Origin of the sequence: Shewanella fodinae (assembly GCF_014651955.1) — a bacterium.
In the GTDB taxonomy this organism is placed as follows: domain Bacteria; phylum Pseudomonadota; class Gammaproteobacteria; order Enterobacterales; family Shewanellaceae; genus Shewanella; species Shewanella fodinae.
This window is the reverse complement of the sequence record NZ_BMXW01000015.1, coordinates 1-57,671: the sequence shown is the minus strand read 5'-3', so window position 1 is coordinate 57,671 and position 57,671 is coordinate 1. Positions and strand designations below refer to the sequence as shown.

Annotated in this window: 49 protein-coding genes and 1 tRNA gene; 24 read left to right on the top strand and 26 right to left on the bottom strand. The window is 49.1% G+C overall.

Annotated elements, in window-relative coordinates; translation table 11 throughout:
• The first annotated feature begins 407 nt into the window (after positions 1 to 407).
• The 3 genes from IE064_RS13420 to IE064_RS13410 are packed head-to-tail and all read left to right on the top strand — an operon-like array spanning position 408 to position 4,697.
• A complete protein-coding gene (locus IE064_RS13420; RefSeq protein ID WP_189618214.1) occupies positions 408 to 2,198 on the top strand; it encodes an assimilatory sulfite reductase (NADPH) flavoprotein subunit in 1,791 nt (596 codons plus the stop codon).
• Positions 2,199 to 2,251: 53 nt separating this feature from the next.
• On the top strand, positions 2,252 to 3,946 hold the full coding sequence (cysI, locus tag IE064_RS13415; protein WP_189618213.1) for an assimilatory sulfite reductase (NADPH) hemoprotein subunit: 1,695 nt from the start codon (positions 2,252 to 2,254) through the stop codon (positions 3,944 to 3,946).
• A complete protein-coding gene (locus tag IE064_RS13410; protein WP_189618212.1) occupies positions 3,939 to 4,697 on the top strand; it encodes a phosphoadenylyl-sulfate reductase in 759 nt (252 codons plus the stop codon). The genes cysI and IE064_RS13410 overlap by 8 nt, the downstream gene beginning before the upstream one ends.
• Before the next feature lie 313 nt (positions 4,698 to 5,010).
• Here the strand turns inward: IE064_RS13410 and IE064_RS13405 are convergent, their stop codons facing one another.
• Positions 5,011 to 6,411 (bottom strand): S41 family peptidase, encoded by a 1,401-nt coding sequence (locus tag IE064_RS13405; protein ID WP_189618211.1) that lies wholly within the window; start codon positions 6,409 to 6,411, stop codon positions 5,011 to 5,013.
• Between the two features lie 20 nt (positions 6,412 to 6,431).
• Positions 6,432 to 7,346 carry a phospholipase A gene (locus tag IE064_RS13400; RefSeq protein ID WP_189618210.1) on the bottom strand — a complete coding sequence of 305 codons (915 nt, stop codon included), beginning with the start codon at positions 7,344 to 7,346 and terminating at the stop codon, positions 6,432 to 6,434.
• A gap of 252 nt (positions 7,347 to 7,598) precedes the next feature.
• Here IE064_RS13400 and cobA point away from each other — a divergent pair, with 252 nt between their 5' ends.
• A complete protein-coding gene (gene cobA / locus IE064_RS13395) occupies positions 7,599 to 8,402 on the top strand; it encodes a uroporphyrinogen-III C-methyltransferase (RefSeq protein ID WP_189618209.1) in 804 nt (267 codons plus the stop codon).
• Between the two features lie 13 nt (positions 8,403 to 8,415).
• On the opposite strand, the gene IE064_RS13390 is transcribed toward cobA, so the two are convergent.
• Positions 8,416 to 9,255, bottom strand: a complete 840-nt coding sequence (locus IE064_RS13390; RefSeq protein ID WP_133037846.1) for a TIGR03899 family protein — start codon at positions 9,253 to 9,255, stop codon at positions 8,416 to 8,418.
• A 250-nt stretch (positions 9,256 to 9,505) separates the two neighbouring features.
• On the opposite strand from IE064_RS13390, the gene hemG reads away from it, so the two are divergent.
• From hemG to IE064_RS13370, 4 genes are all read left to right on the top strand, one after another.
• On the top strand, positions 9,506 to 10,030 hold the full coding sequence (gene hemG, locus IE064_RS13385; protein ID WP_189618208.1) for a menaquinone-dependent protoporphyrinogen IX dehydrogenase: 525 nt from the start codon (positions 9,506 to 9,508) through the stop codon (positions 10,028 to 10,030).
• Positions 10,031 to 10,039: 9 nt separating this feature from the next.
• A complete protein-coding gene (locus tag IE064_RS13380) occupies positions 10,040 to 10,555 on the top strand; it encodes a cytochrome b/b6 domain-containing protein (RefSeq protein WP_189618207.1) in 516 nt (171 codons plus the stop codon).
• Positions 10,556 to 11,028: 473 nt separating this feature from the next.
• Entirely contained in the window at positions 11,029 to 13,530 is a 2,502-nt protein-coding gene (locus IE064_RS13375; RefSeq protein WP_189618206.1) for a TonB-dependent receptor plug domain-containing protein, read from the top strand.
• Between the two features lie 195 nt (positions 13,531 to 13,725).
• The gene (locus IE064_RS13370) at positions 13,726 to 14,340 is read left to right on the top strand and encodes a LysE family translocator (RefSeq protein WP_133037842.1); all 615 of its coding nucleotides are present in this window, start codon (positions 13,726 to 13,728) and stop codon (positions 14,338 to 14,340) included.
• Between the two features lie 11 nt (positions 14,341 to 14,351).
• Here the strand turns inward: IE064_RS13370 and IE064_RS13365 are convergent, their stop codons facing one another.
• On the bottom strand, positions 14,352 to 15,254 hold the full coding sequence (locus IE064_RS13365) for a LysR family transcriptional regulator (protein ID WP_189618205.1): 903 nt from the start codon (positions 15,252 to 15,254) through the stop codon (positions 14,352 to 14,354).
• Between the two features lie 161 nt (positions 15,255 to 15,415).
• On the opposite strand from IE064_RS13365, the gene IE064_RS13360 reads away from it, so the two are divergent.
• The gene (locus IE064_RS13360; protein WP_189618204.1) at positions 15,416 to 16,426 is read left to right on the top strand and encodes a zinc-binding alcohol dehydrogenase family protein; all 1,011 of its coding nucleotides are present in this window, start codon (positions 15,416 to 15,418) and stop codon (positions 16,424 to 16,426) included.
• A gap of 73 nt (positions 16,427 to 16,499) precedes the next feature.
• Here IE064_RS13360 and IE064_RS13355 read toward each other — a convergent pair whose 3' ends face one another.
• The gene (locus tag IE064_RS13355) at positions 16,500 to 16,820 is read right to left on the bottom strand and encodes a DUF3144 domain-containing protein (protein WP_189618233.1); all 321 of its coding nucleotides are present in this window, start codon (positions 16,818 to 16,820) and stop codon (positions 16,500 to 16,502) included.
• A 109-nt stretch (positions 16,821 to 16,929) separates the two neighbouring features.
• Entirely contained in the window at positions 16,930 to 17,334 is a 405-nt protein-coding gene (locus IE064_RS13350) for a tautomerase family protein (RefSeq protein WP_189618203.1), read from the bottom strand.
• Positions 17,335 to 17,481: 147 nt separating this feature from the next.
• Here IE064_RS13350 and ung point away from each other — a divergent pair, with 147 nt between their 5' ends.
• The 5 genes from ung (at position 17,482) to IE064_RS13325 (ending at position 23,081) form a co-directional block, all read left to right on the top strand.
• A complete protein-coding gene (ung, locus tag IE064_RS13345; RefSeq protein WP_189618202.1) occupies positions 17,482 to 18,144 on the top strand; it encodes a uracil-DNA glycosylase in 663 nt (220 codons plus the stop codon).
• 55 nt (positions 18,145 to 18,199) lie between these two features.
• A complete protein-coding gene (gene folM, locus IE064_RS13340; protein WP_133037837.1) occupies positions 18,200 to 18,907 on the top strand; it encodes a dihydromonapterin reductase in 708 nt (235 codons plus the stop codon).
• A 653-nt stretch (positions 18,908 to 19,560) separates the two neighbouring features.
• Positions 19,561 to 20,118 (top strand): acyloxyacyl hydrolase, encoded by a 558-nt coding sequence (locus tag IE064_RS13335; RefSeq protein ID WP_229800051.1) that lies wholly within the window; start codon positions 19,561 to 19,563, stop codon positions 20,116 to 20,118.
• Positions 20,119 to 20,444: 326 nt separating this feature from the next.
• On the top strand, positions 20,445 to 22,349 hold the full coding sequence (locus IE064_RS13330) for a peptidase U32 family protein (RefSeq protein WP_189618201.1): 1,905 nt from the start codon (positions 20,445 to 20,447) through the stop codon (positions 22,347 to 22,349).
• A 120-nt stretch (positions 22,350 to 22,469) separates the two neighbouring features.
• The gene (locus IE064_RS13325) at positions 22,470 to 23,081 is read left to right on the top strand and encodes a HupE/UreJ family protein (protein ID WP_189618200.1); all 612 of its coding nucleotides are present in this window, start codon (positions 22,470 to 22,472) and stop codon (positions 23,079 to 23,081) included.
• Positions 23,082 to 23,106: 25 nt separating this feature from the next.
• Here IE064_RS13325 and IE064_RS13320 read toward each other — a convergent pair.
• The 7 genes from IE064_RS13320 to IE064_RS13290 all read right to left on the bottom strand — a co-directional run bounded on the left by IE064_RS13320 (position 23,107) and on the right by IE064_RS13290 (position 27,699).
• Positions 23,107 to 23,183: transfer RNA gene (locus IE064_RS13320), tRNA-Pro, on the bottom strand.
• Positions 23,184 to 23,318: 135 nt separating this feature from the next.
• The gene (locus tag IE064_RS13315; RefSeq protein WP_189618199.1) at positions 23,319 to 23,759 is read right to left on the bottom strand and encodes a SufE family protein; all 441 of its coding nucleotides are present in this window, start codon (positions 23,757 to 23,759) and stop codon (positions 23,319 to 23,321) included.
• An 11-nt stretch (positions 23,760 to 23,770) separates the two neighbouring features.
• Positions 23,771 to 24,988, bottom strand: coding sequence for an aminotransferase class V-fold PLP-dependent enzyme (locus tag IE064_RS13310; RefSeq protein WP_189618198.1), 1,218 nt, complete (start codon positions 24,986 to 24,988; stop codon positions 23,771 to 23,773).
• Positions 24,989 to 25,068: 80 nt separating this feature from the next.
• The gene (locus IE064_RS13305) at positions 25,069 to 26,109 is read right to left on the bottom strand and encodes an NADP(H)-dependent aldo-keto reductase (RefSeq protein ID WP_189618197.1); all 1,041 of its coding nucleotides are present in this window, start codon (positions 26,107 to 26,109) and stop codon (positions 25,069 to 25,071) included.
• Between the two features lie 89 nt (positions 26,110 to 26,198).
• On the bottom strand, positions 26,199 to 26,684 hold the full coding sequence (locus tag IE064_RS13300; RefSeq protein WP_189618196.1) for a GNAT family N-acetyltransferase: 486 nt from the start codon (positions 26,682 to 26,684) through the stop codon (positions 26,199 to 26,201).
• 26 nt (positions 26,685 to 26,710) lie between these two features.
• Complete coding sequence (yjjX, locus tag IE064_RS13295; protein WP_189618195.1) at positions 26,711 to 27,244, bottom strand: inosine/xanthosine triphosphatase; 534 nt, start codon at positions 27,242 to 27,244, stop codon at positions 26,711 to 26,713.
• The gene (locus IE064_RS13290) at positions 27,241 to 27,699 is read right to left on the bottom strand and encodes a GNAT family N-acetyltransferase (RefSeq protein WP_189618194.1); all 459 of its coding nucleotides are present in this window, start codon (positions 27,697 to 27,699) and stop codon (positions 27,241 to 27,243) included. Before IE064_RS13290 ends, yjjX begins: the two co-directional genes overlap by 4 nt.
• 200 nt (positions 27,700 to 27,899) lie before the next feature.
• On the opposite strand from IE064_RS13290, the gene IE064_RS13285 reads away from it, so the two are divergent.
• From IE064_RS13285 to IE064_RS13255, 7 genes are all read left to right on the top strand, one after another.
• Positions 27,900 to 28,172 carry a hypothetical protein gene (locus IE064_RS13285; RefSeq protein ID WP_189618193.1) on the top strand — a complete coding sequence of 91 codons (273 nt, stop codon included), beginning with the start codon at positions 27,900 to 27,902 and terminating at the stop codon, positions 28,170 to 28,172.
• 432 nt (positions 28,173 to 28,604) lie between these two features.
• A complete protein-coding gene (frdA, locus tag IE064_RS13280) occupies positions 28,605 to 30,380 on the top strand; it encodes a fumarate reductase (quinol) flavoprotein subunit (protein WP_189618192.1) in 1,776 nt (591 codons plus the stop codon).
• Positions 30,380 to 31,114, top strand: coding sequence for a succinate dehydrogenase/fumarate reductase iron-sulfur subunit (locus tag IE064_RS13275; RefSeq protein ID WP_189618191.1), 735 nt, complete (start codon positions 30,380 to 30,382; stop codon positions 31,112 to 31,114). Before frdA ends, IE064_RS13275 begins: the two co-directional genes overlap by 1 nt.
• A gap of 1 nt (position 31,115) precedes the next feature.
• Positions 31,116 to 31,499: a fumarate reductase subunit FrdC gene (frdC, locus tag IE064_RS13270; protein WP_133037825.1), complete on the top strand. Its 384-nt coding sequence runs from the start codon at positions 31,116 to 31,118 to the stop codon at positions 31,497 to 31,499.
• 13 nt (positions 31,500 to 31,512) lie between these two features.
• Positions 31,513 to 31,878 (top strand): fumarate reductase subunit FrdD, encoded by a 366-nt coding sequence (frdD, locus tag IE064_RS13265; RefSeq protein ID WP_189618190.1) that lies wholly within the window; start codon positions 31,513 to 31,515, stop codon positions 31,876 to 31,878.
• Between the two features lie 150 nt (positions 31,879 to 32,028).
• Positions 32,029 to 33,693: an ATP-binding protein gene (locus IE064_RS13260; RefSeq protein ID WP_189618189.1), complete on the top strand. Its 1,665-nt coding sequence runs from the start codon at positions 32,029 to 32,031 to the stop codon at positions 33,691 to 33,693.
• Positions 33,662 to 34,360 (top strand): response regulator, encoded by a 699-nt coding sequence (locus IE064_RS13255; RefSeq protein WP_229800048.1) that lies wholly within the window; start codon positions 33,662 to 33,664, stop codon positions 34,358 to 34,360. Before IE064_RS13260 ends, IE064_RS13255 begins: the two co-directional genes overlap by 32 nt.
• Positions 34,361 to 34,690: 330 nt before the next feature.
• Here the strand turns inward: IE064_RS13255 and IE064_RS13250 are convergent, their stop codons facing one another.
• Entirely contained in the window at positions 34,691 to 36,199 is a 1,509-nt protein-coding gene (locus tag IE064_RS13250) for a fumarate hydratase (RefSeq protein WP_133037822.1), read from the bottom strand.
• Positions 36,200 to 36,263: 64 nt separating this feature from the next.
• Positions 36,264 to 37,667: an anion permease gene (locus IE064_RS13245; protein WP_189618188.1), complete on the bottom strand. Its 1,404-nt coding sequence runs from the start codon at positions 37,665 to 37,667 to the stop codon at positions 36,264 to 36,266.
• Positions 37,668 to 38,259: 592 nt separating this feature from the next.
• Between IE064_RS13245 and IE064_RS13240 the strand changes: the two genes are divergently transcribed.
• Complete coding sequence (locus IE064_RS13240; protein WP_189618187.1) at positions 38,260 to 39,105, top strand: pirin family protein; 846 nt, start codon at positions 38,260 to 38,262, stop codon at positions 39,103 to 39,105.
• A gap of 50 nt (positions 39,106 to 39,155) precedes the next feature.
• Here IE064_RS13240 and IE064_RS13235 read toward each other — a convergent pair whose 3' ends face one another.
• From IE064_RS13235 to IE064_RS13185, 11 genes are all read right to left on the bottom strand, one after another.
• Positions 39,156 to 40,241: a site-2 protease family protein gene (locus IE064_RS13235; protein WP_189618186.1), complete on the bottom strand. Its 1,086-nt coding sequence runs from the start codon at positions 40,239 to 40,241 to the stop codon at positions 39,156 to 39,158.
• A gap of 63 nt (positions 40,242 to 40,304) precedes the next feature.
• Positions 40,305 to 40,658: a DUF4144 family protein gene (locus IE064_RS13230; protein ID WP_189618185.1), complete on the bottom strand. Its 354-nt coding sequence runs from the start codon at positions 40,656 to 40,658 to the stop codon at positions 40,305 to 40,307.
• A complete protein-coding gene (locus IE064_RS13225) occupies positions 40,636 to 42,306 on the bottom strand; it encodes a flagellar assembly protein A (protein WP_189618184.1) in 1,671 nt (556 codons plus the stop codon). Before IE064_RS13225 ends, IE064_RS13230 begins: the two co-directional genes overlap by 23 nt.
• A 146-nt stretch (positions 42,307 to 42,452) precedes the next feature.
• A complete protein-coding gene (locus IE064_RS13220) occupies positions 42,453 to 43,472 on the bottom strand; it encodes a methyltransferase (protein WP_189618183.1) in 1,020 nt (339 codons plus the stop codon).
• 119 nt (positions 43,473 to 43,591) lie between these two features.
• Positions 43,592 to 44,962: an alkaline phosphatase gene (locus IE064_RS13215; RefSeq protein ID WP_189618182.1), complete on the bottom strand. Its 1,371-nt coding sequence runs from the start codon at positions 44,960 to 44,962 to the stop codon at positions 43,592 to 43,594.
• 12 nt (positions 44,963 to 44,974) lie between these two features.
• A complete protein-coding gene (gene gshB, locus IE064_RS13210; protein WP_189618181.1) occupies positions 44,975 to 45,925 on the bottom strand; it encodes a glutathione synthase in 951 nt (316 codons plus the stop codon).
• A gap of 20 nt (positions 45,926 to 45,945) precedes the next feature.
• Positions 45,946 to 46,677 carry a 16S rRNA (uracil(1498)-N(3))-methyltransferase gene (rsmE, locus tag IE064_RS13205; RefSeq protein ID WP_189618180.1) on the bottom strand — a complete coding sequence of 244 codons (732 nt, stop codon included), beginning with the start codon at positions 46,675 to 46,677 and terminating at the stop codon, positions 45,946 to 45,948.
• Between the two features lie 18 nt (positions 46,678 to 46,695).
• Entirely contained in the window at positions 46,696 to 47,433 is a 738-nt protein-coding gene (locus IE064_RS13200; protein WP_373295270.1) for an endonuclease, read from the bottom strand.
• A 113-nt stretch (positions 47,434 to 47,546) separates the two neighbouring features.
• Positions 47,547 to 48,089 carry a SprT family zinc-dependent metalloprotease gene (locus tag IE064_RS13195; RefSeq protein WP_189618179.1) on the bottom strand — a complete coding sequence of 181 codons (543 nt, stop codon included), beginning with the start codon at positions 48,087 to 48,089 and terminating at the stop codon, positions 47,547 to 47,549.
• A gap of 59 nt (positions 48,090 to 48,148) precedes the next feature.
• Positions 48,149 to 49,297: a pyroglutamyl-peptidase I gene (locus tag IE064_RS13190; RefSeq protein ID WP_189618178.1), complete on the bottom strand. Its 1,149-nt coding sequence runs from the start codon at positions 49,295 to 49,297 to the stop codon at positions 48,149 to 48,151.
• 117 nt (positions 49,298 to 49,414) lie between these two features.
• Entirely contained in the window at positions 49,415 to 50,326 is a 912-nt protein-coding gene (locus tag IE064_RS13185) for a LysR family transcriptional regulator (RefSeq protein ID WP_133037811.1), read from the bottom strand.
• A gap of 127 nt (positions 50,327 to 50,453) precedes the next feature.
• Between IE064_RS13185 and IE064_RS13180 the strand changes: the two genes are divergently transcribed.
• Together IE064_RS13180 and fusA are read left to right on the top strand one after the other, a co-directional pair.
• Complete coding sequence (locus IE064_RS13180) at positions 50,454 to 55,010, top strand: ATP-binding protein (protein ID WP_189618177.1); 4,557 nt, start codon at positions 50,454 to 50,456, stop codon at positions 55,008 to 55,010.
• Positions 55,011 to 55,446: 436 nt separating this feature from the next.
• Entirely contained in the window at positions 55,447 to 57,534 is a 2,088-nt protein-coding gene (fusA, locus tag IE064_RS13175; RefSeq protein WP_133037809.1) for an elongation factor G, read from the top strand.
• Positions 57,535 to 57,671 lie beyond the last annotated feature (137 nt).

The window sequence follows — 57,671 nt, the reverse complement described above, 5'->3', positions numbered from 1 at the left end:
GATTGGTAAATAAACATCTGCCCGCATTGCTCCGTAAGCAGGCAGATAAAAATCTGTGTGTCCGGTCAACTGAAGACAATGCAGATACCGCAGCGCGGTCACACAATGCCTGCAGCATCAGAATACTAGACTACTCTATTTTTTGAGAACCGACAGTCTTCCTTTTGCTGCACAAACAGTGCTAGGGCATTGTCGCAACTCTTTGCTTGGAAACAAGCGCAGATTGCTTTAGCTGACTCTTTCTTGGCTGGTCGGAGCAAATAATTTGCGCTATGCCACACTTTTTTAACTTAATCGCTATAAATCTCATATTCAAAAAAAATATAAAAAATTAAATATTATTCTTTTTTGACTTTCTTCGTGACAGATAAGCTTGCGATTATCTGTTTGTCTCAAGGCTCCGCTGCATGTCATTAAAAGAACTTTCACCACTGGCGTCACCCTTGTCGGTTTCTCAGGTCGCTCAACTACAGCAATTTGCCCGTGAGTTAACACCGTTACAGCAGGCGTGGGTCAGTGGCTATCTCGCGGCCAGCGCTGGCGCTGCTTTACCTATATCGGCATCTGTGCAAACACAGCCCGGTAATACCTTAACTATTCTGTATGGCAGTCAGACGGGCAATGGCCGCGGGATTGCCAGCCAATTGGCAGCACAGGCGAGCGCGCAAGGGTATGCGGTAAACCTCTGTGCTATGGGAGACTATAACGCACGATCTCTCAAGCAAGAGCAGTTACTGGTGGTGATCGTCAGCACTCAAGGTGAAGGAGAAGCTCCTGACGATGCCATTGAATTACACAAGTTTTTGGCGTCAAAGCGAGCACCAAGACTCGAACAGCTGCATTACGCTGTGCTGGCACTGGGTGATTCGTCCTATGAATTTTTCTGTCAGACCGGTAAAGAGTTTGATGAGCGATTGGCAGCGTTGGGCGCTCAGTCGCTGTTAGCGCGCGTTGATTGCGATGTGGACTATCAGCAAGCTGTTGAACAATGGCAGCAGCAATTGCTGACAGCGGTGCAGCCTCACTTACAATCATCAGCGCAGGTGGTTGCTATCGATAGTGCCAAACGGGCAAGTGCTGCCACCGTCTTTAGCAAGCAGCAACCATACGAAGCGGAGATCCTACTCAGCCAGAAGATTACCGGGCGTAATTCGATAAAAGATACCAGACACATCGAAATTGATTTGGGCGAATCGGGCATTCAGTATCAACCTGGCGATGCCCTTGGGGTGTATTTCAGCAACTATGCGGCATTAGTGGATGAACTGCTCTCAAGCCTCCAGCTTGATGGGGAAACCACAGTTGCCATCCAACAGCAAACATATAGCCTGCATCAGGCACTGACCGAGGTGAAAGAACTGACACAGTTGTATCCGGGATTGGTGCAATTCTGGGCCGAACACAGCGCAAGCGAAGAATTGCAAGCAATTGCCGCTGACCGCGAGCTAACCCGGGAATTTATCAAAAAGCATCAGTTAGCGGATCTGCAACGCTTGTATCCCATCACTCAGGTTGATGCTCAGCATCTTGTCGATGTGTTGCGGCCGATCACTCCGCGCCTATATTCCATCGCTTCCAGCCAACGTGAAGTCGACACTGAAGTGCATCTGACCGTCGGGTTAGTTGCGGAGTTACGAAACGGCATTCCGCGTTATGGCGCCGCTTCTGGTTTTCTGGCGCGCGCCCAAGAAGGGCAGAAACTGCGGGTTTATGTAGAAGCTAACAAACACTTCCGTTTGCCGACAGCACCTGAAACGCCAGTAATAATGATTGGCCCCGGTACCGGTGTGGCGCCGTTCCGCGCCTTTATGCAGGAGCGGGCAGCCCAAGGGATAACCGCCGACAGCTGGTTATTCTTTGGCAATCCTCACTTTGAACAGGATTTTCTGTATCAGACCGAGTGGCAACAATACCTCAAAAATGGCCAGCTAAGCCGAATTTCGCTAGCTTTTTCCCGCGATCAGCAACAGAAAATTTATGTGCAACAACGGATCCGTGAACAAGGTGAAGATGTGTGGCAGTGGCTGCAACGCGGGGCTTACCTGTATCTGTGTGGCGATGCCGAGCGCATGGCAAAGGATGTGCAGCAGGCATTACTGGAGGTGGTGGTGATGCACGGCGGTTTGGCCGTCGAAGCAGCCACAGAATATCTGGAAAATCTGCGGGTGCAGGGGCGTTTCCAAAAAGACGTTTACTGAGTGCTATGGTCAGCGCTGTGCTATTGGCCGGCTGACATCAAAGAGAGTGAGTTATGAGCGAGCCAAAATTATCAGCCAATGAGCGTATTAAAAGTCACAGTCAACATCTGCGCGGCACCATTAAGCAGGGATTAGCGACTGATGTTACCGGCGCTTTCAGCGAAGATGATCAGCAACTGATCAAATTCCACGGTTTCTACCAGCAGGATGACCGTGATCTGCGTAATGAGCGTAAAGAGCAGAAACTGGAGCCACTATACAGCTTTATGTTGCGGGCCCGAGTCCCTGGTGGCGTATGCACGCCACAGCAGTGGTTGGAAGTCGACCGTATTGCATCCGAGCTGACCACCTCCAATAGCATTCGATTAACGACACGCCAGACCTTTCAGTATCACGGTATTCCCAAGCGCAATTTGAAAACCATTATTCAAGGGCTGGATCGTAAAGCGCTGGATTCCATTGCCGCCTGTGGTGATGTTAACCGTAACGTGATGTGTAATCCTAATCCGGTGCAATCCAAACTGCATCAGCAGGCTTATTACTGGGCTAAAAAGCTGTCGGACCATATGTTGCCGCACACCAAGGCCTATGCCGAGATCTGGTTGGATGACGAAAAACTGCTGAGTACCGAAATGGAAGCAGAACCGCTTTATGGTGACACCTATCTGCCACGTAAATTCAAAATGGCAGTGGCCGTGCCACCGGATAACGATGTGGATGTTTATACCAACGACTTTGGCCTGATTGCGATTGCCGAAAATGATGAACTGGTGGGGTTTAACTTAGTTGCCGGTGGCGGCATGGGGTCGACCCACGGTGAGGTAGAAACCTTCCCACGGTTGGCCGATGATTTTGGTTTTATCCGCGCCGAAGACACCATTAAGTTTGCGGAAGCGGTAATGACTTTACAACGGGACTGGGGCAATCGTAGTAACCGTAAACGCGCCCGCCTGAAATACACCATCGTCGATCGCGGTTTTGCGGCATTTAAAGCGGAAGTCGAAAACCGTGCTGGTGTGAAGTTTCAGCCCAAGCGTGAAGTGGTTATCGGCGATCGCGGCGATCGTTATGGCTGGGCCAAAGGTGTCGATAACCAATGGCATCTGACACTGTTTATCGAAGGCGGCCGCATCAAGGATCTGCCCGGAAAAACACTGCAAACCGGTTTGCGGGAGATTGCCAAAATCCATCAAGGGGATTTTCGCATGACCGCCAATCAGAACATTATCATCGCTGGGGTGGCAGATGCTGCCAAACAACAGATTGAAGACCTCGCCCGTCAACACGGTTTACTCGGAGAAGTGATCAGTGCCAGTCGTGGGCATTCCATCGCCTGTGTGGCGTTGCCAACCTGTCCGCTAGCAATGGCGGAAGCAGAACGTTATTTCCCGGAATTCATGGATAAAATTGAGGCGCTGCAACAGAAACATGGGATTGCCGAGCAGCCGATTGTTGTGCGTATGACCGGCTGCCCTAATGGTTGTGCTCGCCCATTTGCCGCAGAAATTGGCTTGGTAGGCAAAGCGCCAGGCCGCTATAACCTGTATTTGGGCGCAAGTTTCGAGGGCACTCGGCTCAATAAAATGTATCGGGAAAATATTCAGGAAGCGGAAATATTAAGCGAACTGGATAGGTTATTTGCACGTTATGCCGTTGAACGTAATGCGGGCGAACACTTTGGCGATTTTGTGGTGCGTGTCGGGGTAATTAAGGCCGTATTGGATGCGGCTAGGGATTTCCATGACTGAGGTTAATTCACCAGTAACGGCGGCGCAGCTAACTGCGTTATTGCGGGCGGATGAAACTGAGCAGCAGCGGCAACTGGCGGCTATCAATCTTTTCCTTGGGCAATTAACGCCCGCGCAGCGTGTTCAGTGGGCGTTAGATTATTTGCCGGGAAATCATGCGCTTTCCTCAAGTTTTGGCATCCAGGCAGCGGTCATGTTGCATCTGGTCAGTAGTATCAGCGCTGATGTGCCAGTGATCCTCACCGACACCGGTTATCTGTTTCCAGAAACCTATCAGTTTATTGATCAGTTGACCGAACGACTGCACTTGAATCTTAAGGTGTATCGCTCGGAATTAACGCCAGCTTGGCAAGAGGCGCGCTTTGGCAAACTGTGGGAAAAAGGGGTAGAGGGGCTTGAGTTTTATAATCGCATGAATAAAGTCGAGCCGATGAAACAGGCATTGGCAGAGTTGCAGGTTGGCACTTGGTTTGCGGGGTTGCGGCATAGCCAGGCATCTACCCGAGAAGCGCTGCCGTTGCTGGCGATTCATGGCAGTCACTACAAGCTGTTGCCTATCGTTGAGTGGAGCAATCGCGATGTGCACTATTATCTGCAACAGCACGAACTGCCTTACCACCCCTTGTGGTACCAAAATTATGTGTCAGTAGGGGATACCCATTCTAGCCAACCACTTCAGCCTGGAATGAGCGAGGAGGAAACCCGTTTCAATGGCCTTAAACGGGAATGCGGCCTGCATTTTGAAATCTAAAGGCAGAATAAACAGTGCGTTAATGGTGATGCTGCAATCGTTATCGCTTGTTAAATAAACGGGTGGCAGGTCGTTGACAGCGTTATCCATAAACGATGCTTATAGATTATCTCCTCGCGTATGAGAAACGAGGCCCACCGTTAGCCGTCTAGGCTAAACGCTGGCGGGCAAGGTCGATACGGGCCTTTGACGATAAGCCGATGTTGAAGGTGATAACTGCACTATTGACCTGCGCACCGCTTTAATTGGCTTACCGACCACGACTGCCTGCGCTTTTTGCTGTCCCAACTGGCTGAGTCTGGGCCGTTTTCGATTATTGTACCGTGGGCGTTTTTGTAAAATGTAGCCTTAGCGCCTGTAACAATTTGGACCATGGTAATGTTTGTGGCAGTGGCAATTGCAGATCTGGCGTGGTGCCTTTACCCGATAGTAAGTTACCGTATTGGTCATATACCAGTGAGGCGCTGATACTCACGGTAATTTCGCTGGCCGGCAGCCTGAAATCATGTTTGCGCGCTAAATCGCCAGAGGTGGAATCGCCAATCAGCAATGTTTTACGCCAGCCCTTAGCATAGTAAGCCAACCACTCACATTCATTGCGACATCCCGGCCCAATTAACAGTAGCAGTTGCTGTGTCGCTAGCGGCACCACATCCTTGGGGGTAACCATCGGCGGCCGAGCATACCATTGACTGAGCTCTGGTTGTGGTTGGCGGCTTAATACTGCACTGATTGGCGGAAATAACTGAAAGTGATTTAATGGTACGTACCCCAAAGGATTGAGAAAGTCACTGCGTAGCTGCGATGCCCGACGATAACGAGCATATCCCATTGGCTGCGAGGCGGGATATTGTCGGCCCTTAGCTAGCATTTGTAGTAGCACTGGGCTGAAACCACTGGTTTGTCGCATATCTAGGATCAGCGTTTTGGCCTGTAATGCCTTTTGGAAATCCCGCTGTAGTTGCCGATCGTTCTCAAGCCTATCCAGATCGCCAAAACGGAATAATTCAGTTTCTGTATCCAACCACTGCCACTGGCTGATTGCCGGATTGCGTTTAGTCGTCAGCTTATATCTGATGGGCAGTTCAATATTTACGGTGTCGACGTTATGACCTGTCAGCGTCAAGGTGACTGTGTCTTTGTCGCGTAGTCCGAGCTCCTGTCGCAGTACCTGTAACTGTTGCAGCAGCGGTGCCAGCAGCTGTTTTGGTGTCGCCATAGTGCTTGCTGCTTGCAGCCACAGCGCTATCGGTAATCCATCGACATGACTCAGAAATGGGCGTGATAAATCTAGCGGTTGTCCGCTATCATCCAGTGCCAGCCACTGTTGTTGCATCTGTTGCACAGTGATTGGCAGTAATGCCGAGGCTAAGGGCAACGCTGAAACACTGGCACCTGGATCGTCTATCAGACTCACCAGTTTACGGACCTCGGTATTAAAACGATTAAGGCTAATATTTTGAGGATAGCGTGCGGTGATTTGACTTACCCGTTGCTGCAATAGCTTGAGGCGGTCGGGTTTTAGTACCACAAAAGCTGAATAATCACTCAACTGTTGTTGTAATAGCTGAAGATCCAACACCATTTGTTCGTGAGTCAACACACCTTGAGGTAATGGTCGTTGCAGTACAAATCGCAATAGTTGCAGGCTGCTAATCAACAGCATCAGCAAAAATAGATAAAAAATCTCCCTGAAGCCAGACCTCATTGCCATTGCAGCGTTGTTACCTCGTGTTACAGCAAATCGTTAAGAGCCACACCTATGCCCAAACGTTCCGTATGAGCGTTGTAGTCGATGAGACTTTCACCATAGCCATTGAAGTACTGCGCGTAGAACCGCAGATTTCCCAAAATCGGATAACTCCAGGTCAGTTGCACGGCACCACGGTTGTCACTGGTGTTGAGATTATTCCGCAGCATCACACTGAACCGATGTTTCCCAGGGCCATATAACCCGGTTAACTCAAAATTACCCATATAGTCATTTATATCTGGGTTGTCATCCCCCTCGGGATCACCGGCATATTGCTTATCGCTTTCTGGAATACGCCACCAGACGTTGAGTGATATCGCCATCGGTCCTTTATCAAAAATCATGTTGCCATAGATGCGGTTCCAACTGCGTGACAGCAATCCCGAACGCCCGTTAGATTGATGCACAACACCAAATCCCCAGAAGGAGTTGGTAAAGTCGCCGATTTTCCAATCATTGTTGAACAACATGAACAGCTCTGGTTCATGATTGGTTTCTCTGAAAGGTGATGAGCTGTCTTTGTTGTATACCTGCCACCAGGATTGATTGGTATAGGCGAAAAACAGATGACCATTATTGCCAAAGATGTTGTAGGCTAACGGAAATTTAAAACTGATCTGAAATTTTGCTTCCACATGATCGAGACTGTAGCCTTGTTGTTCCATATCTTCGACAAATGGCTTGCTGTTAGGCGATGAACTGTAAGTAACGGGGAGGAAATAGTTGACCTTATGCGGCATGATAACAAACGGATTATCAGACGCTTTCAGTTCCTGATTAACTCGCTGCTCCACTAAAGATGTCTGGTTTTCTCCATCGTCAGCTGCGAGTGTTTGGTAGCTGCATAGCGCACTGCTGAATCCAAGAATCGAAGCGGCGAAATATGGAAAATTCATGCGTCCTTTCTCCCTGAGACCTATCAATAGTTAAGCGTGCGTCAGCAGTGTAGCATTGAAAATAATTGGTTTAACAGTCGCTTGAATTTACGTCGGGGATTGCAGCTTGACGAACATGGTAAATGCAACTGCCATCGTAACAACTAATAGCGGCTTTAAATAACCAATAGGCATAAAAACTAATAATTATATATTTAATAAAGAATATTTAAGCCGCTATATTGCCGCTAATGACAAGCGGGGTTCATCGATATGGCGTTACTACATCTAGCCGATGCACAGGTTAAAGGAAAAGTTTATCTGGTGGGGGCCGGCCCTGGCGATCCTGAACTGCTGACCCTCAAAGCCTGGCGGCTTTTGAAAAGCGCCGATGTGGTTCTTTATGATGCGTTAGTGAGTGAGCAGATCCTGTCACTACTCCCGGCGTCGGCTGAAAAAATTGCTGTGGGTAAACGTGCTGGTAGCCATAGTGCTTCTCAGCAGCAGATAAATCAGTTGTTAGTTGCTAAAGCTTATAGCCGTGAACGGGTAGTGCGTCTGAAGGGTGGGGATCCGTTTATTTTTGGTCGTGGTGGTGAAGAACTGCAAGCGTTAGCCGCAGCAGGGATCCGCTTTGAAGTCGTGCCCGGAATCACCGCTGCCAGTGGTGCTGCTGCATATGCAGGTATTCCGCTTACCCATCGTGACCTCGCGCGAACGGTAACTTTTATCACCGGCCATTGCCAGCGTCCCGGTATGCCAGTCGACTGGCGTCAATACTGTGATGCCGATATGACGTTGGTAGTGTATATGGGAATACTCAACGCCACGGCTATCCGTGATGGTCTGTTAGCGGCAGGGCGTGCGGCTGATACACCGGTGGCGCTGGTGTCTTGTGCCAGCACACCACGGCAACAGTGTTTTCTCGGGACGTTAAACGAACTCGGGACGTTAGCCAGCCATCCACAGCTAGAAATGCCAGCACTGATGGTGATAGGTCAGGTTGCTAGTCTCGCGGCGCAGCTCAATTGGTTTGAACCTCAGGCAATGACTGTACCCGCAGCCCTGGCACAGTGACCTATCACAACTGTTAGTTGACCTGGAAATCCTGTTGTAGCAGGGTCTTTAAAGCATCAACGTACGCCAGATCTTGGCGTGGGGGTACCAGTTGCGCCAGTTCTTCACCAATGGCGGTGAAGCGGTAATAGCCAAACAGCAGATGATTATTTTTCGGCGTAATCGTCAGCTGTTGCTGGTTTAACTGTAATGTCATAGCCTGTTTTGCAGGCAAGATGCCCGTTTCAAATTCACTCTTGTGAATGAGACCAGCGTCCATAAGTGTTAGCAAGTTAGAGTAAGGCAGACCAAACTGCGACAATCCCAGATTTACCGCACTGTGTTTACGAAAATATTGTCCTAACCCTCCGGCAACACGGTAGTTGCCTAGTAGCTTGCCTCGCTGTTCATTATTGATTTTTACCGTCATTCCTAGGGCTTTTTCCATTAACTGTGCCTCTCGCAGCGTCAGTTGCTGCAGTGTCGCTAACGTGCGCAGACTAAAGTTGCCTGGGTTTACCGTTTCACTGGCAAGGATCCTGCCCCAAAGATCCTGCATTTTGCGATTATGGATCTGCTCCGCCATCTGGAAAAACTGATGGATCCAGTCTGGATCCAGTTCTGCCCCCGCTACCTCCGAAGAGGAATAGCTCAACGCCATCGCATAGATATTTTCCAGATTCTGCTGATATTGTTGCTGCTGCTGGGCTAAGCGGAAACTGGCGCGTTGCCCCAAGGTAGCGCTGGCAGGATGATAATCTTGTTCAGATGCTAGCCCCAACAAACGCCCGAGCCGCAGCACTTTTTTACGTGCGGACATGTCTAGCGCATTTTCGACCTGAGGTGCATCATTCAGCTGACGGTTTTCTGCCATAGCATCATTCTGGATTAAGCTTTGTATGGCATACTATAAGCGGAAAGGGCGGTCTGCTGTCCAGATCTCTGCAGCAATTTGCGCGGATGAACCTCAAGCTGTCACAAGCACTCATTATTTTGTGAACTGCTTTTAATTAATGACTTTTACTGGACACCACTGCCGATGCTCGTGATCTGATTCATGAAATCTATGGCATTATTTCCCTACCATTATCTATAGCTAACAGATTGAACATACAGGTGTTAAGGTGAACAAGACCCTCATTCTATTTTCCAGCGTGCATGGGCAAACCCGTAAAATATGTGAATTTATGGCCAAACGCTTACAGCAGCAGGGGCAGGATGTGACTATGTCGACCATTAGTGAAGCGCCGGAATTGGGGGAATTTGACCGTATTCTGATCGGTGCCAGTATCCGCCATGGCAAACATAATCCCGCCGTTTATGATTTTATTCGCCAGCATCAGGCGCTTCTGGACACTAAGCCTAATGGCTTTTTTTCGGTGAGCTTAGTGGCCCGTAAACCGGCGAAAAATACTCCGGAAACCAACCCTTATATGCAAGCTTTTCTTGCTAAATCCGGTTGGCGGCCGAAGTTGTTGGCGGTGTTCGGCGGTAATCTGAATTATCAGGGATATGATGCGATGGATCGTAATATTATCCGTTTCATCATGTGGATAACGAAAGGGCCAACAGATCCGAACACCTGTGTGGAATATACCGACTGGCAGAAAGTCGCCGCGTTTACCGATAAGTTTGCGACTGCAGCATAGGAGCCAATAATGAATAGCCTGTTGGCCTTGTATCAACGGTTGCAACATTTGTTGCTGATGGTGCTTTGCATCTTCCTGTTGGCAGAAGGTGGGCAGTTGGTCATGTTACGCGCTCTACCTACGAATCCAGGGTTCTGGAACCTGAGTCATATTTGGCTGGGATTTGTATGCTGTGTTGTCGCTACGACCTTTTTTATCAGCAACATCATTGGCGGTAGCTGGCGCCAGTACTTTGGCGTGTTTGTCGGGAACTGGCAGCCGCTATGGCATGATCTTAACGGCCTGAGACATGGTCGAATTCCAGCAGCTGGTGGGGTCGGTCTGTTCAGTCTGGTGGAAGGATTGACTATGGTGGCGCTATTGGCAGTCTGCTTTAGCGGTGGTATGTGGTTTTTTGAGCAGGGCAGTAACGAAGCGCTGTTCTGGCGAATTTGGCACCATTCGTTTGTCTATCTGTTTATCACTTTACTGATCTTGCACGTAGTGTGTGCACTTAGTCACCTACTTGATCTTATCCGCGATTGATTTACCTGCCGCATTAACAGCGCAACGTTATCTCGTCATCGGTGCTAAAGTTGCCTTCTTTGACGAATGTTAAATATGTTAATTTTTGATGTGTTTAATCATATCTTTTATGACATGTTTTTAGGCGGTTGCAGTTTTTTTTTAGTCATAAAAATACTTTTATATACTAAATTTGAATAAATTTTCGTTAAATTTGGTTATTTTAAATGTATTTAAGTCTATTTATTGCGATTTTTTATAGATTAGACTCATTAAAATCTGTCTATTTTTAATCAATAATCATTTTTTAACATATTCTATTGTTGATTTAATAATTATTTTTAATTGTTTATCTTTGCATCTTTAATGAATGTTGCAAAATTGTTTATTTAATGTGATTTTTTAGATTCGGGAAGATGGAATAGGGGACGAATTCTGTCGAACGTTCCTGAAAAAACTAAATAAACAACAACATTTGACAGAGAAGATGGAAGATGAAGAACTCAACCCAACGTGCGTTGCAATTAAATGCGCTGAGTTTCTCAGTGCTGATGGCTATAGGATATCCGGTACTTGCAGAAGAAGCGCCTGCTACGGATAAAAAAACCGGTGAGAGTGTGGAACGAATTGCCGTTGTCGGTTCGCGGGCGGCTCCTCGTTCTGTGGGTGAATCTCCGGTGCCGGTAGATATTATCGGTAGTGAAGAGTTTACCAAGAATGGTGCTACTGACATGAATGATCTGATGGGAAAAGTGGTCCCGTCATACAATGTCAATGCGCAACCCATTAGTGATGCGGCCACCTTAGTGCGCCCAGCCAACATGCGCGGTTTGGCACCTGATCACACCTTGGTGCTGGTCAACGGCAAACGTCGCCACCGTGCCTCAGTGATTGCTTTCCAAGGGGCAGGGATTTCAGATGGTGCTCAAGGGCCTGATATCTCGGTCATTCCCGCTATTGCGCTTAAGCAAGTCGAAGTGTTACGTGATGGTGCAGCCGCACAGTATGGCTCTGATGCTATTGCTGGGGTGATTAACTTTCAATTAAAAGATAGTGCGGAAGGTGGTGAACTTGAATTCCGTAGTGGCCAATATTATGAAGGCGACGGTACGCTGTCGCAGGTGGCCGGTAATATCGGTCTGCCATTAAGTGCTAACGGTTTTGCCAATTTCAGTTTTCAGTATCGTGCTCAGGATGATACCAGCCGTAGCGTACAGCGTGATGATGCGGCCGCATTGCAGGCGGCAGGTAATACTGATGTGCCTGATCCTGCGCAGATCTGGGGCACGCCGGAAACCAAATCCGATCTGACGCTATTCTTTAATGCTGGCCTAGATCTGAATGATCATCAGAAAGCCTATATGTTTGGTAACTGGGCCCGTCGTAATGTCGAAGGCGGTTTCTTTTATCGTAATCCGTCTAACCGTTCTGGAGTTTACAGCAACGATGGTGGTGCTACACCGTTAGTGGGAGATTTGACCGGTGATATGTCTGGCAATTGCGCCGGGATGACTATTGCTGAGGCGATGGCATCTGACGTCTGTTTCGTGTTTAACGAAATGTTCCCAGGTGGTTTTACACCACGCTTTGGCGGTATTGTGACAGACTCCTCGCTGGTGGCTGGCGTGAAAGGTGATATGGCAAGTGGCCTGAGCTACGACTTCACGGCGTCTTATGGACGTAACGAATCAGACTTCTATATCAAAAATACTGTCAATGCCTCTCTCGGCCCAGAGACGCCAACGACGTTTGATCCCGGTAAATATGTCGAGATGGAACGTGGTCTGAACCTGGATTTTGATTATCTTGGCTTTGATACTTGGAGCCTAGCAGCGGGGCTAGAATATCGTCGTGAAACCTTTGAAATTTACAACGGCGATCCCTATTCCTTTGAGATTGGCCCGCTGGCGTCGCAGGGATTTGGTATTGGTTCCAACGGTTTTCCCGGTTTCAAACCTGAGGATTCAGGTAGCTGGAGCCGCGGTAACGCCGCAGTCTATCTGGATGTTGAGAAAGAGCTGAGCAACGATCTGCTGGTGACAGGTGCCGTGCGTTACGAGCATTATGACGACTTTGGCTCCACCACTAATGGTAAACTCAGTGCTATCTGGAGCATCAATGATAATTTCTCGCTACGTGGCGCGGCCAGTACCGGGTTCCGGGCGCCAACCGTGGGGCAGAACAATGTTCGTAACGTAACGACCGCATTCGGTCCTAATGGTCTGGAAGATCAAGCAACGCTGCCACCGACCAACCCTATTTCGGTGCAAAAAGGCGGTAAACCACTGGATCCGGAAAAGTCAGTTAACTTGTCATTTGGCGGTGTATATAACGCCAACAACTTCTTCCTGACGGTGGATTATTTCCATATCAAGTTGAAGGATCGTATTACCCAAACGTCACCACTGACGCTCACGGATGAAGATAAAGCGGCGTTGGTTTCTCAGGGTATCCTAGATGCCAGCAGTTTCTCTGCCGTACGCTATTTTACCAACGACTTTGATACCACCACCCAAGGTATCGATTTGGTCGCGACTTACACGCCAGAATGGTTGGACGGCAGCAGTTTCTCGCTGGCTTACAACTGGACGGAAACGACAGTGGATAAGTTCAACCCAGACAATATCAGCGCGTCTAAGGTGAAGGCGTTAGAGGAATCTCTGCCTCATCACAAAGGCTCTTTGACCTACAATCAGGCTTTGACGGCTGATTTACACACTATGGTGCGGCTCAATTACTACGGTGCTTATTGGGAAGATCATCTGGGTTCTGATGGCGAGTTGCCCATTGATGTCAGCAGTGCCTTTACCGTAGATGCGGAACTGGGATATGACATCAACGATGACTGGAATGTGTCCGTTGGCGCGCAGAATCTGTTGGATACCTATCCAGATGATAACCCTTGGGCAGGTGTTGCTGGGGCGAAATATCCGATCACTTCTCCCTATGGCTTTAATGGCGGCTTTTACTATGGACGCGTGACTTATCGCTTCTAATTCCGCTGCCACGGGGGCAGATATATTGCTCTGTTACCCCGTAGCCACTTTTATCTCTTGACAGACCAGTTTGCTGGTCTGTTTTTCTACCACTTATCAGATCGGCGGTGTGGTGTTCCGGGTAACTGGTATATAGTGTGCATTTAGCGGGTAAACCGCTGCAACAATGGCATTAATGGTGAAGGAGTTTGTGGCATGAGTTGGAGTATGTGGCTGGGGTTGTTAGCGATCTGCTGTTTAGGCGCGGTGTCGCCAGGACCTAGCCTCGCAATGGTGGTACGGCACACACTTGGTGGCGGTCGGGCACAAGGGATAGCTTGCGCTTGGGCTCATTCCATTGGTATCGGCACCTATGCATTGATAACTCTGCTGGGATTAGCCGCAGTGTTGAAGCATTCTCCGATGTTGTTTAAAGTCATTGCGATCGCAGGAGCCCTGTATCTGGCATGGTTGGGGATTAAAGCGCTGCGATCAACCGGCGGTATGCAACAGAAACTGGCGGCAGGTAAGCGCTCCAGCGTGTTGGAAGCGGCACGCGATGGTTTAGCGATTTCCATGTTGAATCCCAAAATCATGTTATTTTTTATGGCGTTATTCAGTCAATTTGTGTTGGCAGCGCAACACAGCGCCGGCAAAGGGCTGATCGTTATTACGCCGATTGTGGTTGATGGCCTTTGGTACACCTTTATTGCTTTTATGCTGTCGCAACCGAAGATTCTCGATAAGTTGCGTCATAACGCCACGGTGATCGACAAACTGACAGGCGGCGTATTATTGCTGTTGGCATTGCGGGTGGTGGTATCGCTGTAACAGCCATTGGATTAGACCGGGCGCTGTGGCAGATATTGCAGTAAATGGCTGCGCAGTGCTTTGATCAGTGGCGTCAGTTGGCGGCGGTCTGGCAACAACATATATAACGGGGCGGCTTCGCCCTGCCAGTCTGGACATAGCTGCAGGAGTCGGCCTGCTGCTAGATCAGCAGTAATATCTAGGCGTGATTTATAAGCAATTCCATCCCCAGCAATGGCCCAGCGCCGTACCATATCGCCATCATCAGCCACACGGTCGCCTTTGACATTGACGCTGATAAATTCCTCTGCCCGGGTAAATCGCCAATGGTCGTGAACTGTATCTGCCAACATAAAACACAAACAGTTATGGCGATATAGTTCCTGCGGATGCGTTGGTGTGCCATAGCGCGCAATATAATCGGGTGCAGCGCACAGCACTCGGTCATTTTCAGGGCTTAATGGTAGGGCGATAAGCGCCGAGTCTGGTGGCTGACCATAACGGATCACCAAATCGACTGGCTGCCGGTAGATGTTGGTTAGATGATCACTCATCTGCAGTCTTAGTTCCACTTGCGGATGTGCCGCCATGAAACCGTCGAGTAGCGGTGCTAACAGATTACGCCCCAGATCTGACGGCAACGACAGGTGTAGCTTACCCTGTAACGCTTCCCTACCACTGCGTAACAAATTTTCGCCCAGTTCCAGTTGTAACAGTGCCTGTTCACAATATTGCAGGTAGTGCTCACCGTCTTTGGTCAAGCGCAGGCTGCGGGTGGAGCGCACAAATAGCGGGGCTCCCAGTTGTAGCTCCAGACGCTTGATTGCGGCGCTGGTAGCGGCTGGTGTTAGGTTCATGGCACGGGCGACGCTGGAAAGATTGCCTTGTCTGGCCGTTGCAACAAAGATCTGTAAATCCTGCAGTGCTCGTAGCATCTATGGCTCAGTTGATTCAGGAATGGCAGCGATGTATTTTCAAATATTATTTGAATCTATTATTAAATATCAATGGTTTTTCCCGTTGTGGATGCCAGGTAGATTAGGTACGGGAATCACCAACACATTGTTAATACGCCATGACAAAGAGGAACATCACAATGAAGGCTGTGGGATACAAACTAGCGCACGTACTTGGCGGTAACGACACTTTAGCGGATATTGAATTGCCTACACCCATCGCTAAAGGGCATGACTTACTGGTGGCTGTGCAGGCCATCTCCGTGAATCCGGTGGATACCAAAATCCGCAGTCGGGTCGGCGGCGAGAACGGACAATACAAAGTACTAGGATGGGATGCCGTTGGCACGGTACAGCAGGTGGGGGAATTAGTGACGGCCTATCAGCCTGGCGATCGCGTCTGGTATGCCGGAGATATCTCGCGCCCCGGCAGCAATGCTGAATTACAGCTGGTTGATGAGCGCATTGTTGGGGCTGCGCCTAAAACGATTAGCAACTTGGAAGCGGCGGCATTACCGCTGACCGCATTGACCGCTTGGGAACTGCTGTTTGACAGACTGGCGTTACCGATGGCCGCTGGTAAGGGGAAAGCACTGTTGGTCGTTGGTGCTGCGGGTGGTGTTGGTTCCATTCTGGTGCAACTGGCACGGCAATTAACGGAAGTCACGGTCATCGCGACCGCTGGCCGTCCACAGTCTAAAGATTGGCTGTGTTCATTAGGCGCGCACCACGTTATCGATCACCATCAGTCATTGAGTGAGCAAATTAGTGCATTGGGTCTGGCGGGCGTGGAATGGGTCGCCTCTCTGAATAATACCGATGAACATATTGAGCAGATCGTGGCGTCATTATTACCGCAGGGACATTTGGGGTTGATTGACGATCCAGATGTTTTCGATGTGAAGCTATTGAAACGTAAAAGTTTGGCACTGCACTGGGAGTTTATGTATACCCGTTCGTTATTCCAAACAGAGGATATGGCGCGGCAGCAACAGATCCTTAACGAGTTGGCAAAACTGATTGATAATGGTCGTGTGAAAACCACCGTGAATGAGCATTTCGGTATTATCAATGCGGCGAATCTGCGCAAGGCCCATCAACTGCTAGAATCTCACCAAGCCAGAGGCAAAATTGTTCTGGAAGGTTTTTAAACGACTCCACAGGGAAAAATGGGCATCTTTAGAAGGCGCCCATTTTTCTTGGTGTCCGTCATGCTGATAGCGCTCAAGGACGGAATTGTTGTACATCGTTACTGCCATCGTCCTCTGCCGTGTTAGCTGGTGGATTGGCAATATGATCTTCCAGATTGTCATCCAGCATTTCCCGGTATTCGTTAGTGAACCACTCCAGAGCACTGCTCTTTTCGGCTTTCAAATCGCCGGATTTGACCGCGGCTTCAAACGCGTTAAAGCGGGCAGCGGCAAAGCGCAACGCTGTACCAATTTTGCCAAGGTCTTCATGCTGCTGCGTCAGCTCGTTGGCGAGGGCAATAAACTGATCCGCGAGCTGAAAAATGGTGGTTTCATTGTTGTTGGCTTGTGACATCATATATTTGCTCTTGCTAATGGTTTAGGCGCCGATTTTACTCAAATCTGTTCAGTCGCCAAGCAAAATCTGGCGTGCTAGTGGCAGATTATAGGGTGGCAATAGTATTTTACTTTGGCGTTGCGCCCAGTCTGCCGCTACTGTATTGGGCCTCTCCTTCACCAAAGCTCCAATCATCTCGGCTGTTACTGAAAAAAGAGATCACCAAATCTTGGGGGGCAATAGCGCATTGATGCTGCAGTGCAGTACTCAGGCGTTGCATGAACAGATGCTTTTGCTCGAGGCTGCGGGGACTGGTAAATACTCTCAGCACTATCACATCGCGACTGCGCTCATAGCCGAGCCCAGTGTCTTCAATCACCATCTGATAGTCTTTATTTTCATGGACGATTTGATATCTGTCGCGCACCGGTACGCCAAACACATCCAGTACCACCTGATGGCTGCAATCTAGGATCTTCCGTACCGCTGTTGGCGTACGCCCTTCAATCATATCGAATACCAGTAACGGCATAATATTGGTTCCTTACGACAATTTGTGTGGTCGATTGTAAGTCTGACGGCTGCATTTTGCACTAAGGCGCCCAAGGCGGGAGGGAACTCCTTGTCTGAAACGCTGCCAGCTTTTAAGCTGTGGCGATTTCGTCTATAGGGGAACGCCATGGTTGATAGTTGGCAGAGTTTTATTGCTGAAGAACAGCAGCAGCCATATTTTCAAAAACTAAACGCATTTTTGGCTCAGGAAAAACGTGCTGGCAAGGTGATTTTTCCTCCCGAAGCCGATGTTTTTCGCGCCTTTGAACTGACACCTTTGTCTGAGGTGCGGGTGGTGTTGCTGGGGCAGGATCCCTATCATGGTGCGGGTCAGGCTCATGGACTATGTTTTTCGGTAAAGCCGGGCGTGCCGTTGCCACCCTCATTGAAGAATATCTACAAAGAGCTGGCCGACGATATTGAGGGATTTCAGATCCCAGCGTCGGGATTTCTAGAGCGTTGGGCGCTTCAGGGCGTATTGATGCTCAATACGGTATTGACCGTTGAGCAAGGCAAGGCTCACTCGCATGCCAAAGCGGGTTGGGAAACGTTCACCGATCACGTGTTAAATCTTTTGAATCAACAGCGCAAGCCGATTATTTTTGTGCTGTGGGGCGGTCATGCCATAAGAAAAGGGCAACTTATCACTGCACCGCAGCACCGGATTATCAGTGGGCCCCATCCATCACCTTTATCCGCTTACCGTGGTTTTTTTGGATGTCATCATTTTTCAGCGATCAATCAGCAGTTACAGGCATGGGGTAAACCGGCCATTGACTGGCAGCCTTGATGCTGACCAAAAATACTGAAACAATCAAAGCCCGACTATATTGGGGCGAATAACAATGAAACCAATTCTGATTACAGGTGTTGGCCGGCGACTAGGGTTGGCAACCGCTAAAGCGTTGTTAGCTGATGGCTGGCCGGTGATTGGCACCTATCGCAGTCACTATCCGGAACTGGATGAGTTACGTAGCCATGGCGCGGTGTTATATCGCATCGATCTGTTGCAGCCTCAGGCGCTGACTACCTTTATTGACTGGATACGGCAGGAATGCAAAGGACTGCGCGCGATTGTTCACAACGCCTCAGATTGGCTTGCAGAAGACGCGGGCGTCCCCGTGACCGAGGTTTTTCAGCAGATGATGGCGATCCATGCAGGGGTGCCTTACCAGTTAAATCTAGCGTTGGCGGAGTTACTCGACACTGAAGAAATTGGTGGCGCGGATATCATTCATGTGACTGATTATGTTGCGCAAAAAGGCAGTGCCAAGCACATTGCCTATGCTGCCAGCAAAGCTGCACTAGAAAATCTCACACTATCGTTTGCTGCTAAATTGGCGCCGACCATCAAGGTCAATAGTATCGCTCCAGCGATGATGCTGTTTAATGAGCATGACGATGCGACATACCGTGAGAAATCTCTCGCCAAAGCCTTGTTGCCTAAAGTGGGGGGCGATATGGAATTTGTCTCAGCGGTGCGTTATCTGCTGCACAGTCGCTACATGACCGGCAGTTGCCTGAATCTTGATGGTGGCCGACCACTAAAATAACCGGCCGAATCGTGCTCGGTGTTAAGTGGTTAAATGGTGGTAAGTCTTATAGTTATCAGCGTGATGAACATGCTGCGTTTGCCTCGGTATCAGCGGCTCTGCCTAAGTCTTGGTTTTCTGGAGAGATGTACTTCTTCGCGCTGCTTAGCTACCAAGCGTTTTTTATAGACACTTGGTTGGGACATTGACACTGTTGCATTGATTGTGTGACGTTCATAGAGTGACCCATGATGTCATGACGGACTGTCGAAATGGCAACACCGGCAATGGCAGTTTTTTTGTTGTTATAAACCCGTGATAACTTCTGATATTGCATGATATTTCACTATCGTTGCTCGCTTGTTATTCCGCTTCTGAATCTCTCTTAACGAAATACCCAATATTGCTGCCAAGATAAATGTCTGTTGCAACGTGAGTGTGTACTCACAACATGGTTACATCTCTTTGCCGATGCAACACACTGTCACTTTTAAAGTGGGTAATTATCTTTATTGATAAGAAATATAATAATCAGAATTACAAAAGAACACGGCTAATACCCCCAGCTATCAATAATCATTCCATTTAATAGGGGTGTTTTGCCTTTATTTAGTAATCCATATTCTTAATTTTGGAAAGAATACGCAGGATATTCGTTCATTGCCGGAGGTTCTATGAAATCTCAGTTGCATTTGATGACCATTGCTTTTTTATTATTCTTATTAATATTCAGTACATTATATGCAAAAGATGCGTGTGCTGAGGTCGGTCAGGGAGCAGCGATAAACTACATCCATGGTGAAGGAGAACTCGATGGTGTAAAGCTTGCGTATCAGGTTTACCTGGATACGCTGCAAAACATCAGCCCAGATCTTGAAGTTGCATTAGAAACCAGCGTCAATTTCTGGCGCTATGGTGAGCAACATAAACACGATACTGATTTTGTGCTAGCGGTGTCGCCTATCTTACGTTATCCGCTATCTAGCGGGCATTGGGTTGATACATATCTGGAGGGGGGAATAGGCGTTGCATTTTTAGATGACACTTATTTTGCGGGCAAGGATGTAGGATTACATTTTCAATTCGAAGATCGCATTGGATTGGCATTTCGTTTTGGGAAAACACGTAAACAGACGGTGTCGTTAACTTATCTGCACTACTCCAATGCGGGGCTGAGTAAACACAATCCTGGTATCGATTTGCTGAATTTGGCCTACAGTTGGCGGTTCTGAGATTTGCTAGCGGTTTTTGGCGAGGTATTCAGTGCGACCGTAAAATGACTCGTTAACGCTAAACGCTGGCAGAGGGAGATATAACAAAACGCCTATCGTCGGCAATGCACCATGAACCCATCATTGCGACACCAGCCGCTATCTTATTATTAGGATTACTTGGTATTCAAAACCGGGCTTTGCCTATCTCATCGGCGCCCTATGTTGGTCTGCAGAATAGTGTAGAGGCAGGCAGTTATCAGAGGATAATTGCACTAAAATGCGGCTGTGCAGCTTTTAGTGGCTTTGTTATACTCCGTCCCCTCTTGTTTAGCAGGTCCTGAACCATGGTACAGATATATACCCCCGCGCAGTCTCTTCATGCTGATAATATGCTTGAGTTGCTCGCCCCTGCAAAAAATGCCGACTACGGCATTGCGGCTATCAGTCATGGTGCCGATGCTGTGTATATTGGTGGGCCAGCATTTGGCGCACGGGCCACGGCTGGCAATAGTGTGCAAGATATTGAGCGTCTATGCCGGTTTGCCCACGGCTATGGGGCGCAGGTGTTTGTGGCACTTAATACCATCCTCAGTGACCAAGAATTGCAACAAGCCGATAAGCTGATCGGGGAACTTTATCAAGCGGGGACCGATGCGCTGATTGTGCAGGACATGGGCATTTTGCAGTTGGATTTACCCCCCATCGCACTGCATGCCAGTACGCAAACCGACAACCGTACCCCTGAAAAAGTGGCGTTTCTGGAACAGGTGGGATTCTCACAGGTGGTGCTGGCACGGGAACTGAGTCTGGAACAGATCCGGGTGATCGCTGCTAAGGTAAAAACTCGTCTGGAGTTTTTTATTCATGGTGCACTTTGCGTCAGTTACTCTGGACTGTGTAATCTGAGCCATGCCTACAGTAAACGCAGTGCTAATCGTGGCGAATGCTCACAGATGTGCCGCTTGCCGTGCAACCTCAAGACTCGTGATGGGGAAGTTCTGGCGGAAAACCAGCATCTGCTGTCGCTGAAAGACAATAACCAGACTGATAATCTGCAGGCTCTCATCCAAGCGGGGATCCGTTCCTTCAAAATTGAAGGGCGCTTGAAAGACCTGAGTTATGTGAAAAATGTCACCGCGCATTATCGGCAGCAGCTAGACGCAATTATGGCGCAATCGCCAGCGCTGCAACCCTCATCACACGGGCGTTGTGAGTACACCTTTACCCCTAATCCAGACAAGAGCTTTAACCGCGGTAAAACGGACTATTTTGTTAACCAACGGCATGGTGGTCTGAATGATTTCCGCACGCCTAAGTATTTAGGACAGAGTGCTGGCCGGGTAAGTCGCATCGGCAAGGATTGGTTTGAGATCAATACCGATGGTGCAGAGGCCGGAGCGCTGCATAATGGTGATGGTTTGTGCTATTTCACCATCGATTTTGCCAAGGCGGTGCATTCAGATGCCAAGCTCAACGGCATTCGGGTTAACCGTGCTGAGGGCAACCGTGTCTGGCTGGCCGCTGCGGTGCCGGGCGATCTGCGGGTGGGTGTAGAACTGTTCCGCAACCTTGATCATGATTTTGAAAATTTACTCAGTAAAGAATCCGCCAAGCGCTTACTGGATGTCGACTTACAACTGTTCGATACTGATGATGGGCTGGGGCTGGCTATCAGCGACCATCATGGCAATCGTGCTGAAGTCTGTATCAGTTATGAGCGGCAAACTGCCAACGATCCGCAAAAAGCACAACAACACCTCTATGCCAGCTTAACCAAGTTAGGGGGGACTCGCTATCGTGCTGGTAACGTTGAGATTGCCACTGCACAGCCTTGGTTTGTGCCATCTGCGTTGTTGAATGGGCTACGCCGCGATGCCGTGGCGGCATTAGAACAGGTCCGTGAGCATAATTACCAACGGCCGCAGCCCTGGCCGCGAGATCCCAACGCGATGTTCCCGCAGAAATACCTCAGCTATTTAGGGAATGTGAACAATGCCAGTGCTAAGGCTTTTTATGAACAACATGGCGTGATTAAGATTGAACCATCTTACGAGCAGAACCAGTTGTTGGAAGATACCCCTTTGATGATCACCAAGCATTGTTTGCGTTATAGCTTTAACCTGTGTCCGAAAGAACACCCTGAGCTGAAAGCAGAGCCAATGCAGTTGGAGGTGGGTAACGATACGCTTAAATTGGTATTCGACTGCCTCAAATGTGAGATGCTGGTGGTAGGTAATAACAAGTTATAAGCGCCACATGTTGGTTACAAATTTTTACAGTTTTTGAGGTTTTTTTGAACTCAATCAAACAAGCGTTTGGCCTTGCCGCTTAAGCTGGAACTGATAAAGCGGACAAGTGGGGAGGCCAAAATGCCAAAAGCTCTGTTTGAACGTAGTTTTGTCATGCTGTTGGGAATTATTACCCTAATTCTGTTGTCATTCACCATGTCTGGTGAGTATTCCACACCATTATTGAAATTACCGCCACTCGCGTTAGCTGCTGGATTGTTGGTAACCACTGGGGTTGGCATCTGGTCGGTACAATTAGGTGGCCGCGCCTTATGGGTCTTGCCGTTGGCATATCTGGTGCTGTTGGCGCTGGGAGCGATGATAGCTCCGTCATCGGTGGTTTTGATGATTGCCAAAGCCAGTATTCTGCTGTCGGTATTTGTGGTGGGTATGTTGATTGCCGGAAACATCAGATTAGCAACCCATGTGGCGGCGGCGCTGGTGGGCATGTTGGCATTCTCCCATGGCTACACCTATGGTCATGCCAATATTGGATTCGTTGGCTGGCAGCAAGGACTCAGCCCTTATGATCTGCTGTTGGTATTGTTACCGGGATTGGCTGCCGCGCTGCTGATGAGTCTGTTGGGGGAAGCGACCTGCTCAACACTGGTAAAAACCCAGCATAAGCCCGTAGCATACGGCATTGGTGGCATGATGCTGTTGGCGGGATTGTTGATGGTATTGCTAGATTAGCGACAAACAAAAGAGAGTGTGGAATTGGTCGGAGCGAGAGGATTCGAACCTCCGACCCCTGCCTCCCGAAGACAGTGCTCTACCAGGCTGAGCTACGCTCCGCTCCGACATTCCTGACGTTGCAGTGCGACAATAACCACCGCCGCCCTGCAACGCTGCGTATGATGCCACAAATTTTGCCTAAGCGTGATAGCCAAAATATCGTTTGCTGTAAATTTGAGCTGAATTTCGCGAAATCTATTTAGATAGATTTTTCATCATATCGACAATGGCATACAAGCCATTGCTGCGCGAAGGGCTAAGCTGGCCTGCTAACCCTAAATGGGCAAAATAGGTTTCTGCTGAAAAGGCGGCCAGCTCGGTAGCGCTAGCGTTATTAATTCCTGCGAGCAAGAGGGCAATCAAACCTCTAACAACGCGGGCATCACTATCCGCCAGATATAGATGTCGCTGTTGTTGCTGTAGATGATACAACCACACTGCACTTTCGCAGCCACTGACGCGCGCCGCATCCTGTTGCCATTGTGGCGGTAATTGGGGTAACAGTTTGCCCGCTTGCATCAGCAAGCGATACTTGTCCTGCCACTGATTGGCGGCAGCAACCGCCTCGGCAGCCTGTTGTAACTGCGGTTGTTGCTGCAAAAACAGTGCAAATAACGGTTGGTCTGGTTGCTCCATGAGTGCCTCTGTTACTCGCCTGTTAGCAGGGTAATTGTGGTACGTAATGCTTGAATAAAACGAGTAATATCGTCGGCGTTGCTATAAATCCCCAACGAGACGCGGCAGCAGCCTTTTAGCCCCATGGCGTCCATCAATGGCATGGCACAGTGATGACCGCAACGAATGGCAACGCCTTGTTGATCCAGCAAAATCCCCACATCTTGGTGGTGTTCACCTGCGAGGTTAAACGCAATTGCGCCGCGGTTGTCTGCATGGGCACCGTAAAGCGTAATTCCCGGTAGCGCGGCGAGTTGTTGCTGTAACTGCTGCAGCAATTGTTGTTCCTGCTGCTGCGCGTTGTTGCGGTCAACACTGTTAAGAAAGTCGATGGCTGCACCCAAGCCGATCACTTCGGCAATCGGCGGTGTGCCTGCCTCCAGACGGAAGGGGAGTTCGCCAAACTCAGTCTGGGTAAAGCTCACGGTTTTGATCATTTCGCCGCCGGTAAGCATAGGCTCCAACGTTGCTAATAACGGCAGTCGTCCCCACAGCACGCCAACTCCGGTAGGACCATACATCTTATGGCCTGAAAACGCATAAAAATCACAGCCAAGTTGTTGTACATCTACTGGCAGATGACCAATAGCCTGGGCACCATCTACGACACAAATAGCCCCCGCGGCGCGGATTTCCTGCGCCAAGGCTGCAATATCGTTAACGGTGCCAAGCACATTGGATACGTGATTTAGGGCGACCAATCTAGTGGGCTGTTGCAGTAATGTCCTTAATGCTTGCCGATCCAGTCGCAGTTCGTCGGTCAGTGGAATAGCGATTAGCTCTGCGCCACATCGCTGTGCTAATTGTTGCCATGGCACTAGGTTAGCGTGATGCGCGGTGCTGTCCACCAGAATGCGGTCACCGGGCTTAATGTGCTTGTTCAGGCCATAGGCCAATAGGTTCAGTGCTTCGGTAGTGCCGTGAGTAAAAATCACCTCTTGTGGATGGGCGGCGTGAATAAACTGCTGCAGTTGCCGACGTACCGCCTCAAAGGCGCTGGTTGCCGTGGCCGACAGCTGGTAACTACCACGGTGAACATTCGCATTGTAACGACGGTAATAGTCATCCATCGCCTGTATCACCCGCTCCGGCTTTTGGCTGGTGGCAGCGTTATCGAGATAACACAGTGGATAGCTGCCCATCATCTGGTTCAGAATTGGAAATTGTTGGCGAATTGGGGAACGGCTCATGGTGGTTTATCTAAAATCAAAAGGCGCACAGATCTTCAAAGATTTGTGCGCCTAATGCAAGCCCGTTGCTCAGTGGTGCGTTAAGGGCAGGGAATACGATATTGCAGACTGAGCGCTTCAAGTTCCGCTAATGCTGCTTCTGACAAGGTCAGTTGTTGGCTATCGATATTTTCTTGCAACTGCTGGGTGCTGGTGGCACCAATAATATTGGCACCAACAAATGGCCGTGAATTTACCCAGGCCAATGCCATCTGCGCCGGACTCAGCCCCAGTTTACGGGCCAGCGTCACATAGGCTTCAGTCGCTTGTTGCGCCTGTTCACTGCCCGTATAACGGGAAAAACGTTTGAACAGGGTCAGACGTGCGCCTTCTGGCCACTGATTATCGAGATATTTACCGCTGAGCGTGCCAAATGCCAGTGGCGAGTATGCGAGTAATGGCAACTGTTCCCGATGACTGATCTCACTCATGCCAATCTCGAAACTGCGGTTTAGCAAGTTGTAGGGATTTTGTACCGTGATAATACGCGGCATGCCGTGTTTGTCTGCCAACTGCAGATACTTCATCAGGCCCCAAGGTGTCTCGTTAGAAACCCCAATGTAGCGTACCTTTCCAAGTCGGATGACTTCCGCTAAGGCTTCCAACGTCTTTAGAATTGGCGTCTGTGATTCCTTGGGCTGTTGCTGGTAATAGAATTCACCGAAGAAGTTAGTATTGCGATGTGGCCAGTGGATCTGAAACAGATCGATGGTGTCAACACCAAGGCGTTGCAGTGAACAATCCACCGCTGCATGAATATTGTCCCAATCCAATGCCATGTTTGGGCGGATATAATCACTGCGACCACCGGGGGCGGCAATTTTGGTCGCAATCACCAGCTTGTCACGGTTGCCACGGGATTTCAGATAGTTGCCTATGATGCGTTCGGTCTCACCTTGTGTTTCCGGCATTGGTGGCACTGGATACATTTCAGCGGTATCGATAAAGTTAATACCTTCACCGAGTGCCAGATCCAACTGGGCGAACGCTTCAGCCTGGGTGTTCTGCTGGCCCCAGGTCATGGTCCCTAGGCACAGCTTACTGACTTCTAGGTTGGAATTGGGAATACGCAAATATTCCATTGACTGCTCCCTTAGTTCCTGTTTGCTAGCACGCTAGCAAGTTTTTCGTTAGCTGGACAGCCAATCTTTTTTGGGTGGCTGATTTTTAGTCAGATGTCCAGCAACATCGGAATTTCACAGGCATCATGGCCGGTATTACCCAGTGCTGAGGCCAATTGTTTGAAACCGAGTTTATGGTATAACCGTAGCGCTTCTGGCAACAGCTGTGTGGTTTCCAGATACATTTGCCGATAACCTGCCGCTTTGGCTTGTGTGATACAGTGCCGTGCAAGCTGTTCACCCAACCCCAATCCTCGGGCGGTGGGCAAAAAATACATCTTCTGTAGTTCGCAGATCTGTGCTTGTCCTGCGACTTTGCCTATGCCAGCGCCTCCCACAACAACGCCATCAATCTCTAATAACCAGTAACCGTATCCCGGTTGATGATATATAGCCGCGAGATCATCCAGTGTTGGGTCTGCCACACTATAACCTTTGTCTACCGTCAGCCCATACTCGGCGGAAACTTCGCGGATAATGGCGGCAATAACCGCATTGTCGGCAGCTGTCAGTGGGCGAAAAGTGGTGTTAGCCATTGTTTGCAGTCTCTTAGCCCTTAACGTCAGTAAAGTTCGGGAAAACGCAGCGGTGCTGCTGCCATCACCAAGGCCGCCGTATAAGTACTTTCGCGGCTGGCGTGACCATGGGTGAGTAGGCCAATTGCGCCTCCCGCCTGCTTGATATTTACCGTGTTGAACATACGGTCCATCACGTCTCCCAACTCCTGCCCCTGCTCCAGTGCTTGATAAACCCGAGTCGGCAAGGGCAGGTGGGCGCTGCGACTAAGACAAACTTGCTGCTGGTTGGCAATGGCGACCCAAGCATAGGTATACGCCTGTGCTGCCACGATGTCGACGCCACCTTCCATCGCCAGATAATAATCGGCTTGAGTATGGCACCGACACCAGTTGACACGATTGATAGCGCCTTGACGAGTTGCAGCGTCAGTCATTGGCTGATCCGCCACCCCTGAAGGGGCTTTTACGCCTTCACAATGGATTTCGGCCTCTGGATGTAAGGTCGCAACGGCGGTTCTAGCGGCATTTATTTTTACTGGATTGGTAGAGCCAACCACTACACGAATAACTGTTTTCATAGACTCGGCTTTACAATTTCTTCAAACATCAGATAGTGGCTTTGTGCCATGCCTAGCGCATTATACGTCTGCTGTGCCCGTTGATTATCGTGCTCCACATACAAACGAAAGCTTGCAGCACCACCATCGGCAGCCGCTATCTGCTTTACCATTTGGTACAGTTGGCGGTAAATGCCTTGGCGACGACAGGCCGGTGTTACATAGACGCTCTGGATCCAGTAATAGTTCGCAGCACGCCAGTCACTCCATTCAAATGTCACCATCAATGACGCCACAATTTGTCCTTGCTGTTCGGCCACTAGGTAAAAGCCCCGTTGTGGCTCGTTGATCATGGTGGTCACACCACGAGTGAGTATCTCTGGATCAAGTAACAGACCTTCGGTTTCTTCAGCCATTGCCTGATTAAAGGCTACCAGTGCCGCAATATCTTCGCTGCGGCCCTTGCGGATATGCATAGGATCTCTCTTATCAGATTTTTCATCGGGGTGGCTGCACAATCTAACAGTGCCCCCAAAATGGTGCAAATAGCTTTATTTACAGAGTTGCTTAGTCAGAAAATTTATTAGACCAAAGTCTAATGCTGAATATAATAAAGCTGTTATTGAGCAATCCCCGGTCTCGGGTAATGTCGTCTCGTGTGGATCGGAGCAGTTTTATGGCAGATTTATCATCCCTCACATCAGTCTCTCGCGGTGCTAGGCATCGTTTGGCAGTCCATTTACTGCATTTTTTGCTCACTATGTTCACCCTCGGATTGTGGGGCCCAGTTTGGTGGTGGTATGCCAATCGTCTTGCGGTGAAAACAGAGGGTTTCTTTCATCGTTTTGACAACGACTACTGGGATTACATTGTGGAGCGTGATGAGCCGCCAGCAGCATTGTATCCAATTCGCTTTGATCTGGCGGATGAAATCCATTTTGATGCCTGATACAAACCCGCCGTGGCGCTAGTTTTGTTACGCTGACACTGAAAAATATATCTGTTATAGCTAAGTTGGCCTGAGGGTTTTATTGTTTTGAACAAACCATTCAGACGCTGTTCTCTGATTCTGTAAATTCAGCAACGTTTGATACCTGTCACATCCTTACTGATAATCGCATAAAGTATTGATGTTTTATTTATAACACATTGTTATTTATAGATATTAAATATGTTGCTAAAGGTTCTATAAGTTACAAAAGTGCTTCTTAGTTTCGATTGAATCTACCCCCACTTTCCTATTTTTAGCCGTTGTTATACTCACCGCGAATTTAATCAGGACCGCAAATGAACTGGGAGCTACCTGAATAAACATCGGCAATTCGGCTAATTGAGCAGCCGCTTTGATCCACAGATTTTTAATTCCTGCTGGAGGGTGATTTTGAAAACTATAACCACTGATGTGGCGGTTGTCGGAGCGGGTGGTGCCGGTCTTCGTGCAGCAATCGCCGCGGCAGAAGCCAATCCTGAACTGAATATTGCACTGATATCTAAAGTTTACCCCATGCGTTCTCACACTGTCGCCGCCGAAGGCGGTTCTGCCGCCGTTATCAAAGAAGAAGACAGTCTCGATAACCACTTTAATGACACAGTGTCTGGTGGCGATTGGTTGTGCGAACAGGACGTGGTGGAATATTTCGTTGAAAATGCGACTCGCGAAATGACCCAATTAGAACTGTGGGGCTGCCCTTGGAGCCGCAAGCCTAATGGTGAAGTGAATGTGCGCCGTTTTGGTGGAATGAAAATCGAGCGTACCTGGTTCGCGGCCGATAAAACCGGTTTCCATATGTTGCACACGCTGTTTCAGACCTCAATGAAGTACCAGAGCATCGTCCGTTATGACGAGTACTTCATGCTGGATCTGGTGGTGGTTAACAATGAAGTACAAGGGGTCATCGCTCTGTCTATCGCCGAAGGCGAACTGGTGTGCTTCAAAGCAAAATCGGTGATCCTGGCAACCGGTGGTGCTGGTCGTGTGTATCACTTCAATACCAACGGTGGCATCGTGACGGGTGACGGTATGGCCATTGCCTATCGTCATGGTGTGGCGTTGCGAGACATGGAGTTTGTACAGTATCACCCAACCGGCTTGCCTGGCACCGGCATCCTGATGACTGAAGGTTGCCGCGGTGAAGGCGGCATCATGGTCAACAAAAACGGTTATCGTTACCTGCAGGATTACGGCCTCGGCCCAGAAACGCCAGTAGGTCAGCCGAAGAACAAATATATGGAACTGGGTCCTCGTGACAAGGTTTCTCAGGCCTTCTGGCATGAACAGCAGAAGGGCAACACCATCAAGCATCCGCTGGGTGATGTGGTGCATCTGGATCTGCGTCATCTGGGCGCTGATTACCTCAAAGAACGTTTGCCATTTATCTGTGAACTGGCCAAAGCCTATGTGAACGTTGATCCGGTTAAGGAACCTATCCCCATTCGCCCCACTGCGCATTACACCATGGGTGGACTGGAAACAGATCGCAACACGGAAACCAGTATCAAAGGTCTGTTCGCGGTCGGTGAATGTTCCTCTGTGGGGTTGCACGGCGCTAACCGTCTGGGTTCTAACTCACTGGCTGAGCTGGTGGTCTTTGGTCGTCTGGCGGGTGAAACTGCCGCGCAGCGTGCCGCCGAATTCCAGGGCTTCGATTTCCAGGCCATTGAACAACAGACTGAAGCGGCTGAAGCCCGTGTTAACGCCTTGCTGGAACAAAAAGGCACCGAAAACTGGTCAGATATCCGCACCGAAATGTGTAAGAGCATGGAAGCGGGCTGTGGGATCTACCGCGATGAAGCCGGTATGCAAGCCACCGTCGACAAGCTGGCCGAGCTGCATGAACGCTATAAGTGCATTCAGGTAACCGACAAGAGCAAGGTATTCAACACCGATCTACTGTACGCCATTGAAGTGGGCTTCGGTCTGGATGTGGCAACAGCGATGGCCCATTCCGCGATTCAACGTCGTGAATCTCGCGGCGCTCATCAGCGTCTTGATGTGGGTTGCACCGAACGTAATGACCAGGATTTCCTGAAGCATTCACTGGCCTATTACCAAGACAGCAAAATCCCCGCCATCAAGTACGGCGATGTGAAAATCACCAAGTCTCAACCTAAAGCTCGCCTGTATGGTGATGCCGCTAAACAACAGGAGAAAGCGTAATGGATAAGCTGCAGACAGTTAACGTCCTTCGCTACGATCCCGCGAAAGATGAAGAACCCTATCTGGAAACATTTAAAGTTCCGGCGAATGACACCACTTCAGTGCAGGATGCACTGGCTTACATCAAGGACCATCTGGACAAGTCCTTGTCTTACCGCTGGTCTTGCCGCATGGCGATCTGTGGCTCTTGCGGAGTGATGGTCAACAATGTGCCCAAGCTGGCTTGCAAGACCTTCCTGCGTGATTATCCAGAAGGTCTGACGTTGGAGCCACTAGCGAACTTTGCCATTGAGAAAGATCTGGTGGTGGATAAGACCCCGTTCCTTGAACGTTTGGAAGCGATCAAGCCTTACATTATCGGCAACGATCGTAAACCAGAAGAGGGCCCTAACCTGCAAACGCCAGCACAGATGGCGAAATACAAACAGTTCGCGGGGTGCATCAACTGCGGTTTGTGTTACGCCGCTTGTCCACAGTTCGGTCTGAATCCAGAGTTCATCGGCCCAGCGGCCTTAACGTTGGCTCGTCGTTATAACCTGGACAGTCGTGACCACGGTAAAGCCGAGCGGATGAAGTTGATCAACGGTAAAGACGGGGCTTGGGGTTGTACCTTTGTCGGTTACTGCTCCGAAGTTTGTCCTAAACACGTTGACCCGGCTGCGGCCGTTAACCAGAGCAAGGTGGAGTCTTCTAAGGACTTCCTGATCGCCATGCTGAGACCACAGGAGGCTTAACATGCAAAACCGTAAACCTTATGTCCGGCCCATTGCGCGTACTTGGTATGCCGAAAACAATTTTTTCAGTTGGTATATGGTGCGTGAGTTAACTATTGTGCCGCTGATTATTTTCACGCTGAATTTGGCAGCCGGGCTGTTTGCGTTGGTCTCGGGGCCAAGCGCATTTAATGCCTGGGTGGCGTTCTCATCGCATCCGCTAATGTTGATTATCAATGTGCTGGCGCTGGTTGGCGCGTTGTATCACGCCAAAACATTTTTCAGCATGATGCCCAAAGTTATGCCAATCAAAGTGGGTGATAAGAAAGTCTCCGATGGCACTGTCGTTGCGGTGCAATGGTTGTTGGTGCTGGTCGTGTCTGCGGTAGTTTTGGCACTGGTATAAGAGGAACAAATTTATGATGAATTATGCACCTAAACGCTCTGATGAACCGATTTGGTGGGGCTTGTTCGGTGCTGGTGGCACTTGGTTTGCTATCCTGACACCAGTCACCGTGTTGTTGATGGGTATTTTGCTGCCGTTGCATGGTTTGGGGTTTATCGATCTCAGCTACGATAAGTTGGTTAATTTTGTCAGTTCTCCCGTCGGTGCTGTTTTCACTGTGCTGACACTGGCGTTGCCAATGTGGCATGCCATGCACCGGGTTCATCACGGCCTGCATGATCTGCAAGTCCATATCGGTGCTGTGGGCAAATACGCCTGTTATGTTATTGCTGCGGTGGTCACGCTGCTGGCGGTGATTTGGGTGGCCATGCTGGCTTGATTGTTGTGACAAACTTAGGGTGTCAAGGTGGCGGAATCTATCGACATTTCGTGACTAAGGCGCCCTTGTTTGTTTATAAAAGCGGGTGGTTACATTATGCTTAAAATACTGGCTGCGTTACGGCTAATTCCCTACTCTACAGGTTGATTTATGGCTGTATTACCGCGTTTTCATTTCCGTAAGCCGATGAATTTCAAAAAGCACTTCATCACCAGTATTCTGCTGGCGATGGCGTGGATCATTACCATTATGGCGATAATGGTGTTCCAGCTGTTGAAATCCACTCACGATGAAAGTCTGAAACAACGCGGGCTGGAAATGGCCAGTATCTTGGCGCGAGATCCCGTGGTTATAGAAGCTGTGGAGCGAGCTAACCAAGAGCCAGGTGTTTCCATTCGCTCCTATATTGAGAATTTGCGGGCAGAAACAGATGCCTCTTTTATCGTGGTGGTTAATCAGGATGCTATTCGCCTTAGTCATCCGGCAGCCAACAAAATTGGCAAAAAATTTGTCGGCGATGATCTGCAACCCGTGCTCAAGCAGGGGATTAAACAAAGTACTTATGCCGTAGGATCTCTGGGCCTGGCGATCCGCAGTTTTGCCCCGGTGGTGGTTGATGGCAAGGTGGTGGGCGCTGTCTGCGTTGGTATTTTGAAAGGGGAAGTCAGCCATCTATTCATTGAACGACACGCCCATCTGCTGTTACTGGTACTGCTGGTCCTAGTTATCACCGTCATATTGATTGTGGTGGTGCTGTCTAAGCTGAAACGCACCATGCAGGATTTGGAGCCAGAACTGGTCGTTAATCGGCTGATGGAGCATGACCGCATCTTTAACGCTATCCGCGATCCCATTATCTCCATTGATAATCATTTTTTGATAACTGCCATCAACGATATCGCCACCAAAATTTTGGCGATGGGCAGTATGGGTAAGCAGGATTACCTTGGGCAGCCGCTGTCGCGCTTCTCTTCGGCACTGGATAAGATCGCTAGAGCCGGACATGGGCAGGCCTATTCTGGCAGTTTGCGACTCGGAAAATTGGACTATCGAGTGTGTATTTACCCGCTGCAAACCGCTCAAGAACAACATGGCTATGTGATTTTCTTCCTCGCGGATATGGAACTGAATGATCTCAGGAAAGAACTGATTTATTACAAAAATTATGCCGAATTGCTGCGCAGCAAAACCCATGAATACTCAAATAAACTCAATGTATTATCCGGCATGTTACAGCTCAAGCACTATGATGATGCGATAGAGTTCATTGATCGCGAGAGCAAAGGCCATCAACATATTATCGGCAATCTGGTGCGTTCAATACAAAACAGCTTGGTGGCGTCACTGCTGCTTGCCAAATACAACAAAGCGACCGAGATGGGCGTCAAGTATGAACTAGACGACGATAATATTCTTCAAGATTACAGTAAGTTAGTGTCAGAAAAACTGGCGACTATTCTGGGTAATCTCATTGATAATGCGATCCTCGCCGCCTGGAATAATCGACAAAATGTGGCGCCGGCAGTTCATGTTTATGTCAGTGATCGCAGTCAACATGTTATTCTTGAAGTACAGGATACCGGCGCTGGTGTTGCATCGGAAATCGCTGAGCATATTCTCGATTTTGGTGTCACCAGCAAAGAGGAACAGGAGCAGACGGGTGTGGGCTTATACCTGGTTAACGAACTGGTAAAACAGTTCCGCGGCAGTATTGACTGGGAGCGCACCGAGGACCATGCCACCCTGTTCTCCATCTATATCGATAAGAGCGAAATCAAGCGCTATGAAGCAGAAAGTCACTACCATGATTATTGAGGACGATCCGCGGGCCAGTTATGCCCTGGAATCGACCATTAACCAGCACTCGGATTTTGAGGTGGTAGCCGTTAGCGAAACCTGCGCCGATGCATTGATGCACTTCGAACTGTACAAGCCGCAACTGGTGTTTGTGGACATTACCTTACCCGATGGTAACGGCATTGATGTGATCCAGAAACTGCGCCGCGATGGTGCTAACTGTTATTTCATCATGACCACTGCGGAACGCGATGCTTCAACCGTGGAACAGGCGGTACAACTGGGGATCAGTGACTATTTGGTGAAGCCGTTGCGGATGTCGCGGGTGCGGCAAGCGCTGGATGATTACAAGCTGTATCGGCAGAAACTCGCGACCCATGAGACCGTGGATCAAGGTGCTATCGATCAGATCTTGGGAAAACGCAGTACCACGCCGGTACGGCGTACCCCTAAGGGCATCGATGTCACCACCCTGGACAGTCTGAAGAAAATCCTGAAAGAGGAGAAACTCACTGATTTCTCTGTGGATGACATGAGTGAGCGCATGAATGTCAGTCGTATCACGGTACGCCGTTATCTGGAATATCTGGAATCTGAAGGTGTGGTGAAAATGGTACTTAACTATAAGACCGGTGGTCGGCCACGGCGGTTATATCAACTGACAGATATCAATCTGCTGGATTGATGGTTTGTATGCAGAATCGAACACTGAACCCCACACAATCGTGGGGTTTTTTATGGTTTGCCTATCGTCGACTTTCGCTGGCGTCCACCATCTGACACGGTGGCGCTTAATCATCTCTAGACTATTGATACTGAAGGGCTTTCTCAGGTCGCGAGATGACGGCTTATCTGGTGGTTGATAGTGTGACGCGACGCCTTTATGAGGTGTTTAATGGCGGGGCGACGAGGGATGATGTAAAAAAGGACAGCCTATATTCCATTACAGGCTGCCCTTATTGCTAACTCGCCGCTGACAAGGAACACATAAAATTGGCGACGTATGAACGCCTGATCAGGCGTTCATTTCAGCAATTTTGATTTTCCAGATCTCAGGACCCGTTTCGTGGACATTATTACCTTCGCTGTCCACCGCTACGGTGACTGGCATATCTTCGACATCAAATTCGTAGATAGCTTCCATCCCTAAGTCAGCAAACGCAACGGTACGCGCGGCTTTGATAGCTTTCGCTACCAGATATGCAGCACCGCCCACGGCCATCAGATATACCGCCTTATTCTTCTTGATAGACGCTACTGTCGCCGGGCCACGTTCAGCTTTACCTATCATGCCCATCAGGCCCGCCTGTTCCAGCATCATGTCAGAGAACTTGTCCATGCGGGTAGAAGTTGTTGGGCCCGCAGGGCCAACCACTTCATCACCAACGGCATCCACTGGGCCAACGTAGTAAATAAAGCGATTCTGGAAATCTACAGGGAAAGATTCACCTTTTGCCAGCATGTCTTGAATACGTTTATGGGCAGCGTCACGACCGGTGAGGATTTTGCCTGACAGCAGCACGGTTTCACCGGCTTTCCATGCAGCAACATCCTCTTTTTTCAGTTCGTTAACGTTAACGCGGCGTACGTTGTTACCCACTTCCCAAGTTACTTCTGGCCAGTCTGCCAGTTTTGGCGGTGTCAGTGTGGCAGGGCCATTACCGTCCAGAGTGAAATGCACATGGCGGGTGGCGGCACAGTTAGGGATGATACACACTGGCTTCGATGCCGCGTGAGTTGGCGCCGTCTTGATTTTCACGTCGACGACGGTAGTCACACCACCCAGCCCTTGAGCACCAATACCGAGTTTGTTGACACGGTCGAAGATGTCCAGACGCAGTTTTTCTTCAGCCGTTTCGGCACCTTTCGCCTGTAATTCATGAATATCAACCGGTTCCATCAGGGCTTCTTTGGCCATTAGCGCGGCTTTTTCGGCAGTACCACCGATACCAATCCCCAACATACCTGGAGGACACCAGCCAGCGCCCATCAGCGGCACGGTTTTTTCTACCCAAGCGGCGATATCATCAGAGGGGTTCAGCATCACCATCTTAGTTTTATTTTCAGAACCACCACCTTTGGCAGCGATCATGATGTCAACTTTATCACCCGCTACCATTTCCACATGCACTACCGCTGGAGCGTTAGTTTTGGTGTTTTTACGGGCGCCCGCTGGATCTGCAACGACAGACTGACGCAGTGGGTTAACGGAACTGTTATAGGCACGTTTGGTGCCTTCATCGACCATCTGTTGGACGGTCATATCGCTGTCCCACTGGACATTCATACCGATCTTCACGAAGCAGGTCACAATACCGGTATCTTGACAGATTGGACGATGGCCTTCAGCCGCCATACGAGAGTTGATCAGGATCTGCGCAATCGCATCTTTGGCAGCCTGGCTTTTTTCCGCATGGTAGGCTTTCTCCATCGCTTTGACGAAATCCAGCGGATGGTAGTAAGAGATATACTGCAGTGCGTCTTCAATACTATCGATGAAGTCCGCTTTTTTGATAATAGTCATGGCGTTCCCTTTGCTGTTATCAATGAAATACAGGCGTTAGCTCTTGAGTAACGCCCGTTGGTGATTAATAAAGACCGATTACTTTCCACCAGATCCCGCCAACAACGGCCCAGATGACCAGTTGCAGTAGGCCCATGATGAAGCCCAGGCTCCACCATTTAGGCAGCGATACGTGACCAGCACCGAACAGAATTGGGGCGGGGCCAGTACCGTAGTGAGTGACACCGCCCATCAGGTTGGAGATCACCCCGAAGATAATGGCTGACATCAACCCGGGGGCACCCATTTGCACCGCAACTGCCAGGAATACTGAGTACAGCGCGGCAACATGTGCGGTAGAAGAAGCAAAAGCGTAGTGGATGTAATAATACAGCAGTGCCAGTGCCAGCAGTGCCACTGGCCAGTCGAGTCCGGTGAGGTTGGCGGCGATACTGCTACCAAACCATTTGATCAGCCCCAGCTTGTTAAGGAAGGTGGCCATCATGACCAGTGCTGAGAACCAAGTCAGGGTATTCCAAGCACCTTTCTCTTTCAGTACATCGTCCCAGCTCAGAACATTGGCGTTTACCAGCAGGATTAAACCGATCATGGCGGCTGTTGTACCATTCAGGCCGAAAGATGGCCCGGCAATCCACAGCCCAATTAAGGCGATGAAAGTTCCAAGTGTCACCCACTCAGACATTTTCATTTTACCCATCTCGGCCAGCGCTTTAGCGGCAATCTGTGGTGCTTGAGGGGTTGCAGTAATGGCAGGCTTGTTTAGCATATAGGCGAATAATGGCATCAGCAGCAGACCCACAATCCCCGGCACAATCGCTGCCAGCGCCCATTGGCCCCAACTGATTTCAATCCCCATATCGGCGGCGAGTTTGGCAGCTAGTGGGTTAGCGGCCATGCCAGTCAGGAACATCGCGCCAGTAATAGTGGTGCCATGGAATACAGTGGTCATCAGAAAGCTGCCAAGCTTACCGGATGTGTCGTCTTCTGCGCGGGAGCCATAAGCATCGGCCACTGAATTCGCCAGTGGGAATACGATGCCACCAGTACGTGCCGTGTTAGAGGGGATTGCCGGTGCCAGAATAAAATCTGTCATCAGCAAACCATATGACAGGGTCAGCGTACGTTTCCCCATCAAGCGCATAAATATGTAACCAATGCGGGCCCCAAGTCCACTTTTAATGAACGCTCTGGAAATAAAGAACGCCATTACAATCAGCCAGATAGTGGTATTAGAGAAACCGGTCATGGCTTCTTTAATAGATAAGGTTCCGGTGACGGCGGTAGCTGTGATACCGCAGATAGCCACGGCACCCATGGGGATAGGTTCTAGGATCAGCCCCAGCACAGTGGCAACGAAGATTGCCAGTAGATGCCAGGCTTTAGGATCAACACTGGCAGGCGCTGGCGTCAGCCAGATGCCGACGGCTACTGCCAGAATGACCAGCCATGAGATGATTTTTTTATTCATGGTAAGCACCAATTTTAATTAATAGGAATTATTGCGTTTAACTTGGTTTAAATTACTTTTACCAGGCGTTATTACCTGAGCTGCGGGAATAACATTAACTGAAATTCAGATTAAAATTGGCGAGGGGAATTCATATGTAACTTTGTTTGTTTTTTGCCATTTAACTCGTTTTGTAACTTATTAATGCTTATGTAAGATACATTTTATAATTGTAATATATTGATAAGTTAAGATTTTGTTTGTTACGAGCCATTTTTCATTATTTGATTAAATTAATCAGTTAAGTAAGTTGTCTTTGTTGTGATTTAATTTATTTGTCAGCATAAAATTTCTTACATATTCGCAGTTGTTAATATGTGACTTATGTCATTATTAACTGTAAACATGAGACCGTTATAAAAATTTATATTTAGTCTGAAAATGTTGGGTGATATAGGTGCCAACGATTTGTTATCTCCTGAATTAGGGGGTCTATCAAACCGTAGGCAAGATAGTTCAATTAAATAGAAGATTTCCAACCGGAAATGTTGCTTTTCGTACTATCGGTATACGACTAAGCTGGTAACCAGTTGCAATTATCAGGAGTCGTACTATGAAAGTCATTCAACAGTTGCGGGCGGTGCCCAGCCGCGACGGAGACGGGGTCAATATTATGCGAGTTGCTGATTTCCAGCGGTTAGCACTGGATCCGTATCTGATGTTAGATGAGATCCGCTCGGATGATGCCAAGGATTATATCGGTGGATTTCCGGCTCACCCCCACCGAGGTATGGAAACTTTTACCTACATTCGTAAGGGAGGTTTCGAGCATCGTGACCAGTTGGGTAACGTACGGGCAATCCGCGCCGGCAAAGTGCAATGGATGAGCACGGGCCGCGGCGTGGTTCATTCTGAAATGCCGTTAGCGGATGCTGACAGCGGGCTGCATGGTTTTCAGATATGGCTCAATATGCCCGCTAAGGACAAGATGCGCCATCCGCAATATCAGGATTCTGGGAATAGTGAACATGCAACACTATCGGATGGAAATGGGCAGTTGTATTTACTGGCTGGGCATTGGCAATATGGCAGTGAGTCCGCTGATGCGCCATTAATGGGGTTGGCGGCTAATGGTGCGATTGCCGATTTGACATTACCCGCCGGAGCAATATCTCAACTTGATTTGTCACAGTACAGTACTGTGGCGTTATATCTTTATCAGGGCAGATTACAGCTTGTGGGGGGCGGCGAGGTCGGTGCTGGCAATATGTTGCTTTTGGATCCAAAGGCACCATTGCAATTGCATGCCGCTGATGAAACAGCCGGGATGTTATTGTTGGCTGGCAATGCTATCGGTGAAAAAGTCGTGCAAATGGGACCTTTTGTGATGAATACTCAGGCGGAAATCATGCAGGCCATCAGTGATTATCAAAGTGGTCAGTTTGGTGAAATAGTGTGATTACCAAAGTAACAAGACCGGCGTTTTCGGTCTTGTTACTCCTATGACGGCTAGCTTTGCAATATCTGTAACGGCAATCCCAACATGCCATCACCACTGCCGGCTAAATGCCAGATAACGCCTACCAGCGCGATCACGGTGATCAAATACCAGGTGGCAGAAACAACCTGCCCGTAGCGATCCAGAGGGATCAAATGGCTGTTGAGCCGTTGTTTCCATTCCGCAATAATCTCCAGTCCACCGATGGCCAGCAGGAACCCCAGCAGTGTTAGCCCCAGACGGTAACTAAGATAAACGCCCAATACTAAACCGGCACAGCAGATAACCAAACCCATGATGCGGTTTTGTGAAAAACTGATACTTTTGATGGCATGACCGCCATCCAGAGGCAACACAGGTAACAGGTTAAACAGGTTTAATAGTGCATTGAAGCCCGCTAAGGCTGCAAAAAAAGGATTGGCTGTCAGGTGATATATCAGTAGTGCAACCAGTGATAGCAGCAAGCCAAAAAATGGCCCCATCATCGAAATGACCACATCTTGCCAGCGCGTATTGATTTTATCATCCGACAACGCCAGCCCACCCATGAACGGAATAAGGTAGATGCCTTTGGTTTTCATCCCAAAATACTTCATGGCGCGGATATGTCCATACTCGTGAAACATCAGACATACCAACAACGCTAAGGCAAATTGGAATGAGAATAACCAAGAGTAGGCAGCAATGCTGGCACCGGCCAGCACCACTTTAATGACTTTGGCACTCTTAAATAACTTGAACGCCAAAGATAACAAGCCCAAAGTCCCAGGTTTTGTGGCCTTAGCCTGTGGTGGTGGGCTTTGGCGCTCCATATCCTTTTCTGTACGGCGGCCTTGTGCGTAGATGTCATCATCAACCTGTAGTCGATAATCCAGCACAAAAGGTTGCCAGCGGATATCCGTTTCAAGACGTACCTCTATAGGTTGCGCTTTGTCTTGTTGATGCAGTTGAAATACATGGACTTTCAGTCCTTCATTGTCGCTGCCAGCCGTCTTTTGTGAAACCAGTTGGTCATCCCAGAATAGTTGTTGCCAGCCCGCCAGCGATGCTTCAAGTCGCAGCGGTTTTCCGAGACATTCAATATTTAATAATTCCATGACGTTCCGTCATTCAGTAACTTGAGGGCGATTATGCACATTGCTATGCCATAACAGAAGTGTTTAGGACAGAGATTTGACGAATTGTATGGCTTCAGTAACGGAATTTATCTGCAGTTTGCTGACGCAACAGCTGCCATCCAACAGCGCGTGAGCTTGTATCAGCTGTTGTAATTCACTCAGCGGTATCATTTCTGACATGAGCAGTTGCACTTGCTTATTGCGAAACGTTAATCCCCAGATGGTTCCGGCGCTGTCCACTAACCGGTCGCCTAAGTTGAGCAAATGCGCGGCAGCCAAGAGCTGTTCCCAGTCTTGGTTATTCTCCAAGTACAGCAATTCATCGACATTTTGCTGGTGCAACAGTGCTGGCCAGTGGGGCGTTGCTGCTGCGTCAGTTGCGGTTGCTGTAGTCAAAGGTAATTTCTGCGCCTTGATTTTCAACAACACAAGGACCGTGCTCCCGCTGGGTTTTATGTTGGGCCCCGCCAATGTGTATTTCCACATTGGCATACATATGGCGTTTTACTTCGATATGATTGCGATGGTAGTAACTGTCGCTGTCGTTACGCACTGTGTCAGCTTCTGCTTCTTCCCGTGTCAGTTCCGCGTCAATGGTATGCTTTTGCTCCAGCATCATCTTGACCTGCTCTACCATCACAGCATCCTGTTGCCATTCAGCTTTGGGCGGAAGTTTTCTCAGGCGCGCTTCCATGTCTAGTTTGGTCACCACTAGCTGTCGGATACTTTCGTCCAGCTCTTTAAGCTTAAGTTTCTGCTCGTCCAACCGCATCGCACAATAGAGTTCGGTTTTGGTGTCGGCGGTCGCGCCGATGGTGACGGCCTGGATCCCTTGTTCCGCTTTTACCCAACCACCGACCAAATCACCGCGACGACCACTGCTGTCGCTGACGATGAGCTTGGCGTCAGTTTCGGTATGACTATGCAGCAACTGCTTGGTCACCAACACGTTGCCTAAACACTGTAAGTGTGAATATTGCACAAACTGGGCTGAAATCTGTCCTTTGGCGTGTAAGTGGGTTGATAGTTCATTGCCACCCAACTGCCGTCCGAGAACCCCTTTACTGACAGTAATGTCGCCATCCGCCTCAAGAGTGGCAGATTCCACAAAGCCCATTACCGTAATATCACCGGAACTGCGTACCCGCATGCCTTCACAAACATCGCCGCTGATGAGTACGCTGCCTTTGAAATCTACATTGCCATAGCCAACATCTACGTCTTTAATTTGCAGTACATCGTCGACTTGCATGCCGTCACGAAATTCCACCGGCTGGCCTGCTGCCGTTGCCAACAGCATGTTGGGATTGGTGGGGGATATTTCGGTGCCGACTCCCGCTTTGAGTTCAAGGTCTTTCCCCGCTTTGGCCGGGATAATTTCGCCGTTGACGTTGTAACCGTTCACGCCGTCAGTAGCCGGTATCTTTACCATCAATAGATCTTTGGGCCGCACCATTACCACTGAGCCAAGGTTGCGCATATCCACCGTGCCATCTTCACGTTCTTGAGGCTGTAACAAGCGCTCTCTGGCCAGCGGTACTTTACGTTCAAGTTTGGCGTGGGTACCATTGATGACGGGTCGGCCTACTGCAATCATGCCGCTAACACTCTCTCCCGGGCGCAGTTTGCCTGCTGCATTTAACAGTGCTTCAATTTTTTGTTTTGACAGCCCCATACAGATATTCTGTAGTTTGAGCTGTTGTAAAACCTCTGGCAAGCTAACGGCTTTCCCTCCCCAAGGTGCAACAAGGGTCATGCTGGCTTGCATCTTATCTTTGGTGGTCTCTAAGGTAATTTTGCCGTCACACCGCTCAGCAATGCGGAAGAAAAGTTCATGACAGCCTTCATCCTTTACCGACAGGTTGTTGACATCTTTCACCGCTGTTTTGATCGCTTGTTCAAGCGGGAAGAGTGACGCAAATTCCGGCAGCGTTAATAGTTGCCGTAACGATTCCTCGGTAATAGGTCCGTGTTTTTGGGGGACAATCCTTAACTCAGCGAACTGACTATCGCTGCTTAGGTGGAGCAGTTCTGGCGCCAGCATGATGTTATCCAAGGTAATTTCATTATAGTTTTATGTGATCCTGTCCGAGTATATCAATACTTTTCCGGCCAACGAACCCTTTTAATAACAAACATCTAACGTTACCTGAAATCTGTTGTCAATGTCGCAAACTGCGCTTTTTTTGCTCAAGTGCGATTACGATAGACCTTGTACTTATTGGTCTCAGCGATGATATTCACTTCACCAAAATGGCGGACAATGGTGTCGGCATAAGGTAAATGCCGATTGGCAACAATCTGCCAGATGCCTCCTGATTTGAGGTGACGGCGGCTATCGGCGACAAAGCTGGTGGCGATATCGGTGGTGCTGTTGAGGCCGTCATGGAATGGCGGATTGGAAATAATGCCGTCAAACGCTCCCGTGACCTGTGCCAATCCATCAGATGGATAAACTCGGGCGCTGAAGCCATTGGCCGCTAGCGTATGTTCACAAGCAAGCAATGCCAATGCGTTGATGTCGACGCATTCCAGCTGCAATTGCGGGTTCTGCAGCAATAGTGCTGCGCTGATCACTCCGGCACCACAGCCAAAGTCCAGTACTCGGCCGTTTAGTGATGGCAAGTGTTGCAGTAATAACTCAGTGCCTTGATCCAGCTGTTTTTCGCTGAATACACCCACCATATTACAAATAGTCAATGTCCCATTTGCGGTGGACAGTTGGTAGCGACTGAGAAACGGTTCGATATGCAGTTGTGCTAGGGTGTGGTTACGCTCAGCGGTGTAAAGTAAGCAATGGCGGGCATTGTCGCGCTTTCTGGCGGGCGAGAAATGATCGCTCTGCTGCTTATCAAAAGCGCGAATACCGCCTTTATTTTCCCCAACGACTAATAACTGACCGCCGTTGCTAAGATAGACTGCGGCCAGTTGCAGCAAATATCCCATCAGGGCTTTGGCTTTTGGGTAGTAGATAACGACAGTGTCGAAGGTGTCTGGTTTTGGTAACTGATGGCCAAAATAACAGGTAACTTTTGCCCCCGCGGCTTGTAGAGCTAAATAATGATTGAAGTCCAGCGCCAGCGCGGTGACGGAATCGCAGTCTTTCTGCAGTTCAACAGCGCACAAGTCACTTTCGTGATTAAGCAAGAGTACTTTGCCGCGGACATGTTCACTGTTACGTAATATTAGCTGAGAGGGAGCGGTCAGCACTGGCAGAATCCCGTTTTGATTGAAAGGCGGCCATTATAGCCAAAGCGGCATCCTGAAGGGAATGTGATAGCAAAAGAGCAGCCAGTGGCTGCTCTTGTTAGCGGCAATGCGGTTTAATCTCAGTTAGCTGAAACGGGGGCGCTGGCTGGAGCTGGCGCAGGCACGGGTACGCTTGCCGCTGTAGCCTTTTTGGGCTTAGGCAACAGGCTGACCAGTTTGTTGGCAATATCGGTATTGTCCTGATTACCGATAAATAACTCCGCGCCGGGGCCGGTCGCAAATACCTGTACGTCGCCCCCCGTATGACCACTAGTCGTCCAGCCGGTGTTGGAACGCAGGTCAATTTCGTGTTTGATAGCTTGCGCCAGCACATCCTTGCCCTGCATTCTGGCATGATCAAAACGCGCTTTGAGTTCGTCATCGATAGCAAATCCCAGCCCATCAGCAAGGAGCTGCGGCCAGTTATCATCTGCCAACGCTTTGGCTGCCAGCGTTTCTGGACTGGCTTTAACCGCTTTAATCACTTCTGGATACCAAGCATATTTACCATCGCGGCCAATCGACATACCCCCGGTATTGTGATCGGCTGTGACGACCATCAGGGTATCAGGATGGCTGCGCACATATTGCTCGACGGCTTCTACCGCGTGGGCAAATTCATCCATTTCACCCATCGCTGCGACGATGTCATTGTCGTGGCCTGCCCAGTCAATCTGGCTGCCTTCCACCATCAACACAAAGCCTTGGGGGTTCTGTGACAATAACGCTAGGGCTTTGTTGGTCATGGTACTGAGCCGATGGGCATCGGGTTCATCCACCGCCCAAGGCAGTTGCACGTCAGCAAAGAGTCCTAACACCTTAGGTTGGGTAACATTCTGTAACAGGTTGAAATCGTTAATTACCTGATAACCTTTGTTGCGGAAAGCTTCTAACATTGGCGCGGTGAAATATTTCTGACCGCCGCCGAGCAATACGTCCACATCGGTATTGATATAGGTGGCGGCAATCTCATCATAATTTTTGCGACTTTCATTGTGGCTTAAAAAAGCGGCTGGCGTGGCATGATTCACCTGACAGGTTACTGCCACACCAGTGCTGAGCCCGCGTTTTTTGGCCCGTTCCATAATGGTTTCCAGTGGTTGTTTTTGCAGGTCTACTGAAATTGCCCCATTATAGCTTTTGCTGCCAGTTGCCAGCGCCGTTGCCGCTGCGGCAGAGTCAGTGACATAGCCACTGACTCTGGCCGGATAAGTGCTGGCCATGCCAACCAACAAGCGGTCAAACACTGTCTGTTCCACTTCTTCTGTATCCGGATTGTCCTTGAAATAGCGATAAGCCGTGGTATATGCCGGGCCCATGCCATCACCGATCATGATAATTACATTTTTCGGGCGTGATGGAGCCAGAGCGGGTGCCAACATATCCTCGGCAAGCGCCGTAAGCGGCAATAACAACGCTAGCGCTAGTGCCGACAGTTGTTTGAACTTCATTGTAAATCCTTGTTATTGCTGGCTGATACGACGCTCAATCGCGTCCATCAGCATGCCAGTGATATCCACGTCAAAAGCGGCTTCAATTTCGCGAACACAGGTGGGACTGGTAACATTGATTTCTGTCAGTTTGTCGCCAATGACATCTAGCCCCACAAAAATTAATCCTCGTTTTTTTAGCTCAGGTCCTAGAGCTTTGGCGATTTTCCAGTCGCTTTCTGACAAGGGCTGGGCGACGCCGGAACCGCCAGCGGCCAAGTTGCCGCGAGTTTCACCTTGCTTGGGAATGCGCGCTAGACAATAGGGCACCGGCTCGCCATCAATCACTAAAATACGTTTGTCGCCTTGGGTGATTTGCGGGATATATACCTGCGCCATTGCGTAGTTGTGACCATAATGAGTCAGTGTTTCGATGATTACCCCGACGTTGGGATCATCCTGTTTCACTCGGAAAATCGAAGTGCCGCCCATGCCATCGAGAGGTTTCAGGATAATATCGCCATGCTGACGATGAAACTCACGGATACGCATGGCATCGCGGGTCACCAAGGTAATAGGAGTGAATTCGCTGAACCAAGCAGTAAACAATTTTTCGTTGGCATCGCGCAGGCTCTGAGGCTTGTTGACAATCAACACTCCTGCTTCTTCAGCGCGTTCCAGCATATAAGTGGCGTAAATGTATTCGGTGTCAAACGGCGGGTCTTTGCGCATCAGAATAACATCAAGGTCACTGAGTGGCAGTTCTTGGCGTTCGCCTAAAGTGAACCAGTCGTGGGGATCCTGACGCACGCTGACGCTACGCATACTGGCTACCGGCGTACCGGAAATCAACGCCAAATCCTGCATCTCCATGTAGTACAGCTGATAACCGCGCTTTTGCGCCGCCAACAGCATGGCGAAACTGGTGTCTTTTTTGATATTGATGTCTTTGATGGGATCCATCAGGATGCCGAGTTTAATCATTTTGCTTTCCTTTATTGGGATTACCCCAAATCACCAAAACGTAATTGTAAGGCAGTAATGGCTGTCATTGCGGCGGTTTCGGTACGCAGCACCCTAGGCCCCAGTAGCACTTCGGTGAAGTTTTGTTGTTCGGTCATTGCAATCTCCTGGGCAGATAAGCCGCCTTCAGGGCCAATCAACAATCTGATTTTATGATTGAGCAATGTTAACCCATTAATACCATGACTGGCGCGTGGATGCAGGTTCAGTTTTAATGCGTCATCATTTTCAGTGCACCAATCTGTCAGTTCCATCGCTGGACGAACCAAGGGAATTTCACTACGGCCGCATTGTTCACAAGCACTGATGACTATTTTTTGCCACTGTTGGATTTTTTTTTCTAGGCGTTCGCCAGTAAGTTTGACGCCGCAACGTTCTGAAAATAACGGCGTGATGATGTTGACGCCCAGTTCTACCGACTTCTGTAACGTGAAGTCCATTCTGTCACCTCGGGAGATCACTTGTCCGAGATGAATTTGCAAGGGTGATTCCGTGGCATTGGCTTGTGCGGAAAGGATAGTTACCGTTACTGATTTCTTATCAGCCTGTTGGATCTGCGCCAAGTAATCCTTGCCATCGCCGTTGAACAGACAAATCTCTTCGCCTCTGCTCATCCGTAATACTCGGCCGATATGAGCCGCCGCTTCCTCATCTAACTGTAGCTGCTGGCCGATGACAACATTGCCGCTATGATAAACTCTCGGGACTCTCATAGTGTGTTCCTAGGTAAATTACTGCGCTATTTTGCCGGAAATAGCGCCACTTAAACAGCGTGACTGTACATAGATGTTGTGATTTCCCTGCACTTTGGCAACGGCATCATCGCGGCGACATTCGTCTTCGCTGACCGGATATTGATGATTCCAGGCAGTGAATAATTTTTGTTGGGCCGCAGCCAATTGCAACTGATAAGTATCATGCATATACAGGTAAGTTCGGGCAATTGCCCCTCGGGCTCGCTGCGGTGGCTGAACTTTATGGTTTTTAAAATCTACCACCATTTCGCACTGGCCATACTGCCCAGCACTAGCATTCCACTGGCTAAAACGATAATTAGAACGGTCACCGTTTACCTCGCCAATAGCGGGCACCAGATTATGCAGATCGGCTTCCATCAGATTGAACTGCTTGCTGCTGCGTTCGCAGTTCTTGCGACCACCTTGCTGCCAGCATTGCAGTTGATGTCCAAACTCCCATGCAGGTACGATATGTTCCCATTCAATCCTAGCTGCACGAGCGGGTTGCTTTCGTGGCTGAAAACCGCAGGAATGCCAGTCGGGTTGCCATTTCTTCTGTTGCGTGTCGATGCGGCAGCCACAGTAAAAGGTATTATTGACTGTCAGCTTGGCGTATAGCTGCTTAGCTTGACGTTTTGCCTCGTGAAAGTTATCTGCGCGTTCGGCCTGCGCCTGTTGACAAATAAATAACAGCAGGACTGGCACCAACAGTTGCCTGAGGCGTATAAAGATCAATCTGTTCCCCTAAAAGTACCGCTTAATGCCAGAGCGTGATGTAACTAACTCGGGCTTGTAATAGTGGCGCAGATAGTAAAAGAAGCTGTGGTTATTGGCAATTGGCTGCACTATGCCGCCGGTTGCAACCATTGCCCACAACTGCGGCAGCGGTAACGTGCTTGTCCACGAACGATTTTATTGTGGCGGCGCAATGTTAGCTCAATATCACCACATGCGCAGTGATAACGCTTACCCTTGGGGGTCACCGAGGTTGTGTCAAACTGATGTGTAGTCTTACCTGGCAAGTGAAAAATCTGCTGCATCAGTTGTTTCCATTCGGCGCCGTGGGGTTTGACTTTGCCATAAAGTTGGTAACACAACAGATGGCAGATTTCATGCGGTACTACTTCCCGAATAAATGCTTCAGGATTTTCTCTGAGCAATACCGGATGAAATCTCAGCTTGTTCAGTTGCAGATGTGCGGTACCCGCGGCCTTGCCTCTGAGCTTGAAGTTTACTTGCGGTCGCGGGAAGCTGCGCTGTAAGTGCTTTTCTGCTAATTGATAACATTGCTCGACGGCTTGCAGCAGTTGCTGCTCAAGCGCTGATAACACAGCGGTGGTTGCTGCAACAACCACCTGTGGGGATCGGTTGGAAAAGATATGCCACATAAACTACAGGTACCGCACTCAGAAATATTACGCGGGCTGCGCCCGCATCTTAGGTAAAACTACAATGTGGCCGCCGCTGCCGTCAACATGGCTTTGAGCTGAACGATCATCTGTTGTTCTGTCTGAGCATCGTAACCCGCCAGTCGTGGTGTATGAATATGTCCTGTAGCGATACGGCTACCCAGTTGCTGTTGCAGTAATATGGCTCGGTACGATATTTCATTGGACAGATACCCACCACCGGAACCTTCAACCGCGGTGCTGTTTTGCAATTCACTTAGGCTATTGGCGACAAACGTGCCTCGCTGCAAGGTTGTGACTGTGTGGTTATCATTGATTTTCCACTGTCCCTTCACCGCTTGAATGGCGGCAACGGGGAGTGAAAATTCAACAAATTCAGGCCCATTCAGCGCCTTGCCATCCAGTTTCGGTGGCTGCGGATGTTCTTTGTCTGCACCGGTCATGACATTGCGGTTATCTGGTGCTTTGGCTGAACGGTTACGGCCAGGAAAACGTTCAATATCAAAATCGTTGCGCCCCATACTGACGGTGACAACCATATTGACGCGATTGTCTCGATAGACTGGCGTTAACAGTGATTCGATAATGCCGGCATCAAAATCAGCAAAACGCACCGGGATCATCACCGTTTCTATCTGTACCTGCTTACCATTGACTTGAAAACGGTAGCCGTCCAATGCCAATGCTGCCATTCCGGAAGGATTGCTTTGCTCAATATGACGATCTAGGAAGAAAGGATCAAAGCCAGTCAGCAGAATTTTAATCTGGGCATCATCGGCGTAATTGATGTCGCTGAAACCGCGAGAGGCTTTTTCAACCGCTTTAGTTAGGATCTCGCGCTGCCAGTCAGCGATACCGAATGCTGGTTGTTGCTGTTGCAGCAACGTGCGCATCTGTAGTCGACTCCAGTACAACGAGCGATCATCATAATGACCAGAGCTGACATCTCGAACCGCTTGCTGCCATAAACGTTGTCCTTCGTGGGCGACCATCTGCGTGACTTTTAACTCGTCTTTCTGCCGCTGATATTTATCACTTAAATCATTAACAATGGCGCTATAGCGGCTGATGACATCAGGCATGGCTTGTTCGGCTTTTGGCAGTCGATCTTCTTCAACACCAGCAGTCACCGACAATGGCAACAATAACGCAGTCAGCAGGCCAAGGGTGGGGCAGAGCTTTAACATGACAGTTCCTTTGAATATATTGTTATAAGTCAGTGATCTAATCATTGAAATTAAGTATGCACCAGTCACAGACGAGCGCCAACAAAACATCAGGATTTTCCATGACTGACTAACAACTTATACCATTAGTGACTGCAGTGACTCTTGGCTATTAAAACGTTTGGTAAAGAAATCCAAGAACACGCTGATATTGGTTGCCAGTTGGCGACGGCTGGAATATACCCCATAAACTTTGAAGGGCTCGATTGGCCATTCCTGTAACAGTGGCACTAACGCGCCGCGTGCCAGTTCATTTTTACACACAGCGTGAGAGACCATGGCAATACCAAAGTCATCCAACGCAAGTTGTTTCACCATGGCGGCGCTGTTGACTCGGGCTTTACGCCGAAAACTCGCCATCGTCTTGCGGTTGCCTTTCCCTAGCGGCCAGATGGGCGCTGAACGCAGCGTGCCCATCAGAATTCCATCGTGCTGTGCCAAATCCTTGGGGGTGGCTGGCGTGCCATGAGCTTTGAGATAACCGGGGCTGGCAACCAGTATGGGCTGACGTTCAAATAAAAGACGGGCGACCATGTCAGAGGACTGCAGTGGGCCATATTTGATGGCGATATCATAACCTTCACCTACCAATCCCACCTCACCATCCGTGAACTGTACATCTAGTTCCACTGCCGGATATAAGCGCATAAAGCCACTGCAGAGGTTGGCGATGACTTCTTGGCTGAAAGATACAGGAATGGCAATGCGTAACAGTCCAGATACGTCATTGTGGGTGTTTTCAATGGTCGCCTGCGCTGCTTCAACTTCATTACAGATTGTCTGGCAATGCTGGTAGAATAAAGCGCCAACCTGCGTCAGACTGATTGAGCGGGTATTACGTTGCAGCAGGCGCACGCCAAGCTCCTGTTCGAGCTGAGCGATTTTGCGGCTGATGGTGGATTTGGGTAGCCCGGTATCACGTGCTGCTTGGGAGAAACCTTCTGCTCTGACCACTGCAGCAAATAGCAGCATCCCATTCAAATCTGGCATATTTTTCTGACTGTCTCAAAAATGGAACAAAGCGTCCAAGGCAGTTTAATGGTAATTCAGCTGATAACAAAGTTATATTTAGCGGCTGTACATATATAATTTAGAGGCTTAGCAGAGGATCTTTTTGATGAGCACCAATAAGCAGCCCGAAAACTCGACTCAAGCCCAAGCGCCGGATCCATTGTTTTTACATGCAGAACATCTGGCCAAGGACTTCTCTCTATTTCCCGAGCATAGTAAGCAAAGTCTGTCTGACGAAATCAACGGACTGTTGGATGACGATGACATCCAAAGCAATCTCAAGACACTGGCGCAGCTGGACGTGGATGGCTACGTTGCCAAGGTAATCCAGCCGACTCTGGACAAAAATCGTCCCGGTGCCAAACGTATTATTGCCGATCTGAAAGGTAAGATGATTGTTGAAAAACACAATGGACCTTTCTATTCCGCAGAAGTTGAACTGAATTTTGGTGGCCGCAGCCGCCGCGTCGGCTTTATTGCCCAAGAACGTACTACTGCAAATGGCGCTTGGATGCCTGAACATCATCTAATGTGTTGTGAAGCTATTCGTCATTTCGCTGAACTGTCGATGCCAATTGTATACTTCATCGACACTCCGGGGGCTGATGCCGGTGAACTGGCTAACAGCCATAATCAGGCTCATTCAATCTCCCGTGCGATAGCAGAAAGCGCCAACGTGGACGTGCCAACCATTGGTATTGTCATTGGTGCCGGTTATTCCGGTGGGGCAATTCCCTTGGCTGCTGCAAACATCTTGTTGTCGGTGCGAGACGGTATTTTCAACACTATCCAGCCCCAAGGGTTGCAGAGTATTGCTCGTAAATACAACCTTTCCTGGCAGGAATGTGCTAAATCCGTTGGGGTGTCGCCGGAAGAGCTATACACCACCGGTTGTATTGACGGCATTATCGATTTCTCGCCATCAGATCGCGATGAGCGCCAGCATAATTTGCGCCGCGCTATCATCAGTGGTATCGAAGCGGTAGAGCGCGCAGCGGTTGCTTTTGTAAAAGAGTCAGAAGATCTGCGTGAGCACTACAAACGTAGCCTTAACCGTTTCTTATACCCTTCAAAAAACTTGCAGGCGCTGGAAAACGCCGTACATATGTCACTGGCCAGCAGCCCGACAATGCATCTTAACCTGTTTGGCAGTGCTTACCGTTATTTGCGCTATCTGACTGCGCGCAGCCGTATTCATTCTATTTCGATGGAACAATATGGCCGTCTGTCGAAGGTCAGTGTGCCCGAAGGCGATCTACGGGCGCGTATCCAGAAAGAACAGGAAAAGGTGTTCCAATCTTGGTTATCGAATCCAGACAAACTGGTATACGACGAAGAGCTCGCTAAGTTGTGGAATAATTTCATTGCCAAGCGTGATGATATTTCCACAGAACGTAACATGCTGACACGCTTGATTTTGGGTGAACCGAAAGAGAACTATAAAAAAGCCCGTAAGGCGCTGTTGTTCAATATCGGTTGGAGCTTGTATCACCGCTGGAAGAGTAATGCTGCCAACAACTTCAAAGGCTTGATCCATTATCTGGAAACGCTGCCAGCAGAAGTGACTCAGACTCCGTGGCCGGAATTAAATCAACTGACGTTGCTGGATGTGGTCGTAAATGAAGAGTTGCGTGAAGACTTTATCTGGCAATGTTACAACATCCTGATCTTCAACGCATTGTACGACAATGTCGTCGGTAACTTGGCGTCTATTGCAAAAGAAGCCATGATGAACAAGAGTTTGTCTCGTGCATCGGTGGACGGTTTGCTGCATAAGTCTATCGACCGTGCGATTTCGACCCAAGATACCGCTAATGATAAGAGCAAGTTCTATAAGTGGCTGAAATATTTTATGTCTCAGTCCAACCGTGCCGAATTGCTCACTAAGACCGAACAGTGGAAAAGTGTTGGCTTCCCACAGTTGAACAACAGTTTATTTGTGGTCTTGACCTACTTCTTTGAGCGTTTGTTGCCTGAGTATTTCGACAGCGAGGATGACAACACTCAGTACACTGGCGCTATCAACCCGGTACGTATTGGCCGTCGCAAAGATTTCTGGAACCGCCTCACTATGGGCTATCAGGATCTGCTGATCCAGAAGGTGCTGCGTGAAGAGAAGAAAGCCGGCAATATGACGTGGAATAATATCATCGATAAGTTCTTCAGTAAGTTTGATGAACTCAACGGTGATAAGATGACCGCCAATTCGCTGAATTTCCCCGGTTTCCGTTTATCTATTGAAGATGCCTTGGATAAAGGCATTCGTCCCTGTGGGTTAATCACCGGTTTAGCAAATTTCAACCATAACGGTAAGAAGATTCGTGTCGGTGTCGCCGTATCCAATACTGCATTTCAGGCTGGCGCATTCGATATGGCCAGTGCCGAAAAATTCTCGGCGCTGCTGATTGAGTGTGCTAAACGCCAAATGCCGGTGATCTGTTTTATCAGCTCCGGAGGCATGCAGACCAAAGAAGGGGCTGCCGCACTATTTTCTATGGCGGTAGTGAATGATCGTCTGACCCGCTTCATCCGTGATAATGAACTGCCAGTCCTAATGTTTGGTTTCGGCGACTGTACCGGTGGTGCGCAGGCTTCTTTTGTGACTCACCCGTTGGTGCAGACATATTATATGTCGGGTACTAATATGCCATTTGCTGGTCAGATGGTGGTTCCCGCTTATCTGCCATCAACCGCTACTTTGTCAAACTATCTGTCGAAAGTCCCTGGGGCGATGAACGGCCTGGTGAGCAATCCGTTCAGCGATAGCTTGGATGAACAGTTGCAAAGCATTGATCCGTTAATGCCGATGCCAACAGAGAGCGTCGAAGATGTCATTTCTGGTGCCTTGTCCTCTTTGGTCGCAACCACCCACGAAACGAGCGCAGATGAGATCGTCCAAGATGACCCGCGCGCACTGATGAAGCCGATCAATAAAGTATTGATCCACGCCCGTGGTTGTACTGCCGTTAAACTGATCCGCAAGGCGCATGATAACAATATCAATGTGGTGCTGGTGGCATCCGATCCTGATATGACCGCTGTTCCGGCAGAGATGCTGAATGAAAACGATAAGCTGGTATGTCTTGGTGGTAACACTTCAGATGAATCTTACCTCAATGCTTATTCCGTATTGCGTGTGGCGGATTACGAGAAAGTGGATGCGTTGCACCCAGGGATTGGCTTCCTTTCTGAAAGTCCGCAGTTTGCTGCATTGTGTGTTAATAATGGCGTGAATTTCGTGGGTCCTAGCGTCAACTCCATGACGACTATGGGTAACAAATCCAATGCAATTAAAACCTCACAGTCCCAGAATGTGCCAGTGGTGCCGGGTTCACATGGTATTCTGACCAATGCCGAGCAGGCGGTAAATGTTGCCAGTGAAATTGGTTATCCGGTACTGCTGAAAGCCGTACAAGGTGGGGGTGGTAAGGGTATTCAGGTCGTACGTCGTCCTGAAGAGATGATAGGTCTGTTCCAGAAAACCTCGACAGAAGCGGCTGCCGCCTTTGGTAACGGCGATCTATACCTGGAAAAATACGTCACCTCACTGCGTCACATCGAAGTGCAGTTACTGCGTGACCGTTTTGGTAATACCAAAGTGTTGGGGATCCGCGACTGTTCAGTACAGCGCAATAACCAGAAGGTGATTGAAGAATCAGGTTCTACCATGTTGCCGGAAGAACTGAAGCAAAAGGTGATGAAATACACTGAAGCTTTGGGTAACGCAACTGATTACACCGGTGCCGGTACTGTAGAGTACATCTACAACTTAGATGCTAACGAAGTCTATTTCATGGAGATGAATACTCGTTTGCAGGTGGAACATCCTGTCACCGAAGTCACATCTGGCATCGATATTGTCAGTGCACAGTTCGATATTGCTGCGGGTCGGTCTATCGAGAAACTGCAGCCAAAAGAGCTGGGCTACGCCATTGAAGTGCGCGTGACCGCAGAAAAAGCGGCGTTGGACAGCCACGGTGTATTACAGTTGGTGCCAAATCCAGGCCTAATCAGTGAGTGTGTCTTGCCGCCACAAGATAATGTAGAAGTGATCTCCATCGCGGCTGAAGGTAAAGAAGTTTCACCGTACTATGACAGCCTGATTGCTCAAATCATTGTTCATGGTGAAGACCGTGAAGACACCATCAACAAGATGTTGGATTATCTGGATCGGGTCGTGATCAAGGGTATTGCAACTAACATTCCATTGCTAAAACGCATCCTCAGTGATCGTACTTTCCGTGATGGTGTCTATGATACTAACTATCTGCCACGCCTGATGGCTGAATTGGATATTCCGGCACTGATTGCAGAAATGGAAGCGGCGGCTGAAACTCAGAAGGTGGATACTGCATCTTTGCGTGTTGGTGAATCCAATGAATTGAAAGTGCTAGCGCAGGGTGCTGGTATTTTCTATACCTCTCCTGCCCCCGGTGAAGCCGATTTTGTCAAAGAAGGTGACATCGTCACTGTTGAGCAGACACTGGCGCTGACTGAAGCGATGAAGATGTTCTCGCAAATGACGCTGGCCGGTTTCAACCGCAAAGGCGCTGTCTTGTATCCGGAAGACAAGAAATACCGTATTGAGCGTATTCTTAATGGCAATGGGCAGCAGGTTTCCCAAGGGGATTTGTTGTTCGTCGTATCACCGGTTGACGAGTAAAAAAGTGTTGTTAAAGAAGCCCGCAGTTGCGGGCTTCTTTGTCTGATGACTAGCTTGGCTATCTTTGTTGACTATCATCTGTTTCGTCAATGAGCGTTAACCTCACCCTTTTGTTTGTCAGGATTACGGCAGTTCTGGCAAAAAATGTCATAAAAGTTTCCATTATTTGCGGGAATATGGGATGTGGCTGTAAGTACATCCGTATTTCTGTGTTTTCAAAATAAAGCTAACTACATAAAAATAAACTATTTTTTATAGTTATTTGGGTAAAGTCAGGGCTAGTCTTTAAGGCGCTGGTGAAATTTGAAACTCCTCATTGCAGGATACAGGGATTTCGGTGTTATAATACGCGCCTTAAATTATGGGGTTCCGTCTGTCGCAGCAACGAAGTGGCATACTCCGTCTCCTATTCACTAACTCATAATGAAGTTGAATCATGACTGACTTATCGAAATACAGAAATATTGGTATTTTTGCTCACGTAGATGCGGGTAAAACTACCACCACCGAGCGTATCCTGAAACTCACTGGTAAGATCCATAAAATAGGTGAAGTACATGATGGCGCTTCAACCATGGACTTCATGGAGCAGGAAGCTGAACGTGGTATTACCATTCAGTCAGCTGCGACTACTTGCTTTTGGAAAGAGCACCGTTTTAACGTTATCGACACCCCCGGGCACGTTGACTTCACCGTTGAAGTTTATCGTTCACTGAAAGTATTGGACGGTGGTATTGGCGTATTCTGTGGTAGCGGCGGTGTAGAACCTCAGTCCGAAACCAACTGGCGTTATGCGAACGAATCTGAAGTAGCGCGTCTGATCTTCGTAAACAAACTGGACCGTATGGGTGCAGACTTCCTGCGTGTTGTTGGTCAGATTAAACGTGTTCTAGCAGCAACTCCACTGGTGATGACTCTGCCTATCGGTCGTGAAGATGAGTTCACCGGCGTAGTCGATGTCTTGACTCGCAAAGCTTATGTGTGGGATGACTCCGGTTTGCCAGAAAACTACACTGTGACAGACGTACCTGCTGACATGGTGGATTTGGTTGAAGAATACCGTGAACAGATGATCGAAACTGCCGTTGAGCAAGATGATGATCTGATGGAAGCCTATATGGAAGGTGAAGAACCTTCTGTTGAAGACCTGAAACGTTGTATCCGTAAGGGCACCATCAATCTGGCATTCTTCCCCACATTCTGTGGTTCTGCATTCAAGAATAAAGGGATGCAGTTGCTGCTGGATGCGGTAGTAGATTACCTGCCATCACCAACTGAAGTCGTGCCTCAGCCTCTGACTGACCCTGAAACTGGTGAAGAAACTGGCGAAGTTGCCACTGTTTCTGTGGATGAACCACTGCGCGCTTTGGCATTCAAGATCATGGATGACCGTTTCGGTGCCTTGACCTTCGTTCGTATCTATTCAGGTGTGATGAAGAAAGGTGACACAGTACTGAACAGTGCCACTGGCAAGACCGAACGTATCGGCCGTATGGTGATGATGCATGCAAACGACCGTAGCGAAATCGATTACGCACAAGCCGGTGATATTATCGCTGTAGTGGGTATGAAGAACGTTCAGACAGGTCATACTCTGTGTGATCCTAAACACGAATGTACTTTGGAACCTATGATCTTCCCAGATCCAGTGATCTCTATCGCAGTGACTCCGAAGGATAAAGGTGCTTCTGAGAAACTGGGTATCGCACTGGGTAAAATGGTGGCTGAAGATCCATCATTCCAGGTGGAAACTGACCAGGAAACTGGTGACACCATCCTCAAGGGGATGGGTGAACTGCATCTGGACATCAAAGTCGACATCCTGAAACGTACTCACGGTGTTGAACTGAGCGTAGGTGCACCACAGGTGGCTTATCGTGAAACAATCACTAAAGCCGTTGAAGATAGCTACACCCACAAGAAACAGTCTGGTGGTTCTGGTCAGTACGGTAAGATTGATTACCGCATCAAACCAGGTGAAGCCAACACTGGCTTCAAGTTCGTATCTTCTGTTGTGGGCGGTAACGTACCTCGTGAATTCTGGCCAGCCGTTGAGTCTGGTTTTGAATCCATGATGAAAGAAGGCCCGCTGGCAGGCTTCCCTGTGCTGGACGTAGAAGTCGAACTGATTGATGGTGCTTACCACGCTGTTGACTCTTCTGCCATCGCGTTTGAAATCGCCGCTAAAGCAGCTTTCCGTCAGACAATGCCAAAAGCAGGTCCACAGCTGCTGGAACCTATCATGAAGGTTGATGTGTTCACTCCCGATGCTAACGTCGGTGACGTGATCGGTGACTTGAACCGTCGTCGCGGCATGATCAAGGATCAGGAAGCTGGTCTGACTGGTGTACGCGTTAAAGCTGATGTGCCATTGGCTGAAATGTTCGGTTACATCGGTAACCTGCGTACTATGACTTCCGGTCGTGGTCAGTTCTCCATGGAGTTCTCACATTATTCTCCATGTCCAGCTAACGTTTCAGAGAAAGTAATCGCTGAAACTAAAGCCAAGAAAGCCGCTAAATAAGGTTTTCTGCTAATAAAATGTATGGTCCGCCTCGTTGTTGCAAGCATAAAATTCAATGACGAGGTGGGTCTGCGCTAATGTATTCGGAGTCTCTGTTGGAGGCTCTCGCCTACCGCTCCACGATGAGTTCCGCGCCG

Excerpts from the sequence above, each read along its gene's own strand:
- IE064_RS13420 (WP_189618214.1), top strand. The coding sequence starts at position 408 with ATGTCATTAAAAGAACTTTCACCACTGGCGTCACCCTTGTCGGTTTCT.
- cysI (WP_189618213.1), top strand. The coding sequence starts at position 2,252 with ATGAGCGAGCCAAAATTATCAGCCAATGAGCGTATTAAAAGTCACAGT.
- IE064_RS13410 (WP_189618212.1), top strand. The coding sequence starts at position 3,939 with ATGACTGAGGTTAATTCACCAGTAACGGCGGCGCAGCTAACTGCGTTA.
- IE064_RS13405 (WP_189618211.1), bottom strand. The coding sequence starts at position 6,411 with ATGGCAATGAGGTCTGGCTTCAGGGAGATTTTTTATCTATTTTTGCTG.
- IE064_RS13400 (WP_189618210.1), bottom strand. The coding sequence starts at position 7,346 with ATGAATTTTCCATATTTCGCCGCTTCGATTCTTGGATTCAGCAGTGCG.
- cobA (WP_189618209.1), top strand. The coding sequence starts at position 7,599 with ATGGCGTTACTACATCTAGCCGATGCACAGGTTAAAGGAAAAGTTTAT.
- IE064_RS13390 (WP_133037846.1), bottom strand. The coding sequence starts at position 9,255 with ATGGCAGAAAACCGTCAGCTGAATGATGCACCTCAGGTCGAAAATGCG.
- IE064_RS13380 (WP_189618207.1), top strand. The coding sequence starts at position 10,040 with ATGAATAGCCTGTTGGCCTTGTATCAACGGTTGCAACATTTGTTGCTG.
- IE064_RS13375 (WP_189618206.1), top strand. The coding sequence starts at position 11,029 with ATGAAGAACTCAACCCAACGTGCGTTGCAATTAAATGCGCTGAGTTTC.
- IE064_RS13370 (WP_133037842.1), top strand. The coding sequence starts at position 13,726 with ATGAGTTGGAGTATGTGGCTGGGGTTGTTAGCGATCTGCTGTTTAGGC.
- IE064_RS13365 (WP_189618205.1), bottom strand. The coding sequence starts at position 15,254 with ATGCTACGAGCACTGCAGGATTTACAGATCTTTGTTGCAACGGCCAGA.
- IE064_RS13360 (WP_189618204.1), top strand. The coding sequence starts at position 15,416 with ATGAAGGCTGTGGGATACAAACTAGCGCACGTACTTGGCGGTAACGAC.
- IE064_RS13355 (WP_189618233.1), bottom strand. The coding sequence starts at position 16,820 with ATGTCACAAGCCAACAACAATGAAACCACCATTTTTCAGCTCGCGGAT.
- IE064_RS13350 (WP_189618203.1), bottom strand. The coding sequence starts at position 17,334 with ATGCCGTTACTGGTATTCGATATGATTGAAGGGCGTACGCCAACAGCG.
- ung (WP_189618202.1), top strand. The coding sequence starts at position 17,482 with ATGGTTGATAGTTGGCAGAGTTTTATTGCTGAAGAACAGCAGCAGCCA.
- folM (WP_133037837.1), top strand. The coding sequence starts at position 18,200 with ATGAAACCAATTCTGATTACAGGTGTTGGCCGGCGACTAGGGTTGGCA.
- IE064_RS13335 (WP_229800051.1), top strand. The coding sequence starts at position 19,561 with ATGAAATCTCAGTTGCATTTGATGACCATTGCTTTTTTATTATTCTTA.
- IE064_RS13330 (WP_189618201.1), top strand. The coding sequence starts at position 20,445 with ATGGTACAGATATATACCCCCGCGCAGTCTCTTCATGCTGATAATATG.
- IE064_RS13325 (WP_189618200.1), top strand. The coding sequence starts at position 22,470 with ATGCCAAAAGCTCTGTTTGAACGTAGTTTTGTCATGCTGTTGGGAATT.
- IE064_RS13315 (WP_189618199.1), bottom strand. The coding sequence starts at position 23,759 with ATGGAGCAACCAGACCAACCGTTATTTGCACTGTTTTTGCAGCAACAA.
- IE064_RS13310 (WP_189618198.1), bottom strand. The coding sequence starts at position 24,988 with ATGAGCCGTTCCCCAATTCGCCAACAATTTCCAATTCTGAACCAGATG.
- IE064_RS13305 (WP_189618197.1), bottom strand. The coding sequence starts at position 26,109 with ATGGAATATTTGCGTATTCCCAATTCCAACCTAGAAGTCAGTAAGCTG.
- IE064_RS13300 (WP_189618196.1), bottom strand. The coding sequence starts at position 26,684 with ATGGCTAACACCACTTTTCGCCCACTGACAGCTGCCGACAATGCGGTT.
- yjjX (WP_189618195.1), bottom strand. The coding sequence starts at position 27,244 with ATGAAAACAGTTATTCGTGTAGTGGTTGGCTCTACCAATCCAGTAAAA.
- IE064_RS13290 (WP_189618194.1), bottom strand. The coding sequence starts at position 27,699 with ATGCATATCCGCAAGGGCCGCAGCGAAGATATTGCGGCACTGGTAGCC.
- IE064_RS13285 (WP_189618193.1), top strand. The coding sequence starts at position 27,900 with ATGGCAGATTTATCATCCCTCACATCAGTCTCTCGCGGTGCTAGGCAT.
- IE064_RS13275 (WP_189618191.1), top strand. The coding sequence starts at position 30,380 with ATGGATAAGCTGCAGACAGTTAACGTCCTTCGCTACGATCCCGCGAAA.
- frdC (WP_133037825.1), top strand. The coding sequence starts at position 31,116 with ATGCAAAACCGTAAACCTTATGTCCGGCCCATTGCGCGTACTTGGTAT.
- frdD (WP_189618190.1), top strand. The coding sequence starts at position 31,513 with ATGATGAATTATGCACCTAAACGCTCTGATGAACCGATTTGGTGGGGC.
- IE064_RS13260 (WP_189618189.1), top strand. The coding sequence starts at position 32,029 with ATGGCTGTATTACCGCGTTTTCATTTCCGTAAGCCGATGAATTTCAAA.
- IE064_RS13255 (WP_229800048.1), top strand. The coding sequence starts at position 33,662 with ATGAAGCAGAAAGTCACTACCATGATTATTGAGGACGATCCGCGGGCC.
- IE064_RS13250 (WP_133037822.1), bottom strand. The coding sequence starts at position 36,199 with ATGACTATTATCAAAAAAGCGGACTTCATCGATAGTATTGAAGACGCA.
- IE064_RS13245 (WP_189618188.1), bottom strand. The coding sequence starts at position 37,667 with ATGAATAAAAAAATCATCTCATGGCTGGTCATTCTGGCAGTAGCCGTC.
- IE064_RS13240 (WP_189618187.1), top strand. The coding sequence starts at position 38,260 with ATGAAAGTCATTCAACAGTTGCGGGCGGTGCCCAGCCGCGACGGAGAC.
- IE064_RS13235 (WP_189618186.1), bottom strand. The coding sequence starts at position 40,241 with ATGGAATTATTAAATATTGAATGTCTCGGAAAACCGCTGCGACTTGAA.
- IE064_RS13225 (WP_189618184.1), bottom strand. The coding sequence starts at position 42,306 with ATGCTGGCGCCAGAACTGCTCCACCTAAGCAGCGATAGTCAGTTCGCT.
- IE064_RS13215 (WP_189618182.1), bottom strand. The coding sequence starts at position 44,962 with ATGAAGTTCAAACAACTGTCGGCACTAGCGCTAGCGTTGTTATTGCCG.
- gshB (WP_189618181.1), bottom strand. The coding sequence starts at position 45,925 with ATGATTAAACTCGGCATCCTGATGGATCCCATCAAAGACATCAATATC.
- rsmE (WP_189618180.1), bottom strand. The coding sequence starts at position 46,677 with ATGAGAGTCCCGAGAGTTTATCATAGCGGCAATGTTGTCATCGGCCAG.
- IE064_RS13195 (WP_189618179.1), bottom strand. The coding sequence starts at position 48,089 with ATGTGGCATATCTTTTCCAACCGATCCCCACAGGTGGTTGTTGCAGCA.
- IE064_RS13190 (WP_189618178.1), bottom strand. The coding sequence starts at position 49,297 with ATGTTAAAGCTCTGCCCCACCCTTGGCCTGCTGACTGCGTTATTGTTG.
- IE064_RS13185 (WP_133037811.1), bottom strand. The coding sequence starts at position 50,326 with ATGCCAGATTTGAATGGGATGCTGCTATTTGCTGCAGTGGTCAGAGCA.
- IE064_RS13180 (WP_189618177.1), top strand. The coding sequence starts at position 50,454 with ATGAGCACCAATAAGCAGCCCGAAAACTCGACTCAAGCCCAAGCGCCG.
- fusA (WP_133037809.1), top strand. The coding sequence starts at position 55,447 with ATGACTGACTTATCGAAATACAGAAATATTGGTATTTTTGCTCACGTA.